We start from the raw sequence: 57,128 nt of genomic DNA, 5'->3' as shown, positions 1-57,128 counted from the left end.
AGCACTTCGGCCGCCAACCACCAAAACAAGCCACGCAGCGACGGCCGATAGCGAAAGATGCGCTTGAGCTCGGCCGGCCCGGTCGACAGATGAAACACCTGCGCGTGGTTGAACCACACTGGCTCGCCGGTTTCGGGGTGCGGCCGCATGGCGTCGTGGGTGCTGACCAATGCCAGCCGGTCACTGGCCTTCCACACCGCCTCGAAGCCTTCTCGCGCGGCAATGTGCTCGACCTCGGCACGGTCGGTGGTCTGAAACATTTCGTCCCAGCGCTTGAGCTGCCACAGGTCCTGCTTCTGCGTTCCGGGGCCGGCGTAATTGCGGATCATGCGCAGGCCACGGGTGGCGAATCGCGCGCGCACCGGCTCCGGCAGGTCGCGCCAAACCTTGCGGAAGTCCACCAGTGGCGTCTCGCCGCTGCCGACGGCCGGTTCAATGTCACACCAGAAGAAGATGCGTCGCGGCGGGGTGCGCGTGAAGGTCATCTCGCAGTGCTGCGGAATGGGGTAGAACCCCGGCAGTTCACTGGCTGAGAACACGTAGTCGGTCACCGCATCACGCGGGCTGGTGCCGAGGTATTCGTTCTTCAGGTCGTCGTCGATGGCGCGGGCCACGCGCTCGAAGTCGGCGGGCGTGTTGACCGGGAACCCGCGCATCAGCAGCGCGCCGTGGCGACGCAACCGTTCCTGTACATCGTCAGCGCCCGCGCGCAGTGCGATCAGCAGCGCGTCCAACCCCGGCAGGCCCGCCGGCGCTGGCTCGATCAGTTGCGGCAGGCCGTCTCGTGCGGCGGGCAGCGGGCTTGCGGTGAGCGACATCAGAGCCTCCGTTCAGCGGGCGGGAACCGCGACCATAGCAATGCCAACCCGGCCCCGGAAACCAGGTGCCACAACCCCCAGATGGCAGCAACCAGCGCCATTTCAAACACGCCGCCCAAATGCGTGAGGATGATCACCAGCCCCAAGCCAGCGTTCTGCAGTCCGGTTTCAAAGGCCAGGGTGCGCCGCTCGGCCTCCTGCAACCGTGCGAGCGCGCCCACCGTGTACCCGGCCGCCAGCGCAAGGGCATTGTGCAGCGCCACCAGCGCCCACAAGCCCATGGTGTCGACCTGTCGTACCGGCGCCTGCATCAGCCCCGCAATGACGATACCGAGCAGAATCAAGGCCGCGAAACGGCGCAGCGGCGTGCGGACTCGGTCCGCCAGCGCCGGTGTTTGGCGCCGCAGCAACAACGCCAAGCCCAAGGGCAGCACGATGATCAGCAGCAGCTCCATCAGCAGCGGCAAAACCGCCACTTTGGGCGCAGTCGCGGTTGCTGAAAGCCCGACGATCGCCGTCCCGGCAGCAAACAGCAGTGGCAGCGTCAGCGGCGTGAGCAACGTCGAAACGGTGGTCAGGGTGATCGACAGCGCCGGGTTGGCGCGCGCCACCAGACAAAAGTAATTCGACGCATTGCCGCCTGGGCAGGCGGCGACCAGCAGCAGCCCCAGTGCGATGCCTGGCGGCGGTGACCAGAGCAGAATCAGCGCCACGGTCAGACCCGGCAACACCAGCCACTGGCTGAGCAGCCCGGCCAGCAGCGCGCGCGGCGCCCGGCGCAGCACAGCCACATGTGCGCGGTCCAGGTTCAACGCCACCGCCGCGACAATCATGCCCAACGCAACCTTGAGCGCCAGCAGCGCCACCGGGTTCAGGGTGATGGTGGTCGGCGCGTCCACCCGGCTTACACCTCGCCGTAGCGCTCGAAGTCGCCCACCCAGCGGCGGATCAGGCCGCGCGCCATCGCCGGCTGGGTGTCGAGCAAACGGTCCGCCAGGGCCTGCAAGGGCGGAATGCGTTCGGCATCACGCACCGGATCGGCAATCTTCATGCCCACCACGCCCGTCTGGCGACGCCCCAGCAGCTCGCCGGGGCCGCGCAGGTCAAGGTCGGTCTGGGCAATGACGAAGCCGTCGTTGCTGTTGCGCAGCGCCGTCAGCCGCGCCTGGGCGGACTCTGACAAGGGCGCCTGATACAGCAGCACGCATTGGCTTTCGACCGCGCCGCGCCCCACCCGACCGCGCAACTGATGGAGCTGCGAAAGACCCAGCCGCTCGGGGTTTTCAATGATCATGATCGAAGCGTTGGGCACGTCGACACCCACTTCGATGACCGTCGTGGCGACCAGCAACTGGGTGCGTCCGTCCTTGAAGGCGCGCATCTGCGCGTCCTTGTCGTCGGCTTTCATGCGGCCATGCACCAGCCCCACACGCAGGTGTGGCAGCTCTTCGCGCAGCAGCGCTGCCGTTTCTTCGGCGGCCTGGGCGCTGAGCTGTTCCGACACCTCGACCAGGGTGCACACCCAGTAGGCCTGGCGACCTGCCGCACAGACTTCGCCGATGCGCGCCAGCACGTCTTCTCGGCGGGTATTGACGATGGCCACGGTTTTCACCGGGGTGCGCCCGGGCGGCAGCTCGTCGATGGTGCTGATGTCAAGATCGGCATACAGACTCTGCGCCAGAGTGCGTGGAATGGGCGTGGCGCTCATGATCAGCTGGTGCGTGGCCTGCCCTTCCGGTCCCTTGTCACGCAGGCTCAGACGTTGCTGCACGCCAAAGCGATGCTGCTCGTCGACGACGATCAACCCCAGCCGCAGGAAGCGCACGCTGTCCTGAAACAAGGCATGCGTGCCGATGGTGACGCCGACGCTACCGTCCAGCAGGGCCGCCTGCGTGGCGTCACGCTCGGGCTTGCGCAGCCGGCCCGAGAGCAGCCGCACCTCGATACCCAGCGGCGTCAGCCACTGCCGAAAGTTGATCAGGTGCTGCTCGGCCAACAGCTCGGTGGGCGCCATCAGCGCGGCCTGAAAACCGGCCCGCACCATCGCCACCATGGCGGCGGCGGCGACCAGTGTCTTGCCGGAGCCGACATCCCCCTGCACCAGCCGCAACATGGGGCGCGGCTGGGCAAGGTCGGCGGCAATATCCCCCAGCACCCGCTGCTGGGCGCCGGTCAGTGAAAACGGCAGTCGCGCCAACAGTGCCTGCTGCGCGCCGGCAAAGTCCGCGACCACCAGCGCCGGGCGGCGCTGCAACTGCTGGCGCACCCAGCGCAGGCTGATCTGGTGGGCCAGCAATTCTTCGTCGATGAGCCGCCGCTGCGCAGGGTGTGCGCGCTGCGCCAGGACTTCGGCAGCCTGCGCCTCGGCCGGACGGTGCAAAGCCTGCAACGCGGTCAGCGTGTCCGGCGCAGACAAGCCAGGCACCGCGCGCAGGAAGCCCGGCGTTTTGGCGGCCAAAGCCAGCGCGGCGTCGATGAGGCTGCGCAGTCGAGCTTGCGTCAGCCCCTGGGTCGCCGGGTAGATCGGCGTCAGGGTGTCGGGGACGACCAGCGCATCGGGCGTGTCGGCGACCTCCCATTCGGGATGGGCGAAACTCAGGCCGTCGCGGGTGACACGCCCCACGCCGAAGCCCTGCACCCAGCGCCCGCGTTGCAGCGCCTGTTGCTGCTGCTGATGAAACTGGAACATCCGCAGCACCGCGGCGCCGCTGGCGTCTTCGACCACCAGCTTCAGGCTGCGGCGCGGCGCCAGGCGCATTTCGGCAGCGGTGATGCGCCCCCGAAACAGCGCCTCCGTGCCGTCCAGCCAGTCGCCCAATCGCACCACCTGTCGCCGGTCTTCGTACCGGGTCGGCAGATGGAACAACAGGTCACCGACCTGCGTCAGGCCCAGCACCGCAAGGCGCTGCGCCAGGAACGGGCCACAGCCCTTGAGAAACGTCACCGGCGTGTCCAGCCCCGGCGGGGGCAGCGGCGCCTTTTTGGGCTTGTCAGCCACCCAACACCAGCACCGCGTCGGCCTCGACGCGGGCACCGCGCGGCAGGCTGGCGACACCAATTGCCGCGCGTGCCGGGTAAGGCTGCGGCACATACTGGGCCATGATTTCGTTGACCTTGGCGAAGTGGGCAAGGTCGGTCAGAAACACATTGAGCTTGACCAGGTCAGCCAAGGTGCCACCCGCCGCCTCGGCCACGGCCGTCAGGTTCTTGAACACCTGATGGATTTCGTCATCAACGCTGGCGTTGACCATTTCCATGGTCACCGGGTCGAGGGGAATCTGGCCGCTCAGATAGACGGTGTCGCCCACCCGCACCGCCTGCGAGTAGGTGCCGATGGCGGCGGGTGCGCGGTCGGTCTGGATGATCTGCTTGGCCATGCGGGACTCTGCGAGCAAGTGGACGCCGCAGTTTATAGACGCGTCACCCGCACCACCGAATCGATGCGACGCAGGCGGCGAATCACCCGCGCCAAGTGGTTGCGGTCGCGTACCGAGAGGACGAAGCGGGTTTCGGTCAGCCCCTGCAAGTCGCCTTTGCGCAAATCGGGCATCTGCACATGCTCGATGCTGGCATCCGACAGCGCGATCTCGCTGGTGACGCTGGCCAACAGGCCGCGCTTGTTGAGCACCCGCACGCGAATCTCGGCGAAGTAGTCACCCTGGTACTGCTCGGCCCAGATCAGCGGCACCCAGTCTTGCGGCCGGCCCTTGGCGTGACGGCACTCGGCACGGTGCACGACGATGCCGCGACCGACACTGATATGGCCGCGAATGTCATCGCCGGGCAGCGGATAACAGCAGCGCGCATAGTCAATCACCAACCCTTCGGTGCCCTCGATGGCCAACGGCGCCGCGCTGCTGACTTCGGGCAAGTCACCCGGCTCGGCCACAAAGTGACGCGCCACCAGCGGCGCCAGCCGCGCGCCCGTGCCGAGGCTGGCGTACAGGTCTTCAAGATCTTCAAGGGCAAAGGCGCGGAGTACGGTTTCGATGCGCTGCGTGTCCTTGAGCACGGACAGCGACACCTTCAGGTCACGCAGGGCGATTTCCAGCAGGCGCCGGCCCAGGCGAATGGCTTCGTCTTCACGCTGGTTCTTGAGAAAACCGCGAATTGCCGTACGCGCCTTGGCGGTTTTGACGAAGTTCAGCCACGCCGCATTGGGCCGCGCGTGACGGGCGGTGATGATCTGTACCGTCTGGCCGTGGCGCAGGGTCACCGACAGCGGTTCGAGCTGGCCATCAACCCGTGCCGCCACGCAGCGCCCGCCGAGCTCGGAGTGCACCGCATAGGCAAAGTCCACCGGCGTGGCGCCCTTGGGCAGACGGCGAATCTCGCCCTTGGGCGTGAACACGTAGACCTCATCGGGGAACAGGTCGATGCGCACATTCTCGACAAACTCCACCGCACCGGAGCTGTCGTACGAATCGAACAATCCACTCAGCCATTCGCGGGCGCGAAGCTGAGGTGCGGTGGGGCCGCTGCCCTGCGCGCCCAGCTTGTACTGCCAATGCGCGGCGATGCCGGCCTCGGCGAGGTGGTGCATGTCACGGGTGCGAATCTGAATTTCAATCTTGTGCCCGGCCGGGCCGATGCACGCGGTGTGCAAGCTCTGATACCCGTTGGCTTTGGCATTGGCGATGTGGTCGTCAAAGCCGCCGGGCACCGGTTTGAACACGTGGTGCACGACGCCTAGCGCCCGGTAGCAGTCATCCAGCTTGGGCACGATCACGCGGAAACCGAGCAGGTCCATGACCTTGAGCAGCTTGAGCTTCTTCTTCCGCATCTTCTGGTAGATGCTGTAAACGTTTTTTTCGCGGCCGACGACGCTGGCACCCACGCCCTCTTCGCGCAGATAGTTGGACAGCCGTGTCTCGACTTCCTTGATGACTTTCTTGGTGTCGCCAATCTGGGCCTTGACCGCCCGCGCCAGCACCGCGTAACGCGCCGGATGCAGGTTGGCGAAGGCCAGATCTTCAAGCTCGGTACGCAGAGACTGGATGCCCAGGCGCTGGGCAATGGGGGCGTAAATATCGAGCGTCTCGCGGGCGATGCGGCGACGCTTTTCGGTCGCCATGCCCTCCAGCGTGCGCATGTTGTGCAGCCGGTCAGCCAGCTTGACCAGAATCACCCGCAGGTCTTGCGTCATGGCCAGCAGCAGCTTGCGGAAGCTCTCGGCCTGGCGCTCGGTGCGACTCATGCCTTCGATCTTGTCGATCTTCGATACACCGTCGACCAGTTCGGCCACGTCCAGCCCGAACTGCTCCTGCAGAATGCGCTTGGAAACCGTCGTGTCTTCGATCACGTCGTGCAGGATCGCCGCCATCAGGGTGGTCGGGTCCATCCGCATCTCGGCGAGAATGCGTGCCGCCGCCAAGGGGTGATAAACGTAAGGCTCACCACTACTGCGGCTTTGCCCGGCATGCACCTTGGTGGCGAACTCAGCGGCGCGGCGCACCTCGGCGACGTGCTCGTCCGGCAAATACGTTTCGAGCATGCGCACCAGTGCCTCGATGCCGAACTCACGCTCGACTCGCTGCACCCTGAGGGCCTGACTGAAACGTTGGATGACGGGCAACTCCATGCCCGCAGTATAGAAGCGACCGGCCACAAAAAAGCCCGCATCGAGCGGGCTTTCTGGAACGCGGCGGGCTCAGGCGTCGAAAGACGGGTCCAGCGCTTCCAGCTCCATCTTCGGCTGCTGCACGGCGGGAAGCTCGGCCTCTTCCAGCACACCGCGATCGGTCAGGCCTTCAGCAATCTCACGCAGCGACAACACGGTCGACTTGTGATTGCCCCAGGGAAGACGCGAGTCGGCGCCGCGAGCGAGCTGGCGCGCGCGCTTGGCGGCGATCAGGGTCAGGTCGAACTGGTTGGGAACCTTGTCGAGACAATCTTCTACGGTTACGCGAGCCATCGGAATCCTTGGTGCGTCAAAAAACAAGTGCGCGAGTCTAACAGCCGCGCGTCCGTCAGGGAAGCGGCGGTGATTTAGCCCAGCAGCCGCCTGATCAGCTCGGCATGCTGCCCCGCCTGCTGGCGCTGTCGGTGGCGGCGGGCAAGAAAAATGGCCCCGAGGGCTTCCAGCGCGACGTTGAAGTCGTCGTTGATGATCACGTGCTCGTACTCGTCAAAGTGGCGCATCTCGGCGCGCGCGGCGGCCATGCGATCGGCGATGACGTGCTCGCTGTCCTGCCCGCGCCCGCGCAGGCGCTCGGCCAGCACCTCGACCGACGGCGGCAGAATGAATACCGACGCCACGTCGTCACGGTGCAGGCGCACCTGTCGCAGCCCCTGCCAGTCAATGTCGAGAATCACGTCAACGCCGGCCGCACAGCGCGCCTCGGTGACGTCGCGGGCGGTGCCGTAGCGGCGGCCAAAGACCTCGGCGTGCTCCAGAAACCCGCCGCTGTCGACCCGCTCGGCAAAATCGTCGGGCGTGACGAAGTGGTAGTGCTCGCCGGGAATCTCGCCGGCCCGCGGCGCTCGGGTGGTGTACGACACCGAGATTTCGGCGCTGATCCCGCGTCTCGCCAACCATGGCAGCAGCGCGCGCGTCAGGCTGGTCTTGCCACCGCCGCTGGGCGCCGACACCACCACCAGTGAACCCTGCATGCCCTGCGATGTGGCCTGTTCCACGCCCTTCGACCCCCAAACCTGACGAGGGCGACAGCATAGCGGCGCATCAGTGGCCCATGCGCGCCATGGTCCACGGTGGCATGACAATTTCCACCGCGATGGTGCCACTGTCCGCCGTGGCGATGCGGCCCATCGGCAGCTCGTCGCCAACTCTGCAGACCGGCGGGCAGCGCAGCTTGGCACTGGCCTCGCGTGGCAGGTAGCCGAGCTTGAAGGCGCCCCAGTAGGCGGCCACCGCATCCGGCTCAAACGGATGACCGGGATCGGCCTCGAGCCGCACCGTGTCACCGGCGCGCATGGCGTGGACCAGATTGTGGCCGGGGTGCGCAGCAACCTCGGTGAGCATCACCGGCGGCGCGCCGGGGTTCGCCTCGGGTGCGGCGCAGGCCACCAGGCTGGTGCCGGCCAGCAGCAATCCGGCCAGTGTTGCGCGGCTAAGACGTGGCGCCGCAGTGTGATTGGCAGGGGTGTGAGCGGACATGTCGGACTCCGGGGTGGACGTGTCATCACCCTAAAACCCGGCAGTCTCATTTCGTGAGACGGTGCGCTGAAGACGTCGTCAGGCGCTGTAGAGTCGCGCAGCCGCCTGGTGCGCCTTCGCCACCGCAGCGCGCAAGGCGGGCGGCCCGACGACTTCGACGGCGGCGCCATGACGCAGCAGGTCGGCAATCAGCTCTTCGCCGCTCGAATAGGGCACGCGCAGCCGGTAGCGTCCGCCCGAGAGCCACTCGAACTGCTGCTGCGGATGCCATTGCTCGGCCGACACCCAGCGCGCCGCGTCGGCCGAGAAAACCAGTTCGGCGACGTCGCGGGCCGGGCCGGCGAAGATGCCGTAGCCGGCAGCAAGCGCAGCGTCCAGCTCGGCGGGTGCGCAGTCCAGAGCGGGCACGTCGATCAGTTCGGCGCCGTCAATGCGGTCCAACGAGAACGACCGCAGGCCTTCGCGCCAATGACACCAAGCGTCGAGATACCAGTTGTCGCGATAGCGGGTCAGCCGCTGCGGCGACAGCTCACGCTCGCTGCGCGCGTCCTGACGACTGCGGGCGCGATAGCGCACCTTGAGCCGCCGGCGCCGGGCCAGCGCCGACGCCACGGTGGCAAACGAGGGCCCCGCCGGTCGCGCCGCTTGGCTGAGCAGGCGCAGCCGGTCGCTCCAGTCGGGCAGGCCGACGGTTTCATCGGCCAGCAGGTTGCGCACCTTTTCGCGCAGCGGGCTGAGCTGCTCACCCAGCCAGCCGGGTCCGGTCTCGGCCAGCACCCGCTCGATGGTCAGCAGGGCGACCAGCTCATGCGGCGTGAACCACAGTCCGGGCAATTCAAAGTTGGCGTCGCTGCGGTAGCGATACCCCGGCGGCTCGCGCTCGTAGAGGATCGGGGCGCCCAGTTCGTCGCGCAGCTTGGCGATGAGGCGGTGCAGGGTGGCGCGTGAACACTCCAACTCATCCTGCAATTGCTGGCCACTGATGGGCGTTCGGCGATCCCGCAGCAGGGCATGCAGTTGCTGAACCCGATCAAAGAAATTCATCGCCTCACACCGCTCGCAGGAAGCCCCAGAACAAGATGGAAAAGCCGCCGATCTCACCGAGGGCCAGCAACCACATGAAGCCGTGAATCAGCCCGCCATGCACCTGCCCTTGGCCGAGCACATACGGCTTGTGCAGCTGGTTGTCGGTGTCGCGCAAGATGCCGTGCAGCACATAGGTGCCGATCGCCGCCGCGAAAAACAGCAGCGGCACCGCCACCACCCAGACGGTCGCGGCGGGCGACACCGGCGAGTAAGGGACGAAACCGTGAATCAGAAACGCCGAGAACGCATACATCAGTGAACTGCGGTGCGCGATATCGACATAGACGGGTGCCGTCGCGGTCTGGCTGCGGGCAATGTGCATGTACTTCCATACGCCGGTGAGCAAGCCGGTGAGGAAGAAGACGCCGGCCGCCAGCAAACACAGGGTTTCGGCATTCATGGTCATTACTCGACGTTCTGAACCTGCTCGCGCATCTGTTCGATCAGCACCTTCATGTCAACGCCATGCCGGGTCATTTCGGCGTCCTGACTTTTTGACGACAGGGTGTTGGCCTCGCGGTTGAGTTCCTGCATCAAAAAGTCGAGGCGCCGCCCCACCGCTTCTTTGCGCTTGAGCACTTTGCGCAGCTCTGCAAGATGGGCTTCGAGGCGCGACAACTCTTCTTCGACATCCAGCCGGGTCGCGGCCAGCGCCAACTCTTGTGCAAGGCGCGCAGGCTCAACGTCAACGCCAAGTTCCTGACAACGGACGCGCAAGCGCTCCAACCAACTGTCGCGTACCTGCGGGTAGCGCTCACGCACGGCGCTGGCGGCAACCTGCAAGGCTTCGGCACGCTCGGTGAGAAAGACGCCGAGGCGTTCGCCCTCGCGTTCACGCGTGGCGTTGAAATCTTTCAGCAGCGCATCAAGGCCGTCGCGCGCCAGGTCAATCAGCACGGTGAAATCGGGCTGCTCGGCGCGCACCACGCCGGGAAACTGCAGGATGCGCAGCGGGTCGGGCACGGCGCTGGCGCCAAGTTGTGCGCCCACAGCGTCGAGCGCCTGCTGCACTTCATCGAGGCGGGCATGGTCGATATTCAGCGTCGTCGCGGTCGCCGCCTCGCGGCTGTAACGCAAACTGATTTCGACTTTACCGCGCGAAATCGCCGGGGCGACGGCGGCGCGGATGTCGGCTTCCAGCACCCGGAAATCTTCGGGTAGCTTGAAACCCAAATCCAGATAGCGGTGATTGACGGCGCGCATCTCCCAAACGATGCGACCTTCGTCACTCTGCGCTTCGAGTCGGGCATAGCCGGTCATGCTGCGGATCATGGGCGCCACTCACAAAAAAGGGCGGCCAGTGTAGCCGCCCTTCAAATCGGTTCCCGCAACAACCGCCGACTTACTTCTTTTTTGACAGCGCCTTGCTGACCGTCTTCTTGGCCTGGTCGACAACCTTCATGGCGTTATCAACTGCCTCTTTCACCTTGTCGCTGGCCTTGCGTGATTTGGCCTTCGGACCGGCAGATGCCGACTGCGATTTGACCTTCGCGGTTTCAACCGCCTCCGTGGCCGTTGCTTTGAAGTCAGCCACCACCTTCTTGGCGGTGCTGGTGACATCCGCCGCCGTTTTCTTCGCGCTGCTGACGACCTTTTTCTGCTCTGCCTTGGCCTTGGACACCGTTGTCTTCGCCGCCGCGACCGCCTTGTTGGCCCGCGCCTCAACCTGGGCGGTGGCTGCCTTCTTCACCGCTACGGCTTTCTTGACCACCGTTTTGGCCTTGGCATCAGCTTTCTTCGCGCCCGACCTGGCCGCAGCCGGCACGGCCTTTGGCTTGGGCGCTGCCGGGCGTTTGGCGTCGGCTTTTTTCGCTGCCGCTTTGACCTTGGCGGCAGACTTGGCAACCGCAGCTTTCGCCTTGGCTGCGGGCTTCTTCACGGCTGCAGGTTTGGCGGCCGGTTTTTTCTTCGCGCTAGAAGTTGCCATTTACTAACCTTTTAGAAAGTATTGTCATAATATGAGACAATACGGCCATGAAATGCAAGCGCTCATCGGATGGTCGTTCTATCGATCATCATTCATTGCAGGTAATGCGACAGCAGGCGATCAAGGCCATGCGTGAAGGCCAGCCTGCGGCAAGTGTTGCTGCGGCTTTTGGTGTGAACGTTCGCAGTGTTCACAGGTGGTTGGCTGACTTTGTCAATGGCGGGCAGAACGCGCTGCTGGCCAAGCCCATCCCCGGCAGACCACCAAAGGTCAGTGCTGACGAGATGCGCTGGCTCGCACAGACGGTACGGGATCACTCGCCGTTGCAGTACCGCTTTCAGTTTGGCCTTTGGACGCTGTCGCTGATTGCCGAACTGATTCGCCGTGAGTTTGGCAAGAAGCTGTCGCTGGCCTCTGTCAGCCGAATCATGAAGCTGCTGGGCTTCAGTGCACAGAAGCCGTTGTATCAGGCTTGGCAGCAGGATGCGGCGTTGGTGCATCAATGGGAACAGGAAACCTACCCCGCCATCCGGGCCGAGGCGCGTGCAGCGGGCGCGACGATCTACTTTGCCGACGAGTCCGGCATTCGGTCGGACTACCACACCGGCAGCACCTGGGCGCCGCGTGGGCAGACCCCGGTGGTGCAAGTCACCGGACGACGCTTCTCGTTGAACATGATCTCGGCGGTGAGTCCACGCGGAGATTTCCGATTTATGGTCCATGAGGGCTCAGTGACTTCGCAGGTGTTTCGGGAATTTCTGAAGCGGTTGATGATCGGGGCCGAGCAGCCGGTTTTCGTGGTGGTCGACGGTCACCCCATCCACAAGGCAAAGCTGATCAAAAACTACGTCGACAGCCTGAATGGACAGCTCAAGCTCTTCTTCTTGCCGCCCTACTCGCCGCAATTGAACCCCGACGAACAGGTCTGGGCCCATGTGAAACGGCAGGTCTCGCGCCAGTTGGTGCAGAGCAAAGATGAAATGAAGCGCCTTGCCATCGGTGCGCTCCGACGAATCCAGCGGCTACCCGAACTCGTGAAATCATTCTTCCGACAGCCCGAGTGCAAATATGCGGCAGGGTGACATTTCTTTTGAGAAGGTTAGTAAGTCCCCGGCGTCACATCGACTTTCTTCGGCGCGGCAGCCTTTTTGGGCGCAGCGGGTTTCTTCTTGGGTGCAGCCACTTTCTTGGCTGCAGCGGCCTTCGGCTTGGCGGCCGCTTTCTTCGGTGCAGCCTTTTTGGCAGCCGCCGCTTTCTTCGGTGCGGCGGCCTTCTTGGGCGCAGCCTTCTTCGGTGCCGCCGCCTTCTTTGTCGCAGCCGCTTTCTTGGGCGCGGTCGTCTTCTTCGATGCCGCAGCCTTTTTCGGTGCCGCCGCTTTCTTCGGCGCAGCGGCCTTCTTCACGGCGGCCTTCACCTTGGCCACAGGCTTGGCAGCCACCGCCTTGGCTTTGGCCACGGCTGCCTTAACTGGCGCTGCCTTTTTCGCCGCAGCCGTTTTGGGGGCAGCCGGAGCTGCCGATTTTTTCTTGCCTTTTGTAGTCGCCATTTGATTCCCCGTAGTGATGAACGCTGATCGAAAACCGGCACTGCAATCGAGGCAATCTGAGGCCATTTTTGATTGGGCCTCTATCCATCAATCACCTCTCGCGAAATCGCCAGCCCGACACTCCATGCATCGTTGATGCTGCACATCGTTCACGGCGATGTCCGTGTTCTACTGAGCGGCGAGATAAATTGCAACCCGGACGAATTGATGACGCGTATTGGCCAATGGATTTTCGGACTCACGGCATTGTTTTTCTCCGCGAATGTCTGTGCCGAGTCGCAGAAATCAACGCCGGTTTGGGCGCATGAAATCGTCGCCGAGTACCCACACGACCCGACGCATTTCACCCAAGGTTTGCTCTGGCACGACGACGCATTGATCGAAAGCACCGGGCTCTACGGGCGCTCCGGTCTTTATCGGAAATCATTGACGTCTGGCGAGACTCTGAAGCGCTACGCGCTCGATCCGCGTCTGTTCGGCGAGGGCATCACCGTGCACGGTCGACGCATCTGGCAACTGACTTGGCGCGAGGGTGTGATCCTGATTTATTCGCTTGACCTGGAGCCGCTTGCGCACTTTCGCCTGACCACCCAGGGCTGGGGCTTGACCGGTAACGGCCGGCGCATCTGGATGACCGACGGCAGCGCAACGCTGTATGAACTGTCGCCCGACGATGGCCAGATCATCGGCCGCGTCACTGTGAAGGAACGCGGCCGACCGGTTCATCTACTCAACGAACTGGAATGGATTGACGGGCTGATATTTGCCAACCGCTTTGGCAAGGACGACATCGTCATCTTCGACCCTGATGACGGGCGCGTGGTGGGGCGACTGGACCTGCGCGACCTGCGGCAACGCCTGACGCGACCCGCAGGCTGGTCACCCAGCGATCACGTTTTGAATGGCATCGCCTGGCGTGCCGACACACGGCAACTTCTGGTGACCGGAAAGTCATGGCCGACCCTGTTCGCCTTGACGCTCGACTGGCCAGAACGGTCACGGAACGAAAAACAATGATTATTACCGACTTGTTTAAATGATCGTCGTTTGACGCGGCCATTGTGACGCGCTTATAAGCTGTTTCATCGTTTTCAGACACAATGAGATTCGGTAATGTTAGTTACTCATGAACACCAAACGCTCTACGGCACGGTCAAGAAATTCGTCGAGGACGAACTCAACCCGCACATTGCCGAGTGGGAACGCGACGGCATCTGGCCGGCCCATGAGGTGCTGAAAAAAATGGCCGGACTCGGCCTGCTGGGCATCAACAAACCGGAAGCCTTTGGTGGCCTGGGGCTCGATTTCTCCTACGAGATGATCTTTGCCCAGGCGTTGGGCAACTGCAAAAACGGTTCGCTGCCGATGGGCATCGGCGTGGTCACCGACATGGCCACGCCGGCCCTGTCGCGCTTCGGGTCCGATGCGCTGCGCGAAGAATTTCTCGCACCAGTAATTGCTGGCGAGCAGTGCTGCTCGATTGCCGTCTCCGAAGCCGGCGCAGGCTCAGACGTTGCCAGCGTCAAGACCACCGCGCGCAAGGACGGTGACGACTACCTCATCAACGGCTCGAAGATGTGGATCACCAACGGCACCCAGTCCGACTGGGCGTGCACCCTGGTGAACACCAGCGACGGCAAGCCGCACCAGAACAAGAGTCTGGTGATCGTGCCGCTAGATGCGCCTGGTGTGACGCGCAATACGCGGCTCGACAAACTCGGCATGCGCGCCTCGGACACGGCCATGATCTATTTCGATGATGTACGCGTGCCGCAGCGCTATCGCGTCGGGCAGGAGGGCATGGGGTTCATGTACCAAATGCTGCAGTTTCAGGAGGAGCGCATCTTCGCCGCCGCCAGTGGCATCGACGGCCTGTTCAATCTCATCGACGCGACCATCGCTTACGCCGGTCAGCGCAAGGCCTTCGGTCACGCGGTGCTCGACAACCAATACGTGCACTTTCGCCTTGCCGAGCTGCGCACCGAAGTCGAGTGCGTGAAGGCAATCACCTATCAGGCGACCGAAGACTATGTCGCCGGCCGCGATGCGACGATGTTGGCGTCAATGGCCAAACTCAAGATCGGCCGGGTCGCGCGCGAAGTGACCGACGCCTGCCTGCAGTTCTGGGGCGGACAAGGCTATATGTGGGACACCGAGGTGGCGCGCGCTTTTCGTGACTGTCGCCTGGTGTCGATTGGCGGTGGCGCCGATGAAATCATGCTCGGTATCATCTGCAAGCTGATGAACATTCTGCCGGGCAAAAAGAGCCACTGAGCCTTGACCACAAGGCGCAGTTGACCCGCTGCCAGGACGCTGCCGAAGAGCAGTGCAATCGGGGCTCCCAAAGCATCATGCAAGGTGCGGGAGGCGTCTTTCTGGGGGGCGCATTACACGGGCCGAAAGGCCCGTTTCCTTTTTTGAAGACCGCGCGCGACCCCGGCGGGCGCTGAGGCGGCCAACTTGATCGAGCGCGCCTTTTCCATCAGGCACGCGCACCCAAGACGTTCACGCAACGACCGCTTTGGCCGCGCGATGCGGCGACCCGATGTCAGATCTGCGCGTGTCCGATTGCATCCGTCAAAGACGCGCAGTCCTTTGGCATTCGCAGGGGCGCTCAGCCCCGGGGAATACGCAAGCGCTGCCCGGCGCGCAGGGCGTTGGCGTTCGCCAGTTGGTTGGTGTCGGCAATTTGCCGGATGGTGACGCCATGCAAGCGCGCGATGCCCGACAGGGTTTGACCGCTGCGCACCACGTGCACCTGCTGCGGCTGGGCCTTAGCCGCCGTTTGCAGCGTGTCGCCGGCGGCGGGCGGAATCCGCAACACCTGCCCGATCCGCAGGCGATTGGCGTTGGGCAGATTGTTGGCGTGCTGAATCGAGCGGCTGCTCACGCCATATTGCCGAGCGATCTGGCCCAGAACATTGCCTCGGGCAACCTTGTGCTCGCGCCAGTAAACCCGCTGCGCATTGTTGCGGACACCGGCAGGCAGGCTGGCATAGCCGGCCTGAAAGCGGTCTGCGTTGCGATCGGGAATGCGGATCGTGGCGCCACGCGGCACCCAAAGCCGGCCGGCCCTGACTTCGGGGCTGTAACCGGGGTTGAGCTTCTGGAACAGGTTGGCGTCGTCACCGCCCAGCCTGACAAGGTCGGCATAAGGGACGTAATGGGCGAGCGTCACCTCGACGAAGTCGATGGGCGCGGCGCGGCGCACTTCGGGGAAAAATTTGTCGGCCTCACGCTCGATGTCTTTGGCGGCCAGAAACTCGGCATAGAAATTTCTCGACGCAAAGCCAAAACGTGGATTGTCATACCGCTCGATCAGGTCGAGCAGGTTTTTGCCGCCGGTCTGCTGCAGGCCGCGCCTGATGCCGTTGCGACCGTGGTTGTAGGCCGTGATTGCCAGCGGCCAGTCCTTCAGTAGCGCGTAATCGTCCGCCAGGTGCCGCGCGGCGCCGTCGGTGGCCACCCACGGGTCACGCCGATCGTCGACCTCATCGTTCAGGCGCATGTAGTGCCGCGCGGTGGCGGGCATGAACTGCCATAACCCTGCCGCGCCAACTTTCGAGTACGCCTCGATATTGAAGCTCGACTCAATGAACGGCAGGCGCGTCAGTGAAACGGGAAGCGCGTGCCGGGCAAACGTTGCCTCCATCATCGGCAAGAAATGCCCGGAGACTTCCATCGCGTTGGCCGTGCGCTCTCGCACGCCGCGCTGGGTGCGCAGATCGTGGGCGGCCGCTTTCAGCGTTTTCGGGTTCGCAGTGGTTCCGAAACGCGCCAACAACGCCTTGCTCTCGGGGCTCAAGGGCACTTTGGCCACCACGTCGTCGTGCAGGCGCTCGAGCCGACGCTGCATCTGCGTCACGGCGGCCCGCTCTTGCTCGCGCCGCTTGATGGCTGACACGTCGGCATCGAAATCCAACCGTTGCAGCACGATCTGCGGCATTTTTGCGACGTGGATGACGGTGGTGTTCTCCGACTGTTTGCCGAACACCCCCGTCCAGAAGGCCACGGCCGGCGCCAATGACGGATATCGCGGGAACGGGTCGGCGCTGCTGGCAGGGGTCTGCGTTGCAAATCCGACCAGCGCCACTGCGAGTAGACCCACGACAACCCGAACACTGCCTGCCATGCAATCACTCAATTGATGTGCCAAGCCGGCATAGTAGAAACTCCCCCCGCCCCTCGCAATGCGCTGGCGCATTTTCTTGTTGCCCTCGGTTGATCAAATGCTATTCGCCCCGCTGCCGCCCTACGCCACCCACGCCCTGAAGGTGGATGCGACCCATACGCTTTACGTTGAAGAGTCCGGTAACCCGCAGGGTCATCCGGTGATCTTTGTCCATGGCGGGCCCGGCGGCGGCACCGAAGCCTGGCACCGACAGTTCTTCGACCCGCAGCGCTACCGCATCGTCCTGTTTGACCAGCGCGGTTGTGGCCGCTCCACGCCCTACGCAAGCCTCGAAAACAACACCACCTGGGACCTGGTCGCAGACATGGAGCGAATCCGCGAGCATCTGCACATCGACGCCTGGGGGGTGTTCGGAGGCTCATGGGGTTCAACCCTGGCGTTGACCTACGCGCAGACCCATCCTGCGCGCGTGCGCGGGCTCGTCCTGCGCGGCATTTTCCTGCTGCGAAAAGCCGAGATCGACTGGTTCTATCAGGCCGGCACCTCGTGGCTCTTTCCCGACGCCTGGGAAGCCTACGAGGCCGTGATTCCGGTCGAGGAGCGCGGCGATTTCGTCGCCGCCTACTATCGTCGCCTGACATCCGATGACGCGCAGGTCCGCCTTGCCGCCGCGCGCGCCTGGAGTCGCTGGGAAGGCGCGACCAGCAAGTTGATACCCGCCGCCGGTGCCGCCGCCCGCTTTGAACGCGCCGGGTTTGCCGAAGCATTTGCACGCATCGAGTGCCACTACTTCATCAACCGCGGCTTCTTCGAGCGTGACGACCAGCTTCTCGCCAATATCGACCGTATTCGCCACATTCCCGCCACCATCGTTCAGGGCCGTTACGACGTGGTCTGCCCGATGCGCAGCGCCTGGGACCTCCATCGCGCCTGGCCCGAGGCCGAGTTCGTCGAAGTGCCCGACGCCGGCCATGCCGCCAGCGAGCCGGGCATTCTCGCGGCGCTGATCAAGGCCACCCAGCAGCTCGCCGACCGGCTTTGATCAGGTATCGCGTTGCGCCCGTAGCGCCTTCAGGTCGGCGGCGTGCTGCAGCCGCATGGCGCGACGCATTTCAGCTTCCTGGTGGCGGCGCTTCTCGTCGGCGCTTTCGGGCGCCAACGAGGGTATCGGCACGGGTCTGCGGTCTTTGCCGGTGCCCACGAAGGTGAGGTAGGCCGAAAGAATGTGCCGCCGGGGGCCGTGCTGTGCATCCTGGGCCTCGACCTTGCAACCCACTTCCATCGACGTACGCCAGGCGCGGTTCACCGTGGCATTGAAGATCAGCACATCACCGCGACGCGCGGGCGCAACGAAATGCACGGCATCAACGCCAACCGTGACGCAAATCGTGCCGGCGTGGCGATCGGCCACCACCGCGCAATAGCGGTCCATCAGCGCCATGATCTGCCCGCCGAATACCGTGTCATTGGCATTCAGGTCATTGGGAAAGACCAGATACACCTGCTCGACCACCGCGCTTTCGGCGGGCGACCTGCTGTCGGCTTTGCTCACAAAAGCTCCGATTGTGGTGAGCGCGCGCGGCGCCCGATGTGATGGATCAGCGCACGTTGGCCAAGCGGTTCTCGTCGAAATCGCGCTCGCTCAGGCCCACGTCAAACTGGTAGTTGTCGAAGGTCAGCGTGGTTGAGCGCCCGGATTGATGGTTGCGCATCTCCAGCTTCAGCGGCCGCCAGCGGGTGTCGTCCGGCTGCGTGAAACCCTCCGCGGTGAGGGTCTTCTGCAACCGCTCGCGGCGGTCATAAAACTCGACCTTGTGCAATCGCAACTCGGCCTGGTCCATCCAAGCAACCTGGCGTGCGTAGCCCGAGCCGGGGTCTTTGGGAATGCGCTCGAGCACGTGCATGGCAACGCCGCCCAATGATTCGTCACGCAGCCATTTGAACCGGTATTTGCTGATGTCCTGCGGGCCAAGGTCTTCGTAGGAGAACTCGCTGCCCATGAATGCGCCGGACTGCCCCGACCCGGCGATGCGCTTCACCCGGTTGAGTGACGGCAGGTAGAGCCAGCGTCCATCGTCACCTTCGGGGTTGGCATGGGTCAGCAGCGCGGTGCCGGCCACGTCACGTGGTTCGTCAAAGATGATCAGCGACCGATCACGCCCGTCGTCCCCCTCCATGGCGCGCGAGCGCAGCACCCGCACCGCCTCGTCGCCGGCCTTGGTTCGCAGCACCATGGTCATGCTCGACCGCGCGTCGCCATAGCCTTCGCCCTTCGCGTCCGCGCGCTCGGCGATGTCGGTACCGCGGGCAATGGCGGCTTCGTCCGAAATCGTTTCGGCCCGGGCGGCGCCCAGGGCGCCCAGCAGCATGGCGGCAGCGACTGCGTGTCGTGCCCAGGGGCGGCTGGCAGCACGCGTTGTGGTGGCAATGTCCATAATCGCCCGATCTTAGCGCGCTGCGCGTCAAGCGCCCCTCTATTGCCATGCTCCCGCCCATCAGCCTGCTGGAAGTCGCCATTGTTGTCGTCGGCTTTCTGACCGCGACGTTGTCGGGCGTTGCCGGCATGGGCGGCGGCTCCATCCTCATCGGCGTGCTGCTGGTGCTGGGCATGCCGCCCATCGAAGCGGTGCCCTTGTTCGCAGCGGTGCAACTGGTGTCCAACGTCTCGCGCACCACGGCGTACTGGACGCATGTCGACGGCCGCGCCGCCGGCTGGTTTCTGCTCGCCGCGGTGCCGGCCACGCTGCTCACGGTACGTTGGGCCGCGCAGGTCGATCCGGCGTGGGCGGAACTGACGCTTGCCGCCCTGATTCTGTTCTCGCTGGCGCCCGCGCCGTCGGCGCGGCTGCAGCAGATGCCGCGCCGGTCCATGCTGGTGCTGGCGGGCACGCTGAACGGCGCACTGGGCAATGTCGTTGGCGCCACCGGGCTGTTCGTCGGGCGATTGTTCCTGCGCCCGGACTGGTCACGCCAGACCACGGTCGGCACCCTGGCGCTCACGCAAACACTGGGGCACGGCCTGCGCGTCATTGCCTTCGGCTTTGCCGGACTCAGCGTGTTGGCGCGACCGGCCCTGCTGCTGGGGCTGATGCTGGCCGTCATCCTCGGCACCGCGCTGGGGCGGCGGCTCAATGACCGTCTCGACGAAGCCCGTTTTGCGCAGTTGGCGCGCGGCATCCTCTTCGCCCTTTCGGGCGCCCTGATCATTTCTGCCCTGTGGACTTTATGGACCTCAAACTAGACGCCGCCGCGGTCACCCGACTCATTGAAGACAGCGCACCCGACACGCCCGACTGGAAGGTGGACGTGCAGTGGGTCAAACCCGGCGGCGCGATGATTCGCCAGCCCTTCCGCGAGGGCCTGCAGCGCGCGGGCGAGGTGATGTCGGGGCCGTCGCTGATGTCGGCCGCCGACACCGCCATGTACGTCTGCGTGCTGGCGCATATCGGCCCGCAGGTGATGGCCGTCACCGTCGACATGAACCTGCAGTTTCTCCGCCCTGCCGCGAAGGGCGACCTGTTCGCCGAAGCCTGGGTGCTCAAGCTAGGGCGCCGCCGCGCGGCGTTGCGGGTGATGGTGCGCGACCACCTCGGCAACGAGGCCTGCCACGTCACCGGCACCTACGCGTGGCCGACGCCGCTGTGACGCTCAGCGCACCGCCGCAGCCAGGCCGGTTGCGAGCCAGGGAAACGCCGCCACCAACCCCAACAACAGTAATTGCAGGGCGATGAACGGCATGGCACCGCGATAGATCGCAGCCGTCGTCACCTCTGGCGGGCTGACGCCGCGCAGGTAGAACAGTGCGAAGCCGAAGGGCGGCGTCAGAAAGCTGGTCTGCAGGTTGAGCGCAATCATCACGCCCAGCCACACCGGGTCCAGCCCAAGCATTAGTAGCGGCGGCGCGACGATGGGCACGATGACGAAGGTGATCTCGATGAAATCGAGAATGAAGCCGAGCACGAACATCAGCAGCATCACCACCAGCATGGCGCCGAAGGCACCGCCCGGCAGCGCGGTCAGCAGGTCGTGCACCAGGGCGTCGCCGCCATAGGCGTTGAACACCATCGAGAACATCGATGCGCCGATTAGAATCATGAACACCATGGCGCTAATACCAGCAGTGCGCTCGCCGCAGTCGCGCAGCCCGGCCCACGTGAGCCCGCCGCGCGCGGCCGCCATCAAGATGGCGCCCATGCCGCCCACCGCCGCCGCCTCGGTGGGCGTGGCCACGCCGCCGATGATGGACCCCAGCACCGCCAAAATGAGCAGCAAAGGCGCCGACAGACCAATCAGCAGGCGGCGCCACGACAGCGGCGGCAAATCGGTGACCGGCGGGGCCGCTTCAGGCCTGCGCCAGGCCACCGCAATCACGTAGCCGACATAGAGCATCACCAGCAGCAGGCCGGGCACCACGGCGCCGATAAACAGGTCGCCCACCGACACCGATTGGGTGGAGAACAGCCCTTGCGCAAGCTGCGCCTGCTGATAGGCCGACGACAGCACGTCGCCCAGCAACACCAGAATGATTGACGGGGGAATGATCTGACCCAAGGTGCCGCTGGCAGCGATGGTGCCGGTGGCCAGGCTGGGGTCAAAGCCGCGCTTGAGCAGGGTGGGCAAACTGAGCAGACCCAGCGTGACCACGGTGGCGCCGACGATGCCGGTGCTGGCGGCCATCAGCCCGCCCACCAACACCACCGCCACCAGCATGCCGCCGTGCAAACGCCCGAGCGCGCTGGCCATCGACTCCAGCAAATCTTCGGCAATGCGGGCGCGCTCCAGCACCACACCCATCAGCACGAACAGCGGCACGGCCATGAGCGTTTCGTTGTTCATCACGCCAAACAATCGGCTGGGCAGGTCGAGCAGTTCGGGCACGCCGAATGCGCCGACGCCCAGGCCCAGCAGACCGAACAGCAGTGCCACGCCCGCCAAGGTGAAGGCCACCGGATAACCGAGCATCAACAGGCCGCAGACCACGAAGAACATGACGATGGCGACAGCGCTCATGTCGGTTTGCCCGCGTGGGTCAGGCGCAGGATTTCGGCGATACCCTGGAGGATGAGCTGCCCGGCCATCACCAGAATCATGGTTTTCAGCAGGAACAGAATTGGCAGCCCGCCCGGCTCGGACGAGCGCTCCTTGATCGCCCAGGCGCGCCCGACGTAATCCCACGAGATGGCCAGCAGAAACATCGCGAACGGCAGCAGAAACACCAGCGTGCCGAACAGTTCGATATGGCGCTTGGCGCGCTCGCCGAGCCGGGCGCTGAACACGTCGACCCTCACGTGTTCGCCGCGCGGCAGGGCGTGCGCGACCGCCAGCATGAAGATCAGCGCATGCAGATACAGCGCCGCTTCCTGCAGCGCGGTACTGCCGGTGTTGGCGGCGTAGCGCAGGACCACAATGGTGAAGACCAACACCGTCAGCGCCAGGGTCAGCAGCCCGGCCAGCCGGTAGAGCCGGCCGTTGACTGCGTCGATGAAGGCGACGATGCGTGATGCCATGTCGATGCCGCTACAGGGCCGGGGGCGCGAGCTTTCGGTGGCGCTCGAGAATGCGCCGATACGCCGCCGGGTCCTTGACGTGAACCACGTCGCCTTCGCGCGGAAACAGCCAGTCATAGAGGCGCGACAGGTAGAAGCGGAACGCGGCAGCACGCAGCACCAGCGGCCAGGCGGCCACCTCCTCGGACGTCAACTCGCGACGACTGCGGTAGGCGGCGGTCATGGTGGCCCAGCGCGCGCCGTTGAGGCTGCCGTCGGTCTCAAAGCACCAGTCGTTGACCGTCACTGCCAGGTCGTACAACAACGCGTCATTGCAGGCGTAATAAAAGTCGATGACACCGGTCAGGCGCTCGTCGACAAACAGTGCGTTGTCGCGGAACAGATCGGCATGAATCACCCCTTGCGGAAGCGCCGCGAGATCGAGTGCCGCCTGCGCGTTCAGCTCGTCACGGATCAACTCGGCCGCGTCTTCGTCCGCCTTGGGCAGCACCGCCATTGCGGTTTCGTGGCGCCAGTCGGGGCCGCGAGAATTGTCGCAATGCCCGGCGTAGGACTGCCCCAGCACATGCAGTTCGCCCAATGCCCGGCCGATTTCTTCACATTGATGCAGGGTCGGAAACAAGACCCCCTGGCCCGCAAGCCGGCGCACCAGCGCGGCCGGCCGGTCGTTGAGCGAGGTCAGCGTATCGCCGGCCTGATTGCGCATCGGCATCGCCCCGGGAAAACCGCGCGAGGCCAGGTGCTCCATCAATCCCAGAAAGTACGGTAGGTCGTCGTAATTGAGGCGCTCGAACAAGGTCAGCACCCAGCGACCATCGGCGGTGTCGACGAAATAGTTGGTGTTCTCGACGCCCTCGCCGATGCCCTGGAAATTGATCAACGGCCCGACCGGATACTGCGTCAGGAACCGTTTGAGCTGGGCGTGCGAAACCTTGGTAAAGACCGACATGCGGGGCGGGGAATCGGGTGATCGGGCCGCGAAGCGTAGCGCAAGTCCTCAGCGGCGCCAGAAGTACGGCGTCATCAGCACCAACAGCGGAAAGATTTCGAGCCGGCCCAGCAGCATCGCGAAGCTGCCCACCCAAAGGCCAAAGGCATCGACGCCCGCAAAAGTCGTCGCGACGTCGCCCAGCCCGGGGCCCAGGTTGTTGATCGTCGCGGCCACCGCGCCAAAGGCGGTGACCGGGTCCATGCCCGAAAGCAGCATCAACACCACAAAGATCATGTAGAAGCCGATGTAGACCGAGAAGAACCCCCACACCCCCTGGATGACCTCGTCCGGCACGGTGCGCGTGCCGATCTTGACCGGCGCCACCGCCGACGGATGGATGTTCTGGAACACCGAGCGAATGCCCTGCTTGAACAGCAACATCACGCGCACCACCTTGATGCCGCCGCCAGTGGAATACGCGCAACCGCCGATGAAGCTCACCAGCAGCATCAAGGTGGTGATGGTCGACGGCCAAAGGCTCAAATCAGCCGACGCAAAGCCGGCCGTGGTGCCGATCGACACCACCTGGAACAGCGCCTTCAGCGGTGCCTCGAAGCCCCAGTAAACGCCGCTGATCATCAGCAGTGCCGTGACGCCAAGCGTTGCGGCCATGAGGATGCCGACGAACACCCGGAACTCCGGATCCACCAGATACCCGAGCACCGAGCGCGACCGAAACGCCAGAAAATGCAGCGCAAAATTGACCGCCGCGATGATCATGAAGGCGGTGCAGATCAACTCGATCTTGGCGCTCTGGAAGTAGCCAATGGAGTCGTCGTGGGTCGAGAACCCGCCGTTGGCCACCGTCGAAAAGGAATGCCCGATTGCATCAAACCAATTCATCCCGGCCAGCCGGTACGCCAGCGCGCAGCTCACGGTGATGCCCAGGTAGATCAGCCACAGCGCCCGTGCGGTTTCGACCAGACGCGGCGTGAGTTTGGTGTCTTTCACCGGACCCAGCGACTCGGCGCGGTAGAGCTGCATGCCGCCGACCCCCAGCATCGGCAGGATGGCAATCGCCAGAATGACCAACCCCATGCCGCCGAACCACTGCAGCTGCTGGCGGTAATAGAGCAGCGCCTTGGGCAGCTCGTCGAGCCCGACAATCACCGTCGCGCCCGTCGTGGTCAGGCCAGAAATCGCCTCGAAGACCGCCTGCGGCAGGGTCAGGTCCGGCACCTCGGCGAGGTACAGCGGAATGGCGCCCGACAGCCCCAGTACCGCCCAGAACAGGACGGTCACCAGAAAGCCGTCACGAATCTTCAGTTCTGCCCGGCTGCGGCGCACCGGCCACCAGACCATCGTGCCAAAGAAGAAGGTGATCACCAGACCGAGAACGAACGCCTGGGTCATGCCGTCGCCGTAGAGCCAGCTCACCGCAATTGGCGGCAGCATGGTCATCGAGAAAATCATCAGCAAAATGCCCATGACCCGTTGCACGGCGCCGAAGCGGTGAATCCGCGTCAGTTTGGCGTCGGTCAGTGCCATGAATCAGAAGAACCCGATACCGACCTGGAACAGCTTGCCAACGTCTTTCACGTGCTTGCGATTGACGAGGAACAAGATCACGTGGTCCTCGGCTTCAATCACCGTGTCGTGGTGGGCAATGATCACCTCGTCACCGCGCACGATGGCGCCAATGGTCGTGCCGGGCGGCAACTTGATTTCCTCAAGCCGGCGGCCGACCACGGCCGAGTTGTAACGATCCCCATGGGCAATGGCCTCGATGGCCTCGGCCGCGCCGCGCCGCAGGCTGTGCACTTTCACCACGTCGCCGCGCCGCACATGGGCGAGCAGCGCGCTCACCGTCGACTGCTGCGGGCTGATGGCGATGTCGATCTGACTGCCCTCCACCAGCTCGACATACGACGGGCGGTTGATCAGGCACAGCGCCTTGCGGGCGCCGAGGCGCTTGGCGAGCATCGCCGACAGAATGTTGGCTTCGTCGTCGTTGGTGATGGCGCAGAACACGTCACAGTCTTCGACGTTCTCCTCGCGCAGCAGGCTTTCATCCGCGGCGTCGCCGTGCAGCACCACGGTGTTGCCCAATTCTTCTGACAAGTAGCGCGCGCGGTCGCGGATCGACTCGATGATCTTCACCTCAATGCTGTCTTCCAGCACCCGCGCCAGACGCAGACCGATGCGGCCGCCGCCCGCGAGGATCACCCGGCGCACCGGCTGGTCGAGCTTGCGCAGCTCGGCAATGATTTTCGGGATGTGCGCCTTGGCCGCGACGAAGAACACCTCGTCTTCAGCCTCGATGATGGTGTCGCCCTCGGGAATGATCGGCCGACCACGGCGGTAGATGGCCGCCACTCGTGCGTCGATGTCAGGTAAATGCTCCGGCAGCTCGCGCAATTGACGCGACACCAACGGGCCGCCGTAGTAGGCGCGCACGCCGACCAGCCGCACGCGACCATCGGCGAAGTCGACCACCTGCAGCGCACCGGGGTACTCGATCAGGCGCCGGATGTAGTCGGTGACCAGTTGCTCGGGCGAGATGTGCATGTCGATCGCCAAGCCCTGCGGCTCAAACAGCTTTTCTTCGCGCAGGTATTCGGCCGCGCGCACGCGGGCGATCTTGGTCGGCGTGTTGAACAGCGCGTAGGCGATCTTGCAGGCGACCATGTTGGTCTCGTCGCTTTCGGTGACGGCGATCAGCATGTCGGCATCGTCGGCACCGGCGCGGCGCAGCACGTTAGGGTGGCTGGCGTGACCTTGCACGGTGCGAATGTCCATCCGCTCCTGCAGGTTTTCCAACATCGCCGAATCGGTGTCGATCACCGTGACGTCATGCTGCTCGCTGGCGAGATTTTCGGCCAGCGTCGCCCCGACCTGACCGGCCCCTAGAATGATGATTTTCATGCGCCGCGCACGTTACGCCCGCCCATCGTGCGGTGCAACATTGGGGGCCGGCGTTATCGCCGCGCCGACGGGCTTCATGCGAGACTCACGGGCACATCAAAGCATCAGGAGCGGGTCATGTCGTCCATCGACTTTTACTGGGAACCGGGCAGCCCCTACACCTACCTCGCCGCCACCCAGATTGGCCGCCTTGCCGCTGAAACCGGCACGACGGTCAACTGGAAAGCGTTCCTGCTGGGCAAGGTGTTCCAGGCCCGCAAGATGTCGCTGCCGGCGGCCATTCCGGCCAAGGCCAGCTACATGTTCAAAGATCTGGCGCGCTGGTCGGCACTGTATGACGTGCCGTTTCGCATGCCCAAGGTCTTCCCGGTCAACAGCATGCTGGCCAGCCGGGCGGCCAGCGCCGCCGCGCAGCAGGGTTCGGGCGAAGCAGCTGCCCTGGCGCTGCTCGGCGCCTACTGGGGGCGCGGCGAAGACATCTCGCAGCCCGAGGTCGTGCAGGCCGCACTGGATGCAGCCGGCCTTGACGGCGCGGCGTTGCTGGTCGCCACACAGGACGACGCGGTCAAGGACATCGTCCGCGCAAACACCGAGGCGGCACTGGAACTGGGTATTTTCGGCGCGCCGACCATGGTCTACGAAGGCGCCCTGTTCTGGGGCAACGACCGCCTCGACGTGCTCAAGGCGGTGATCGAGGGGCGTATCAAGGTATGAGTTCAGCGTTTACCCGGGTCAGTGTGCTGGCCATGGTCGGCGTCGCGGCAGCGCTTGCCGGCTGTGAGGGACAACTTGACGTGACGCTGTCGCGCGGCGATGCGCTCACCATCAGCAGTCTGCAACCGGAGGTTCGCGGCGTCCTGCTGCAGACCGAAGGTGGCAGCCCGACGCGTTTGTCATCGGATGCGCTGGCCGGCGAAGACCTGCTGGACTGGACCACCGGCGAGCGCCGCCTTTTGATCGATATCAGCGACGCCGGCTCGGCGCGCTACACCGGCGCCGGGCTGGTGGTGGCGGCCAACGGCGGCGACGTTCGCTTCATGGATGACACCCGCGCGCGCGATCTGGAGCCGGTGGCCACTGACGGGCCGATCAGCGCCGTTGATTTTCGGGTGGAAGAAGACGAAGAGCAGACGCTGTGGTTGCGGCTGGAGCCGCACTTTTCGGTCACCGACCCGCGCCTTGACGGCGTCGAGACGGCCCGCTTCAGGCCGGTGGTTCGCGCTGTGCTGCCTGACAACGCGCGGCAGCTCAGCGGCACGGTGAGCCGCACCGTGCTGGAGTCGGCCGAGTGTCGGCCGGGTGCGGCCAATGCCGAAGACGACGACATCGGCGCGGCCATCTATCTGTTCCCCGAAGGGCTCGCGCAGTTCACCGATTACGTCGAAGGCGGCAACTTCAATCCGCTGGCCGCCGGTGCGTTACGCCGCGAAGGCGATGACGACTATGGCTACATGATTCGCGACGTGCCGGCTGGAGGCTATGTCGCCGCGCTGTTCTGCTTCGCCGACCTGGACGCCCCGGACCGGCTCGACAACCTCGCCGCACTGCGTGCCGAAGCCATCAACGTTGACGCCGATGATTCAGTGTTCGACATCGACTGACGGCGTGCGCCCTGGGCGGGTCAACCCTACTGCGACGCGCGCTGCTTGCGGCGATCCTCAAGGGCCCTGACCCGGCCGTCGTCACGATCCACGGCATACAGCAGGCCCGCGCCGAGGCCGTCGCCGCCAACCGTCACCGCCACCCAGACGCCTTTGCGCATGAACGACCGGAACGGCGCCAATGTGCGCACCGCGTCGCTGCCGTATTCAGCGTTCCACGCCTCGCGCGCATGGCCGATGGCGCTGCGGCCGTCGGTCACCGTCCCGACTGCCGGGCGGTCGGGGCCGTCAGCAGGCAAGGCGTTGATGTAGCGCTCGACCCATGGCAGCCACTCTGACGGGGGCAGCGCGTCCGGCGCCTCGGCGCCGCGCCCCTGCTTGCCGTCGCGCAGGTGCAAGTCGTAGGGCGCGGGGTAGGTTTCGGGCAGGGCCACAGCGCGGTCGCCCAACAAGGCATTAAGGGCTATACGCGCATCTTTGGCCACGTCGATCGGCGAAGGCGGTGCCGCCGGACGCGTGTAAACAATGCGACCGTCACCGGCCACCACCACGAACCAGGGCGAGCGACTGATGCCATACGGCTGCATCAACGCGTCACCGTTCAACAGCAACGGGAAATGCAGGTCGCGCTCCCGCATGGCCGCCACCGGGTCGCCGCGTTCGCGAATGTTGATGGTCCAAACCTTGACGCCGGCGCCGGCATAGTCGCGCCAGATGTCCTGCACATAAGGCTGTAAGGCGCGCGAAAAGGGGCACCACGAGGGCCAGAACAGCAGCACGCTGGGCGCGCCGCCGGCATCGTCGGGATAGGTGACGGTCTGGCCGTCAGGGGTTTTGAGCGTCCAGCCGGGGGCGTGGGTGGGCTCGGTGGCGTGCGCGGCGGCGCCGAACACTGCCAACAGCAACAGGGCAAACAGGCGGCTTTTCATCGGCCGATTATGCGCCGGCGCCTCGCCTGGACACGCTGTTGGGGTTGAGCCTGACCATTCCCGGCGGGATCGCGGCGCTTGCGCCAGAATGCGGGCGCGCCACCGCCTCAGGCTTGCTTTCAATTCGGGCATTGGCAGAACTTCGACTGAATTGCACCGAGATCGCCACATGTTCAAGCCATTTTTCTGTGTTTCGCTCATGGGCGCATTGCTCCTTGTCGCTTGTGCAGACCGCGAGCCGAAACGCCCTGAGCCCGAGGCGCTGCCGGCCCCGGTGACGCGGCAGGTGTCCTACGTTGACGACGTGCGCCCCATCCTTGAAGCCAAGTGCCTCGCCTGTCACGCCTGCTTTGACGGCCCCTGCCAGTTGAAGATGGAAACCGGCGCCGGTCTGGTCCGCGGTGGCCACCCGCTGGATGCCTACGACGGCACGCGCACCGAAGCGCAAACCCCGACCCGCCTGGGCATTGATGCGCAAAGCGAGGCCGGCTGGCGCGAACTCGGCTTTCACTCAGTGCTGACACCCGACGCCGAAGGCGAGTCGCTGCTCTACAAGATGCTCGCCCTCGGCAAGGCACGGCCCTTTGCAGCCAACAGCAAATTGCCGGATGAGCTGGACCTGGGTGTGACCCGCAGCAACCAGTGCGTCTCGCGAGACGGGTTTGCCGACTACGCCCACGACCGGCCGCTGGAGGGCATGCCGCTGGCCGTGACCGGCTTGACCGATGACGAATTCGCGCTGCTCAGCGGCTGGCTCACGCAAGGCGCCAAGGTGCCCGACGACGTGCTGCGTGTCAGCAAACCCGAGCAGGCGGTGATCGACACCTGGGAAGCGTGGTTGAACCAGCCCGATCCGCGGCGGCAACTGGTGGCGCGCTGGCTTTATGAGCATCTGTTTCTCGCGCACCTGCACTTTGCCGACCTGGGTGATGCGCCGCGCTTCTTCGAAATGCTGCGCTCGCACACGCCGCCCGGCGAACCCATCCGCCCGGTCACCACGGCGCTGCCCAACGGTGATGCCGAGGGGCCGGTGCATTACCGCCTTCGGTTGCTGCCGGGCAGCGTGGTCCACAAGCGGCACATCGTGTTTCCGCTGGATGCCGATCAGTTGAAGCGCATTGAAAGCCTGTTCTTTGGCGAAGATTGGACGCTTGAACAACTGCCGGGCTACTCGGCCGAGGCGCGCGCCAACCCGTTTGTCACCTTTGCGGCCATTCCCGCCGAGGCCCGCTACCGCTTCATGCTCGACCACGCCGAGTACTTCACCCGCACCTTCATTCGCGGCCCGGTCTGTCGCGGACAAATTGCCACCGATGTGATTCGCGATCACTTCTGGGTGGTTTACCAGCAACCCGAGCGCGACCTGTTCGTGACTGATCGGGGTTACCACGACCGCGCGGCGGCGCTGCTGGGCATGCCCGGCCAGGATGACGACCTGCTGGAGGCCGGCCCCAGTTGGGACCGCTACCGAGACCAGCGCAACGACTACCGGCGCCTGCGCGATGCGGCCTACGCCGAAAAAGCGCCCGAAGGCGCATCGCTGGCCGACATGTGGGACGGCGACGGCCACAACACCAACGCTCTGCTCACGGTGATGCGCCATCACGACAGCGCCTCGGTGGAGCGCGGTCACATCGGCCGGGTGCCGCAGACCGTCTGGTGGATGGACTACCCGCTGCTCGAACGCACCTATTACGAACTGGTCGTCAACTTCGACGTGTTCGGCACTGTTGCCCACCAGTTGCAGACGCGGCTTTACTTCGACCTGATTCGCAACGGCTCGGAACACAACTATTTGCGCCTGCTGCCGCCAGCGGAACGCGAGGCGGTGCTCAAGGACTGGTATCGCGGCAGTGGCGAACTGAAACGTCATGTCAGCTACGCGCCGCTTGATGACAAGACGCCCACCGCCGAGCGCTACGCCACCGACGCGCCGCTGCAGGAGCTGGGCTTGCGGGTTCTCGAACGCTTTGGTGACATCAACCGCATGCAGTCCGACCCGATCAATCGGTGTCTGGACACGCCCTGCGCACGCCCGGATCAACCCCAGTGGGTACAACAGGCCGACGCCCAGTTGGCGCGGCTAGCCGGAATCGATGCCCGCGACCTGCCCGGCGTGCTGAACCTGCCGGATGTCACCTTCCTGCGCGTGACCCACACCGACGGCACCCGCACTGTCTACTCACTGATCCGCAACCGAGCGCACAGCAACGTCGCGTTTCTGCTCGGCGAGTCGCTGCGTTACGAGCAGGATCGCGATCAACTGCTGGTGTTTCCCGGCATCCTTGGCAGCTACCCCAACTTCATATTTGACGTGCCGGCGCAGCAGGTCGCAGCGTTCGTTGAGCGCCTGGGCGAAGCCGACAAAACCGAAACCTTCGATGACCTTGTCGGCCAGTGGGGCGTGCGGCGAACCCATCCGCAGTTCTGGGAAACGCTGCACGATTTCACCGCTTGGCAAACCGAACACCAGCCTCTGCAGGCCGGGGTTTTCGACATCAATCGCTACAAGAATCTTTGACTTTCCAGGGGCGTGATTGAAACGCTGGTTTTGACTGCGCGAACGCCAATCAAGCTCTGCTTGCGACCCTTGGCCACTGCCGGGCGCCGGACAATTGGCCCAGCGAACCGTTGATCCCGCCCGGCGATAGGCGCGTGGCCGGCCTCGCGAACGTTTTTGGCGAATCCTGACGGCGCGCAGGGCCGCTATCTTCCCCATCGCTCAGCGCGTACAATTTGCGACCTTTTTCTTTGCTGCATCGCAGCATTAAGCACCCCATGAGCCTCAAGAACCTCCGCAACATCGCCATCATCGCCCACGTTGACCACGGCAAGACGACCCTGGTGGACAAGCTGCTGCGACAGTCGCAGACGCTGGACGCGCGCGAGAATCTCGGCGAGCGGATCATGGACTCCAACGACTTGGAGCGCGAACGCGGCATTACCATCCTCGCCAAGAACACCGCCATTCGCTGGCTGGACAAGCGCGACGGCACCGAATACCGCATCAACATTGTCGACACGCCCGGGCACGCCGACTTTGGCGGCGAAGTGGAGCGCGTGTTGTCCATGGTGGACTCGGTCTGCCTGCTGGTCGACGCCGCTGACGGCCCGATGCCGCAAACCCGCTTCGTCACCCAGAAGGCGTTCGCCCTAGGGTTGAAGCCGATTGTGGTGGTGAACAAGATCGACCGCCCCGGCGCCCGTGCACACTGGGTAATGGATCAGGTGTTTGACCTGTTCGACCGCCTCGGCGCCACCGACGAGCAGCTGGACTTCACCACCGTGTTCGCCAGTGCGCTGAATGGTTATGCCGGGGACAACCCCGACATCCGCGAAGGTGACATGGACTTCCTGTTCCAGACCATCGTCGATCAGGTGACGCCGCCGGCCGTTGACGCCGACGGTCCGTTCCAGATGCAGGTGATCAGCCTCGCTTACAGCAGTTACGTCGGTGTGATCGGCACCGGCCGCATTTCACGCGGCCGCATCAAGCCCAACAGCCCGGTGTCGGTGGTGGGTCGCGACGGCAAGGTGCGCCAGGGCAAGGTGTTGCAGGTGCTGGCGTTCATGGGGCTCGACAAGGTCGAAGCCGCCGAGGCCGAAGCCGGCGACATCATTGCCATCACTGGCATTGAAGAGCTGGGCATTTCCGAGACTGTTTGTGATGCCAAGGTGCCGGAAGGTCTGCCGTCGCTGCAGGTCGATGAGCCGACGATGACCATGGTGTTTGAGGTCAACAAGTCGCCGTTTGCCGGCAAGGAAGGCAAGTTTGTTACCAGCCGCCAGATTTTCGAGCGGCTGCAGAAAGAACTGAAAACCAACGTGGCGCTGCGGGTTGAGCCCGGCGATTCGCCGGATCAGTTCCGCGTCTCGGGTCGTGGCCTGCTGCACCTGTCAGTCCTGCTCGAGAACATGCGCCGCGAAGGCTTCGAGATTGCCGTGGCGCGCCCACAGGTCATCACCAAGGAAATCGACGGCGAGATTCACGAGCCCTACGAAATTCTGGTGGCCGACGTGGAAGAAACGCATCAGGGCGGCGTGATTCAAGGCCTCGCCGAACGCGGCGGCAAGATGGTCAATATGGTGCCGGACGGCAAGGGCCGGGTGCGCCTTGAGTACACCATCAGCTCGCGCGGACTCATCGGCTTCCGCTCGGAGTTCATCAACAACACCGGCGGCTCAGGCCTGCTGTTCCACAACTTTGATCACTTTGGTCCGGCCAACGACAACAAGGAAGTGGGGCAGCGCTACAACGGCGTGCTGATCTCCAACGAGCAGGGCAAGGCGGTGGCCTACGCGCTGTTCAATCTGCAGGAGCGCGGCGCGATGATCGCCAGCCACGGCGATGAGGTCTATGAGGGCCAGATCGTCGGCGTGCACTCACGCGAGAACGACCTGGTCGTCAACGTGTGGAAAGGCAAGAAGCTCACCAACATGCGGGCTTCCGGCTCGGACGAAAACGTGGTGCTCACCCCGCCGCGTCGCTTTTCGCTGGAGCAGGCGCTGGAGTTCATCAACGACGACGAACTGGTGGAACTGACCCCCGAGTCCATCCGCCTGCGCAAGCGCTATCTGGTTGAGCACGAGCGCAAACGTGCGGGTCGCTCGGACTGAGTGACGCGCCCAGAAAAAGCCGCCTCCGGGCGGCTTTTTCATTTCGGTGGTCAGCGTGTCCAGGCCAGCTCCTCCCGCCCAATCAGGCAGGGGGCAATGGGCCCTGCTCGCGTTAAGCTCTTGTCCATTCGACGGCAAGCGATGCCGCACTCACCACGCGATTGACCAGGAGACGAACCGATGGAAACCCCTCAAACCCCGCTTGAGTTTTTTCGCCGTGCACGCAAGGTGCACCCGGAGCGCGAGGCCGTGGTCGATGGCGACCGACGTTTCAGCTATCGCGAATTTGCCGCGCGCTGCGACAAAGCCTCGGCGGCATGGGCGAAGCTGGGCGTGAAGTCGGGCGACCGGGTTGGCACCATTGCGCCCAACACGCACCGCCATCTCGAACAGTTTTATGCGGTGCCGCAGTTGGGCGCGGTGATCGTGCCCATGAATTACCGCCTGACGGCCGACGACTTTGTTTACTTGGCGAATCACAGTGGCTGCAAATTGCTGTGTGTGCACGCGGACTACCTTGATTTGGTCGACAGCGTGCGCGAGCAGATGACCTCGGTGAAGCATTTCGTCGCGCTGGAAGGCGAAAAGGCGGGTTGGCTCAATTACGAAGCCTTGCTGACAGATGCGCCCGACACCTTTCCTGCAGTCTCGCTGGCCGAATCCGACCTGCTGGCCATCAATTACACCAGCGGCACGACCTCGAAGCCCAAAGGCGTGATGATCACGCACCGAAACGCCTGGACGAACTCGGTGGGGGTCCTGATTCACTGGCACATGACGCCTTCAGATCGCTATTTGTGGACGCTGCCAATGTTCCACGCCAACGGCTGGACCTTTACCTGGACAGTGACTGCGGTCGGGGCGGCGCATGTGTGTCTCCGCAAGGTCGAGGCCATAGCGATTTACGACACCATCAACCGTGAGCGGGTCACGCACCTGAGTGCGGCGCCCACCGTGCTGATCGCCATCGCCAATGGGCCCGAGGCCGAGCGAAAGTCGCTGCGTCAAGGCGTCAAGGTTTTCACTGCGGGCGCGCCACCCGCACCGGCGACCATCGAGCGCATGGAGGGCGAATTGCACTGGCACATCACACAAGTTTACGGGCTGACCGAAACCGCGCCGTTGATCACCATTTGCGAGCCCTTGCCAGCGCATGATGAATTGAGCCTGCGAGAGCGTGCGTCAATCAAGGCGCGTCAGGGCATTGAAATCATCACGGCCGGAGAAACCCGGGTGGTCGATGAGCAGATGAACAACGTCCCCGCTGATGGCCAAACGATGGGGGAAATTGTTGCGCGTGGCAATGTGGTGATGAAGGGTTATTTCAACGACACGGAGGCGACCGAAAAAGCCTTCGCAGGGGGTTGGTTTCATACCGGGGATGCCGCCATTGTTCACCCCGATGGTTATATCGAGATTCGTGATCGCTTCAAGGACGTGATCATTTCGGGCGGCGAAAACATTTCATCAATCGAAGTGGAAGGCGCGTTGTTGCGCCACCCAGCCATATTGGAAGTCGGCGTAGTCGGCCTGCCACACGAGAAATGGGGAGAGTCGCCCAACGCCTTCGTGGTGCTGCAGCCCGGCAAGACGGTCACGACGGACGAGTTACGGCAGTTCGCGAGGGACAATTTGGCCCACTTCAAGGTGCCCAGCGCGTTTCATGTGGTCGACGAACTGCCCAAAACCGCCACAGGCAAAATCCAGAAATTTGTATTGCGCGCCGGCAAAGCGGGTATTGCCGCCCAATAGCCGCGAACAAGCACTACATGGATGCAATGTCGGCCGCATCTGATAGCCATTCGGTTGATTGATATACGCGTCACATAATTCGTGGCGCTTAGCCTCTTTCAAGTCACCGCAGGTTCAGTCACACTACACATCCCACTGCAAGTCAATAGTGAGTCTGCACCCTATGTCCCGATCAGCATTGTTGCCGCTGCTTGCCAGCGTTTTCTTATTGTCGGCTTGTAGCGACACCGTTCGCAGCCCCGACCTTCCGCCAGCGCAATTGGTCGGCATTGGTGCGCTGAATTGCGAACCCTCCAGTTTGGGGGTGGGCCAACAAGGTCAATGTACGTTGGAAGCGGCGTGCCAATACTTGGAGACGCGCTCCGACGGTGACGAACAATTCGTGACGGGCGACTGCCCTGAAGGCGTCGAGTTGACCAGCAACATGCCCGACATCGTGTCGGTCGATAACAGTGGTGAGTTCACTGGCGAAGACCAGGGCACGGCCGAGATAGTGGCCACGATCGACGGCATCAGCTCCGAGCCCGAGACCATCATCGTCGGGCCTGCTTGCGTGGAGGCACTTGAAATTAGGCCCGCAGATGCCAACCTGATCGCCGGTTTTGACCAGCCGTACACCGCACTGCTACGCCGCACCAACGGGTCCACCGAGAATGTCACCAGCACCTCGGTGTTCACCAGCGACGATCCCGCGGTCGCAGACTTCAACGGCAACGTACTTGAGTCTGACGAAAATCTCGCAGTAGAGATGACCTTTGACGTCTCGGTCACCAACCAGACGGCCGCCGGCCTCTGCGCGGGTGTGACCGCGCCCCTGGAAGCGACCACCTCGGTAACCCTCTCGCCGGGCCAGTTGATTGCTGACGGGCTGTGCATCGAGTCCACGCCGCCCGCCATGCCGTTTGATGGCCCCCAGTGCCGCGAAGACAGCGGCGCCTGCGCGACGACGCAGCTCCAGTTGAGCTTGCTCCCCGATCCGGAGGTGCTGAATCTTCAGATTCGTGCGCGCTTCAACAACGGACTCGAGTGCGATGTTTCTGATCAAGCCACGCTGGATATCGACCCCGTCGACGTGGCCACACTCGATACCGACGTCCCCAGCGTGACCGCCGCAATGTCGGGTGTCGCGACCCTTACCGCCAACTTCAACTCGCAGACCGAAGAACGTGACGTACAGGTCGGTGACGGACAGAACGTCCGCCTTGGCGACAATAGCCTCGCAGTTTCAGCGCGGGAACTGATCCAGGGTTCGCCCTACTCATTCGCCAATGCGCAGCGCTTCGCTTGCGTCGGTGCCAACGACCTTGAAGTGGGTTTGGCCGGCGGTGAAATCTCCGGGCAGTTGAACGCCTTCGCCAAGTCACGCAGTTGCGACGCGGCGGACTTGATGATGGTTGACGGCCGAATGGTCTGCACCGCGCCCTCTGACGAGCCCGCCAATTTCGGTAACAACACCGAAGCGGCGTTCAACGACCTGCAGCGCGTCGACGACTTCACCAATCCGATGCCGGAAGGCGGCAATCCGTTTGAAGACGCCACCACCTGGGATGCGGTTGAGGGCTTCTGGAACGGCGAGTCTTGCGAAACGGGGGACGGGAACTCGCCATCGCGTGTCGGCGACACCTTTTTCCCGTCGCGGGCTCTTGACCCCGATCGCGGACTGGATGCGGTTAACCAGCCCAACGGCGTCGTCTACGCCGATGGCACGGTACGTCTTGGCTTTGCCTGTGTCACGGCGACGGTCGAAGACCCGGCCGAACCCGGTGCAACCTTCACAGATGGGATGACCGTCCTGGTGTTGCCAGTCACCAACGACTCGCTGACCGACCCATCCGTAGAAGCCGAATCCGACCGACTGTGCAACACGCTGCTCCCGATCTTTGACAGTCCGTTGCTTGGTGTTCTTCAAGGCACACCGCTTGATCCGCTTGGACGGATCGAGCTGATCGAAACGCTGTCGATTGTCACCGAGCTGGTCAACCCGCTACTCGAGCAGACCGACGCCGTTCCCCTTGCGCTGATTCTCGGCACACTCATTGACGGCGGGGACTTCTTCCCGGTCGGACTTGCGGATCTCACTAGCTTGCTGGTTGCGCCGCTAGATAATGGGCTGATTGACCCGGCGGTTGCACCGCTGCTCTGCACGGTGACCAGTGGCGTCAACACGATCCTCGGCCTGATCACCGGCTCTGGCGGCAATCAGGAGTGTGCCACTGGAATTCCGGGTGACGTTCCGCTCGACCCCTCCGCGTTGGAAGATCTACTTGACCTGCTCGGGCTCGGGGGCTTGCTTCCATGAGCAACAAAATTAACGCTGGCCCTTCCATCGGGGGAAGATCAATGCAGTTTTCATCAATGTGGCAAAGGGGATTGGCAATTGCCACGGTGGCATTGCTGTCAGTGGGTGTCGCCGTGCCCGGATTCGCGCAATCGACCGGCGCGGTCGACCCGAACACGGTGCTTGATGACCGCTGGTCAGTCACGCCAATGGTCGGCTTTGCATTCTCAGACCGGTCGGATCTCGACAGTGGGCTGAGTGGCGGTGTGCTGGCAACCAAGCCCTTGACGCACTGGTTCTCATACGAATTGGGGGCTGATTACAGCCTGATTGAAACCAGCAACGCCGGTGACTACGAGCGCGTTACCGGGCGGCTAGGGGGATTGCTTTATCCTTTTCGCCCCTATTTCGACGATTCGAGTTCGTTCCAGCCGTTCATTGGCGGCGGTCTTCATCTGTCGTCAGTCGACTTCCTGAAGCAGACCACCAGCGCCTTCGGCTTCTACGGGAGTATCGGCGCCCAGCAAAAGCTTAACGACACGCTGTCATTGAGCCTCCTGGGCCGCTACCAAGTTGACGACGTCGGCGACAGCGGACCACTGGTCGACCAGACCTTTTACACGTGGCAGGTACTCGCCGGTCTGCGCATTGCACTGGGCTCCAAACCCTCTGACCAGTTCCGCGATGCCGACGGCGACGGCGTGCCGGACGGCGTTGATAAATGCCCTGACACGCCGCCGGGTGTCCAGGTGGATGCGCGTGGTTGTCCGCTGGACACCGACGGTGACGGCGTTCCTGACCACCTTGATCAGTGCCCCGATACACCACGAGGGGTAAAGGTTGACGACCGGGGTTGTCCGATCGACTCGGACGGCGACGGCATCCCCGACCACCTCGACAAGTGCCCCGGCACGCCGCCAGGTGTCGAAGTCGATGCGCAAGGTTGTGCGCTGGTTGACACCGACGGAGATGGCATCCCCGACGCCTACGACAAGTGCCCGGACACACCGGACGGTATCGCCATTGACGACGAGGGCTGCCCTCTGGATTCAGACGGTGATGGCATTCCTGACCATCTCGACGAGTGCCCGAATACACCTGCTGGATTGGCCGTGCTGCCTGATGGTTGCGCCTTGGTTGGCGACTGCCGCAAGCCACGGCCGGGTGAGGCCGTCGATGCCAACGGGTGCGCAATGGATCGCGGCTTCATCCTGCGCGGCGTCAAGTTCGAGTTTGATTCGGCCATCCTCACGGTCGAGGCAAAGCAGATTCTCGACAAGGTTGCGGTGACGCTGTCGTCCTACCCGGATGTGGACGTCGAGTTGGGCGGCCACACGGACAGCATCGGGACAGCTGGCTATAACCTAGGCTTGTCCGAACGTCGCTCCATCGCAGTCAAGGAATACTTGGCGCGCAAGGGAATCAGTGGCGAACGGATGACACCTGTCGGCTACGGGCTGACGGTGCCGATCGCGGACAACGGCACTGCAGAGGGCCGTGAGGAGAATCGGCGTGTGGAATTGACGCCACAGAACTGATGCTACAGAGCAGTATCAACCCGCCTCCGATAGCTGGAGGCGGGTTTTTTTTTGGCTGCGGATTGCGGGCACCTCAGCCCGATTGATGCCGGCAGCCAAACGGTGACCTGACGTTCAAGCCGTCGTAGGGTGGAGCCAAGACCGGTTGGTTCGCCCGCTACGGCAGCGCCGGCACGGAGGTCAACACTCAAGCCGACCGCGACTTTTGTATGTCGGCTCGCATGCTGAAGCAGTACTTTGACGGGCAACTCATCCTCATCCGCTGGCGCCGCCAAGCCACGCGTCGAATGACTGTGCTTGTGGGTTGGGCCCCATCCCGGCCATTGAGCTTATCGGGGTCGAGTCAACAACCAGCTGGATGGATGACCCGCGCAGCCTCAGCCAGCAGGCACCACGTTCAACGGGATGACGTGAGGTCTCTGCGCCTCGTTCGATTACGAACGGCGCACCGGAGCATTTGAAGAAACGCGTCAGGACGTCCTTGTGAAGGGCTTCAACCGAACCAGCAGCAAGGGCAGTAAGGTGAGGTTACTGAACAGTGCAATCAGCATCGCGGCGCCAGTGAACAGCCCGAAGTAAATGGTCGGTACGAAGTTTGACAGTGCCAGTATCGAAAAGCCGAGGGCGACCACCAGGGTGGTGTAGGCCATCGCCCGGCCGACGCTGGCGTGGCAGGATTGCACTGCACCCTCGTCACCGTGCTGCTGCACCTCATCACGGTAACGGTGTGTGTAGTGAATGGTGTCGTGCACGCCAATGCCAATGGTGATCGCGGCAATGGTAATCGTCATGATGTCCAGCGGAATGTTCAACCAGCCCATCAGCCCCAACACCAACACTGCTGCGACCAGGGTGGGCACGACGCCAATCAAGGCCATTTTGAACGAGCCAAACAGTATCCAGAACATGGCGCTAATGGCGAGAAACACCACCACCAATGTGGCCAGCTGTGACTCAAAGAGGCTCTGCATCACATTGTTATAGAGCACCATCATGCCCGTGAGATTGACCTGCTCCGGCTCGAGTCCAACCTCCTCAACCAACTCGCGTTCAATCTGCCTGAGCAAATCGTCGCGCCGCAGCGATGGGTCGGAATCGACCACCCGCACGGCGAAGCGCAGCTGGTTACCGTCGGGCGACATGTAGGGATCGAATAGCGATGCCTTTACGTCGGCGGGCAGTAGGCGGTGAGCCAATGCCATCTCGAAATTGCCCAGTGGCTGGTCGTTGTTGACCATCTGCGCCATTCGCAAACTGCTCGAAAGGGAGAGCACCTTGCCGGTTTGCGGCAGAGCGTCGAGGTAGTCATGAATGGCGTGGACCTCATCTTGTCGGAACTCGTTGTACCAGTAGCTTGAACTGCTCAGGCCCCCGTCAAGTTCTTCCGCCAGATAGTCATCTTCTGCAGCCAACTCCGCCAAGTAGGCCTGCTCCTCATAGAAGCTTTTCGGCGCATCAATGATGACATCGACCGGCGTGGTCCCCCCCAGCTCGCGGTCAATTTCGAGCATGCCCTGGTAGATTTCAGTCGAGTCGTGAAAGTAGTCGATGAAGCGGTTTTCGACCGTGAGTCGGTTGATGCCGATCGCGCCGCCAATCAGCAGCAACACAAACCCGAACCATGTCAGCCCAGGCGCACGGTCCACCAGCGCTGCGAGGCCCAGGTTGAAACGTGCGGTGATGTCACGCCCTTCGCTGGGCGCACGACCAAGGCTCCAGCCCACCAGCGCTGCGGGAAACAGCAGAAAGGTCAACAGGAACGCAAACAGCACGCCCCAAGTCATCATCAGACCAAAATCAATCACCGGGCGAATGTCACTGACGATCAGTGAGGCGAACGACACCATGGTGGTCAGTGCGGTGAACAACGAGGGCATGAACTTGCTGTTGATCGTGTCGCGCAATAATTCACGTTGCGAACGGTTTGGGCTTTCGGCGTGTAGCTCGCGGTGCCGCACAATCAAATGAATCGATAGCGAAAGCGTGATGATCAGCAGCAGTGAAATGAAGTTGGAAGAAACAATGGTCACCCGCCAGTCCATGAAGCCAAGGAATCCGACCATAACAACGGTCACCACCGCACAGATAGCCGACGGAACGATGACCCAGTGGGCGCGACGAAATGACACCGCCAGCAGCGCCACGATGAACAGCCCAACGCCGATACCAAAGCTGCGAATGTCTCCGCGAACGTAATCGATCATGTCAGCGGCAATCATCGGCACGCCGCCGAGAAAGATGGTCGACTCGTCGCGATAGCGGTTGAGAATGACCCGGACTTCGTCGATCAGTGTTTGCGTGGCCACCTGCAGTTCGGCCGTACGTGCGGCGTAAGCAGCGGTGACTTCATCGAGCTCGACCGCTTCGTTAGTGCTCAGACCTTTTTGATCGCGCTGGGCGCGCAAAGCCTCACGGCGTTCAAGCAAGCGTGCGGCCTCTTCATCGCTTCGAAGATTCACCAACATCGCCGTTGTGTCGGCGCCGGGATTCAGCACCAGGTCCTTGTAGATCGGGCTGGTCAGAAACTCCTGCTTGGCCAGGGCCGGGTCCGTGTCCTCATCCAGCAAAGTGCGCTGCGATTCCTGTATCTCGCTCAGGGTCACGCGCGGACTGTCGACCAGGGGCACGTCGAGAATGCTCATCACCGAAGCCACCTGCTCCAACGCCGCAAGCTCATCCTTAAGCCGCTTCAGGCGAGCCAATGAGGCTTCCGAGAACAGGTCGTCGTCGGGCGAATAGGTGACCACCAAGAACTCTTCAGTGCCATAAACACCACTAACATCGCGGTAGTAGGCGAGGTCTTCGTCACCCTCAAGAATAAGAGAGTCTGCCGAGGCGTCGAGCTTAAACCGCTGACCCTGGTATCCGGCGACGGCCAACAATGCGGCTGTGAACAGCGCTACCACCCACGGCATGTCCAGTACCAAGCGGTGGAAGGCAGATGAGAAAGCGTTGGGCATCGGTCAGTCCGTTGAAGGCAAGGTGACAGCCTGCCAGAGCGCCGCAAGTGCTGCTGAGCTGATCAAGGATTTCGGGTGGGCCGCTGGGCGCCCAAAAACCAAGAGCGGCCACTTCATAAGGTTGACTACACCGGGAACATTTTCCCAATAAAAAACCCCCGATCTATGGAGATCGGGGGTTTAGGTATAGAGCCTGGCGGTGTCCTACTCTCACATGATCGAGTCACACTACCATCGGCGCTGAGCTGTTTCACTTCTGTGTTCGGGATGGGAACAGGTGGTTCCAGCTCGCTATGGCCGCCAGGCAAAGCGGTTGACGATCGGCGTGTGTAGATGAGCTGTAAAGCCCTTCCGCACAAATGTGCCGATCATCGAATTGGGTTTGAAGTTCGAACAGCTGTTTGCGATCAATGCCTGTCAGTGCAGACGGCTTAGTGGCGTGTTAAGCCACTGATGTTGCTGCGTTTTATTCTCTTCAGGCTTGCGCCTTTCAAGAATGCTTGAGCGTTATATGATCAAGCCGCACGAGCAATTAGTACTGGTTAGCTCCATGCATTGCTGCACTTCCACACCCAGCCTATCAACCTTGTGGTCTACAAGGGCTCTTCAGGAGTCTCTAGGACTCGCGAGATCTCATCTCGAGGTGGGCTTCCCGCTTAGATGCTTTCAGCGGTTATCCCGTCCATACATAGCTACCCAGCGATGCCACTGGCGTGACAACTGGAACACCAGAGGTATGTTCAACCCGGTCCTCTCGTACTAAGGTCAACTCCTCTCAAATCTCGAACGCCCACGGCAGATAGGGACCGAACTGTCTCACGACGTTCTGAACCCAGCTCGCGTACCTCTTTAACCGGCGAACAGCCGGACCCTTGGGACCTGCTACAGCCCCAGGATGAGATGAGCCGACATCGAGGTGCCAAACACTGCCGTCGATATGGACTCTTGGGCAGTATCAGCCTGTTATCCCCGGAGTACCTTTTATCCGTTGAGCGATGGCCCTTCCATACAGAACCACCGGATCACTTAGACCTACTTTCGTACCTGCTCGACGTGTCTGTCTCGCAGTCAAGCAACCTTATGCCTATGCACTCAAAAGCGCGATTTCCGACCGCGCTGAGGTTACCTTCGCACTCCTCCGTTACTCTTTGGGAGGAGACCGCCCCAGTCAAACTACCCGCCATGCAATGTCCCTGACCCGGATAACGGGCCTAGGTTAGAAATTCAAGTTTATCAGGGTGGTATTTCAAGGTTGCCTCCACTCAAGCTAGCGCCTGGGCTTCAAAGGCTCCCACCTATCCTACACAAACAAACTCAAATTCCAGTGCAAAGTTGTAGTAAAGGTTCACGGGGTCTTTCCGTCTTGCCGCGGGAACACCGCATCGTCACGGCGATTTCAATTTCACTGAGCCTCGGATGGAGACAGTGGAGCGATCATTACACCATTCGTGCAGGTCGGAACTTACCCGACAAGGAATTTCGCTACCTTAGGACCGTTATAGTTACGGCCGCCGTTTACTGGGGCTTCGATCAAGAGCTTCACCTTGCGGTTGACCCCATCAATTAACCTTCCAGCACCGGGCAGGTGTCAGACCCTATACGTCCACTTTCGTGTTTGCAGAGTCCTGTGTTTTTGATAAACAGTTGCCACTCCCTCTTCACTGCGGCCCACTTGCGTGGGCGTGCCTTCTCCCGAAGTTACGGCACCAATTTGCCGAGTTCCTTCATCCGAGTTGTCTCAAACGCCTTAGGATACTCTCCTCGCCCACCTGTGTCGGTTTGGGGTACGGATCACGATTACCTGAAGCTTAGAGGCTTTTCTTGGAAGCTGAGTATCAGGTGCTCCGGCTCAATTGAGCCTCGACGTCACGCCTCAGCATTAACGATCTCCCGGATTTGCCTAAGAGACCTGCCTAAACGCTTGAACTTCCATCCAACAGGAAGCCACCCTAACTTTCTCCGTCACCCCATCGCAGCAATCGTAAGTACGGGAATATTAACCCGTTTTCCATCGACTACGCCTCTCGGCCTCGCCTTAGGATCCGACTCACCCAGCGCCGAATATCGTTGCGCTGGAACCCTTGGGCTTACGGCGGAACGGTTTTTCACCGTTCTTGTCGTTACTCATGTCAGCATTCGCACTTCTGATACCTCCAGCAACCCTTACGAGTCACCTTCACAGGCTTACAGAACGCTCCTCTACCACACACACTTGCGTGTGCATCCGCAGCTTCGGTACTCAGCTTGAGCCCCGTTACATCTTCCGCGCGGGCCGACTCGACCAGTGAGCTATTACGCTTTCTTTAAATGATGGCTGCTTCTAAGCCAACATCCTGGCTGTCTATGACTTCCCACATCGTTTCCCACTTAGCTGAGATTTTGGGACCTTAGCTGGCGGTCAGGGCTGTTTCCCTTTTCACGATGGAATTTAGCTCCCACCGTGTGTCTCCCGTGCTCAATACTTCCGGGTATTCGGAGTTTGCAACAGTTGGGTAGGTACTTGTGCACCCCCCAGACCGTAACAGTGCTCTACCCCCCGGAGTCATACACGAGGCGCTACCTAAATAGCTTTCGAGGAGAACCAGCTATCACCCGCCTTGATTAGCCTTTCACTCCTATCCACAACTCATCTCCGACTTTTTCAACAGGCGTGAGTTCGGGCCTCCATTGTGTGTTACCACAACTTCACCCTGGTCATGGATAGATCGACGGGTTTCGGGTCTACTGCCTGCAACTAAGCGCCCTATTCAGACTCGGTTTCCCTGCGCCTCCCCTATTCGGTTAGGCTTGCTACAGACAAGTAAGTCGCTGACCCATTATACAAAAGGTACGCCATCACGGAACAAGTCCGCTCTGACTGCTTGTACGCATCCGGTTTCAGGTTCTATTTCACTCCCCTAGCCGGGGTTCTTTTCGCCTTTCCCTCACGGTACTGGTTCACTATCGGTCGACAACGAGTATTTAGCCTTGGAGGATGGTCCCCCCATGTTCGGACAAGGTTTCACGTGCCTCGCCTTACTCGATTTCATATGTTTGGCCTTTCGCATACGGGGCTATCACCCACTATGGCCAGCCTTTCCAGACTGTTCTGCTAGGTTTCACATACTTAAGGGCTACTCCGCGTTCGCTCGCCACTACTTGCGGAATCTCGGTTGATTTCTTTTCCTTCGGGTACTTAGATGTTTCAGTTCCCCGAGTTCGCTCCATACACCTATGTATTCAGTGCACAGTACCCAGCAAGCTGGGTGGGTTTCCCCATTCGGAAATTCACGGATCAAAGCTTGTTTGCCAGCTCCCCGTGACTTATCGCAGGCTACTACGTCCTTCATCGCCTGTTGTCGCCAAGGCATCCACCAGATGCGCTTGTTCGCTTGATCATATAACCTCAAACATTCTCGTCAGCCTGGCCTTGTGGGTCAGGTCGAGTCGCGTGCTTGCGATCATTTGAAAAAGATCACACTCAAAACTACAACGACATTTTTCGCCGTCAAGCACCTTTGGCATTGAATCACAGTGTCGGTCATACAGACCTTCTCTGTGTTGTTGCTTACAGTGTTCGACTTCAAACCTTATTGTTAAAGAGCTATAACCCGTTGCAGCCTGGGCTAAGCAAAACGATGTGCAGCAAGGTCTTTGAGACTTTTGCTGGACATGGCGCTTTGCTTAGCCTTGCCACCTGAACTTTTGTCTTGCCGTCTTGCATGCAGCTGGTGGAGCCAGTCGGGATCGAACCGACGACCCCCTGCTTGCAAAGCAGGTGCTCTCCCAGCTGAGCTATGGCCCCAGTTGCTTGAACCAGTGCGCGACGTGACAAAAGGTCTGTAAATGGTGGGTCTGGACGGATTTGAACCATCGACCCCACGCTTATCAAGCGTGTGCTCTAACCAGCTGAGCTACAGACCCAGTTCGGGTTTCATCAGTGCCATCACGGCCGCGAGGGCCTGTGATGCTGATGAAGTACAAGTGATTTGTGTGGGTGCTCTCATGCAGCATGGCTGCAGTGGCATTCTTGAAAGGAGGTGATCCAGCCGCAGGTTCCCCTACGGCTACCTTGTTACGACTTCACCCCAGTCATTAACCACACCGTGGACGGCGACCCCCTTGCGGTTAGTCTACCGGCTTCTGGTGCAGCCAACTCCCATGGTGTGACGGGCGGTGTGTACAAGGCCCGGGAACGTATTCACCGCCGCAAATGCTGATCGGCGATTACTAGCGATTCCGACTTCACGGAGTCGAGTTGCAGACTCCGATCCGGACTACGATGTACTTTCTGGGATTAGCTCCACCTCGCGGCTTGGCGACCCTCTGTATACACCATTGTAGTACGTGTGTAGCCCTGGCCATAAGGGCCATGATGACTTGACGTCATCCCCACCTTCCTCCGGTTTGTCACCGGCGGTCTCCCTAGAGTGCCCAACTGAATGATGGCAACTAAGGACAAGGGTTGCGCTCGTTGCGGGACTTAACCCAACATCTCACGACACGAGCTGACGACAGCCATGCAGCACCTGTGTTCCGATTCCCGAAGGCACTCCCGCATCTCTGCAGGATTCCGGACATGTCAAGGCCAGGTAAGGTTCTTCGCGTTGCATCGAATTAAACCACATACTCCACCGCTTGTGCGGGCCCCCGTCAATTCCTTTGAGTTTCAACCTTGCGGCCGTACTCCCCAGGCGGACAACTTATCGCGTTAGCTACGACACTGATTCGCTAAGCAAACCAACGTCAAGTTGTCATCGTTTACAGCGTGGACTACCAGGGTATCTAATCCTGTTTGATCCCCACGCTTTCGTGTCTCAGTGTCAGTACAGGCCCAGGTGGTTGCCTTCGCCATTGATGTTCCTTCCGATATCTACGCATTTCACCGCTACACCGGAAATTCCACCACCCTCTACCGTACTCTAGTGACGCAGTATCGGAAGCAGTTCCCAGGTTAAGCCCGGGGATTTCACAACCGACTTACACCACCACCTACACACGCTTTACGCCCAGTAAATCCGATTAACGCTTGCACCCTCTGTATTACCGCGGCTGCTGGCACAGAGTTAGCCGGTGCTTATTCTGATGGTACCGTCAAGACTCCAGCTATTAACTGAAGTTTTTTCTTTCCATCCTAAAGTGCTTTACAACCCGAAGGCCTTCTTCACACACGCGGCATTGCTGGATCAGGCTTTCGCCCATTGTCCAATATTCCCCACTGCTGCCTCCCGTAGGAGTCCGGACCGTGTCTCAGTTCCGGTGTGACTGGTCGTCCTCTCAGACCAGTTACTGATCGTCGCCTTGGTGAGCCGTTACCTCACCAACAAGCTAATCAGACATAGGCTCCTCCAAAAGCGCCAGGCCCGAAGGTCCCCAGCTTTGCTCCGTAGAGATCATGCGGTATTAATCCAAGTTTCCCTGGGTTATCCCCCACTCTCGGGCAGATTCCTATGTATTACTCACCCGTCCGCCACTAGCTGTACCGAAGTACAACCCGTTCGACTTGCATGTGTTAGGCATGCCGCCAGCGTTCAATCTGAGCCAGGATCAAACTCTCCAATTAAACCTAACTGGTCGGTAAGCGCCAGAACCTTTCAGCCCCAACACCCACCAGAGTCCTCACCAAAGCTCTTGGCTTTTGTGATACTCACTACGTTCTACATGGCCACTAAACGCAACCACACGAACACAAGAGCACCCACACAAATCACTTGTTCTTGTTCTTAAAGAGCGGCAACTGTAACCCCGAAAACTCCAAGGCCACCGCTGCAAGGGCGCGCATCATACTGTGAATCTGTGACGGGTCAACGCCCTATGAGGCACATATTTTATTAGTTATTGATTTTGTTGGTTTTATTTTTATCCCTCTGCGCCGATTCTAGCCGCGAAGGCCAGCTTGAGCCTTGCATGACGGCGTGAGCCGACCTGCAACAGGTAGGTTTCACCAGGTCGCAGGATATGCGCGCGGTCTTCCACCTTCTCGCCGTTCACGCGCACAGCCCGCTGCTCGATGAGTCGGGCGCCCTCGCTGTTGCTGGCCACCAGGCCCGCCTCCTTGAGGGCCTTGGCGAGCGGTATGCCCCCTGCGCCGCAATTGGCGTTCACCAAGGAAATGTCTTCGGGCAGTTGCCCCTGGCTAAAGCGCGCGGTGAACGCTGCCGTTGCACGATCACCGGCACCTGGGCCGTGAAAACGATCCACGATTTCAGCCGCAAGAAGCACCTTGATGTCACGAGGGTTTTGGCCCTTTTCGGCACCCTTCCGAAGGGCTACGATTTCTGTGAGTGGCCGAAACGACAACAACTCGTAATAGCGCCACATTAATGTGTCCGAAATGGACATGACTTTGCCGAACATCTCATCTGCAGGGTCGTTCAAGCCAATGGTGTTGCCCAGAGACTTACTCATCTTCTGCACGCCATCCAGTCCTTCGAGGATGGGCACGGTCATGATCACCTGCGGCACCTGCCCGGCCGCCTGCTGTAAGTGACGCCCCACCAGCAGGTTGAAGGTCTGGTCGGTCCCCCCCAGCTCGACGTCCGACTGGAGCACCACTGAGTCGTGGCCCTGCAGCAGCGGATAGAGAAATTCGTGAACCGCGATGGGTTGCCGCGCGGCATAGCGCTTCGCGAAATCGTCGCGCTCGAGCATGCGCGCCACGGTGTGCTGAGCAGCCAAACGCAACATCCCTTCGGTGCCAAGGGTGTCCAACCAGCTCGAATTGAAGGTCACGGTCGTCTGATTAGGATCAAGGATTTTGAAGACCTGCTCCTTGTATGTCTCGGCGTTTTCCAGCACCTCGGCGCGGGTCAGCGGCTTGCGGGTCTCATTTTTACCTGTCGGGTCGCCGATCATCCCGGTGAAATCGCCGATCAAAAAAATCGCCTCATGGCCGGCAGCCTGAAACGCACGCATCTTGTTCAGCAGAAGGGTGTGCCCAAGGTGGAGGTCCTTGGCCGTCGGGTCAAAGCCAGCCTTGACGCGTAACCGTCGCTTGTCCCGGGCCGCCGCCTCGAGTCGTTTGGGCAGTTCGTCTGCGGGCAGCACGGCTTCGGTGCCACGGGTAATTTCAGCAAGATCTAGCATCTGAGGCTCTGGGACGGTGGTGGCACTCGGCAAGCTTCATAGGGATCGCTCCAAAATGTAGGGCCAAGTGCTTGCATGAATTCAGGTTTTGTGTTGTCTTAAGCACGCTCCGAGAGCGTACTAACTCAACCATATATTGAGGCGCGTGATGCAAACGCATCGCCGCTGGGGACTTTTAGGTGTCAGAACAGCGTAATTATAAGCAGCCACCCCCACGCGGCAGCGCTCGCACCATTTTGTTGAGTCTGGCGTTCGGCATGATCGGGGCCTCGATGCTGCTTGCGCAGGTCGATGGTGAGCGCGAGCCAGAGGGGCTGATCTCGTCGGCAGCGGCCAGCACTAACCTTCCCCCGCTGATCAAACCGCCGGTTGAATTGACACGCCTGGTACTACCCGGCTGGTTGGAGCGAGACACCGCGACCCCCCGCTCGCCGATGCGGCCCGCCGATGACGTTCGGCCTGCCAAAGACTGGGTCGAGGTCACCGTCAAAAGCGGCCAGACATTCTCAACGGTGGTCGAGGGTCTCGGCATGCCACCCTCGGACTGGGCTGCAGTGCTAGCACTCAAGGGAGACGCCAGCCGACTGTCGCGCATACGCGTGGGCGACACCCTTCGCTTCAAGATCAAGAATGACCGGCTGGCCGGCATGGAATACGCGCTCGATGAGCTGACCACGCTACAGATCAACCGGGCTGATGATGGTCTTGCGGCGGCAACTCAAACTGCCAGCGTTGAGCATCGCCAGACCTACGCCGCTGGCCAAATCGATTCATCGCTGTTCGCCGCCGGGTTGGACGCCGGACTGACCAACCGGCTGATCATGGAGATGGCCGAGATCTTCGGCTATCAGATCGACTTTGCGCTCGAATTGCGCCGTGGCGACCGGTTCACGGTCCTCTTCGAAGAACTCTACAAAGACGGCAAGCGTCTGCGCGAGGGCCGCATTCTCGCTGCCGAATTCGTCAACCAGAATCGTCGCCTACAGGCATTCCGACACGAAGACGACGAAGGACGCGGCGCTTACTTCTCCGCCAAAGGCGAAGCGCTGAAGACCGGCTTCAGGCGCACGCCGCTGGATTTTGCCCGCATCAGCAGCCATTTCAATCCCAATCGTCGGCACCCCATCCTCAACACCATCCGCGCTCACAAGGGTGTCGACTACGGCGCCTCAACCGGCACGCCCATCCGCGCCACCGGCGACGGCCGCATCAAACATCGCGGGGTCATGGGCGGCTACGGCCAGACCGTCGTCGTGCGTCATAACGGCGGGATCGAGACCTTGTACGCGCACATGTCTCGCTATCGCAGTGGTCTGCGGGTCGGCTCGCGAGTCACCCAAGGTCAGGTCATTGGCTACGTCGGTGCGACCGGGCTCGCGACGGCGCCCCACCTGCATTACGAATTCCGCATCAATGGCGTGCACAAGAACCCCGTCACCGTCGCCCTGCCGCGGGCCACACCGCTACAGCCGTCGCAAGTCGCGAAATGGTCGCCCCAAGTCGAAGTCTGGCTCGCCGAACTTGAAAAAATCGACCAGCGCCAACTGGCGATGAAAAACGGCGCCGAACTGCCTAACTGACGCCGCCCATGACGACTGCGCCGGAACGCTGGATCGGCGTGATGTCGGGGACCAGTCTCGACGGGATCGATGCAGTCCGCTGTCAATTCCAAGATGGCACCTGGGGCGGGATCGAGGCTGTGGAGCAACACCCCTGGCCTGACAGCCTGCGACAGGCGCTAATGGCGCTACAGGCCGGTGACAGCCGCGTCAGCGCTGCAGAATGGGCTGCGCTCGATCAGGCCGTCTCAGCCTGCTATGTGGCCGCGATCAGCCCCCTGATTGGTGACGTGCCGGTCGCCGGCATCGGCCTGCACGGGCAGACCGTGTTCCACGACGGCGAGCGCTTAATGACCAGCCTCCAGCTGGGCAACCCTCATTGGATCGCGGCACGAACCGGATGCCTCGTGGTACACGATTTTCGGCGCGCCGACATGGCCTTAGGGGGGCAAGGTGCCCCCCTGGTTCCGGCCTTCCATCAAGCCTTGTTCGCACACCCGAATGAACGCAGGGGCGTCGTCAACATCGGCGGCATCAGCAACCTCACCCTCCTCTCGGGGCCGGCCGCGCCGTTGACGGGCTACGACACTGGCCCCGGCAACGGTCTGATGGATGAGTGGATCCAGACCTGCCGCGGTGAAGCCTTTGATGCTCAGGGCCAGTGGGCCGCGAGCGGCCATGTCATTGACGCACTGGTGGCGACTGCATTGGCGCATGCGTGGTTTTCACGTCCACCACCCAAGAGCACCGGCCGCGATTATTTCTCACTGCGTTGGCTTGATGCTGTTTCCCCTGACTGGCGTCGGCATGACGCAGCGGACATTCAGCGCAGCCTGTTAGAGATCACCGCAGCCAGCGTGGCCCGCGAGGCCGCCTCCTGCGAGCGTCTGCTGGTCTGCGGCGGCGGCGCTCATAACCAAAACCTGATGCAGCGGCTTGCCACGCTGATGCCGGAGACCCAGGTAGAAACAACAGGTGTCCACGGGCTGAACGTTCAGCACGTCGAGGCAGCGGCCTTTGCTTGGCTCGCCGAGCGCCGTCACGCCGAGCGCACCGGACCTTGGCATCAGGCCACTGGCGCGACCCAAGCGGCCCGACTGGGGAGCGTCAGCCTACCGCCGTAGAGTTGACTGGTGCAGCGCGCTACATTGAAAACGAGTTACCACACCCGCAAGTCGTACTGGCATTCGGGTTACGAATGACGAACTGGGCGCCCTCGACGTTTTCGCGGTAGTCGATCTCGGCCCCCTGCAGGTACTGCAGGCTCATTGAGTCAACCAGCAAAGTCACGCCGTTCTTGATCACCACGGTGTCATCTTCGGCGGTGTCATGGTCGAATTTGAATCCGTACTGGAACCCCGAACAGCCGCCCCCTGTGACGAAGACCCGCAGCTTTTGCGAGGTGTCTTCTTCGTCGTTCAACAGTGTGCGCACCTTGTTGGCTGCCGCGTCGCTGAAAATTACGCTTTCATCAAGTTCACTTTCCATTACAACCTCTCCAAACTCATTACTGACCCGCCCAGTTCACTTCGACAGCACCGATCGCGGTAGTTCGGTGCCGATTGCTGCGGGCTCATCGTTGTCCGGCGTCTTGCTCCGGGCATTGGGACCTAGCGAGGCAAGTGCGTCGCCCGATTCGTGAATCATCTGACCGTTGACGGTGGCGCCGGCCTCCATCTCAATCACCTTGTACGAGACGTTGCCGGTGACCCGCGCCTTTGACGACATTCGCAAACGTTCGCTGGCATACACGTCACCCACCACACCGCCATTCAGCATGATATTGGGGACACGGACGTCGCCTTCAATAAGGCCACTGTCACTCACCGACAATTCGGCACTCTTGTCTGCGGCGGCCAACACCTTGCCACGGACCTTGCCATCGACATGCAAGCCGCCAGAAAAGCGGACGTCACCCGAAATCTCAGTCTGTCGACCAATCAGGGTGTCAACTGTCGAGCCGCCCTTGGAGGGTGAAGCCGGGCTGCTCGTGTTACCGCCAAATAACTTGCTCATTTTTTTCGCTCCATCTGCAGGGGTTTAGGGCGACCGAGATGGAACTTCGGCCGCTAGCACGCTCCGCCGCCACTCCAAGACTTCCTCAACGGCTGGCGCGCTTCCGTCGGGAATCAACTGTACGCGGATTCGCTGGGGCTTAAGACCAGCCGGCAGCTTGATCATGCCGTCGAACTCCTGAAAGTACTGAAAATCGTAGCGTTGCATTTCGTCACTCTCTTCGCGCAATTCGTGCCAGGCAACCGTGACCGGACGCCCGTCGCGAACCCCTTCGACAACCAGCTTGAACTGTCCCTCCGCACTGCCCTGTCGCCGCACCGCTTGCACCAGCACCAGTTCATATCGATACCGCGGCGTGCCGCCTACCGGTGAGAGTTTGAGGCCGTGCACCCTGACGCCCGCCTTGATCACGTCGGGAGAGACGATGCCGCGGTAAAACGCGAGCTGTTCGCGTAACTCCAGCAATTCACCCTGCAGGTCGCCCAGCTCTGTTCGCAACAACTGAGTGGCCTCGGACTCGACCTGCTGAGACTGCCGCAGAAAGGCCAGCTCATCACGGAGAACCTCGTTCTCGTCACGCTTTTCGCGCAGCGACTGGGTCAGCGTCTTGCGCACCGCCAAAAGCTCGTCCAGTTCCCGACGATACTTGGCGGCGTCATCTTCGAACGCATGACGCGCCAGGATAAATAATCCCCAAAGCGCAATAACCCCTAGCGCCGTGAGCCCGGCGATCCAAAGTAGCCTTGGCCCGCGCCGTTTCGGTTGGCGAATGACGATTTCAGGCAGATTCACGGCGCCAGCGGCACCCCGTCGAGCCCGCTGCGTTCATCAATTCCGAACATGATGTTCATGTTCTGCACCGCCTGGCCAGACGCCCCCTTGACCAGATTGTCGATCACCGACAGGACAATCACCGTGCGCTGGTCAGCGGCCAGATGGACGGCCAACCGGCAGGTATTGGCCGCGCGCACGTGACGGGTCTCAGGGTGAGAGCCGGCCGGCATGACGTCAACAAAGGGCTCATCGGCGTAGCTGGACTCAAACAGGGCCTGCAGGTCGCCGGCAGGTTTCAAGAGCCGCGCGTATATCGTTGCATGAATGCCGCGAATCAGCGGCAGCAAATGCGGCACGAAGGTCAGTCCCACGTCTCCTGCGGCCATCTCACGGAGCCCCTGGGTGATCTCGGGGCCGTGACGATGCCCGCCACCGGCCACGCCGTAGGCCTTGAAATTGTCACCCGCCTCGCACAGCAGCGAGCCCACCTTGGCCTCGCGCCCCGCGCCACTGACACCTGACTTGCAGTCTGCAATCAACCCTTGCGACTCGATCCACCCGGCGTCCAGCAGCGGCTTGAGCGCCAATTGCACAGCAGTCGGGTAGCAGCCCGGGTTGGCCACCAGGCGCGCCTCACTGATGTCGGCGCGATTCATCTCCGGCAGCCCGTAAACCGCTTCCTCAAGCAATGTCGTGGCAGTGTGCTCAAGGCCGTACCAATGCTTGAATACCAGCGGATCACGCAGGCGGAAGTCGGCCGACAAGTCAATCACCCGCACACCCTGCTCGATCAGCACATCGGCGCTGTTCATTGCCACGCCGTGCGGCGTCGCGAAGAACACCACGTCGCAGTCCGCAAGCGCCGCCGGGTCTGGCGCACTGAAAACCACGTCGACATGGCCGCGCAAGTTGGGGAAGAGCGCATCGGCGCGCAGCCCCGCTTCCTTGCGTGAGGTCAGCACCTCGACCCGCGCGGCAGGGTGCTGGGCCAACAGACGCAGCAACTCTGAACCGGTGTATCCCGTACCGCCGACAATGCCTACCGAAATCATGATCACCGCACCCGCGAGGCTGGGCGAGGATAATAACGGCTCAACTTTGAGGGGGTAACGACATGTTGTGGATCAAGGCGCTGCACGTGATTTTCATGGTCAGCTGGTTTGCCGCTCTGCTGTACCTGCCGCGTTTGTTTGTTTATCACGTGGCAGCGGGGTCTTCGGACGAGAAGGCGCGCTTCTGCCTGATGGAAAAGCGGCTGTTCGCCATCGGCAGTATTGCCATGCTCGGTACCTGGGTGTTTGGCGTGTGGCTGCTGATGATGGTGCCGGGCTACATGCAGGCGGGCTGGATGCACGCCAAACTACTGCTGGTGGTGGTGCTCACTGGTTATCACCACTGGCTGATCGTGTTCATGCGCCGCTTCCGCAGTGAGACCAACCGCACCAGCGCCCGATTTTTCAGACTGATCAACGAGGTGCCCGCCCTGTTTCTGGTCGCCATCGTGATTCTGGTCATTGTCAAACCCTTCTGAGCTGGGAGGCTGGGCACACCCAAAAAAGGCCATCTTGCGATGGCCTTTTTTGGGTGTGCCCACTCAATCGGCGGAGGGCGGCTCGGACTGGCTCTGACAGTAGTTCTGCACACCCACCAGCTCGATGATCTTGAGTTGCTCTTCGATGAAGTCGATGTGCTCCTCCTCTGACTCGAGAATGGCGACAAACAGCTCACGCGAGGCAAAGTCGCACACCTCTTCACAGTGAACAATCGCGTCCTTGAGCAGGACCAAGGCTTCCATCTCGAGGCGCAAGTCACAGGCCAGAACCTCTTCAACGTCTTCGCCGATGTAAATCTTGCCAAGGTCCTGCAGGTTGGGCAGGCCTTCTAGGAACAGGATGCGGGTGATCAGCTTGTCCGCATGCTTCATCTCGTCGATGGACTCGTGATACTCGTACTTGCCGAGCTTGCGCAGACCCCAGTTGTCCAGCATGCGGGCATGCAGGAAATACTGGTTGATCGCGGTCAACTCGTTTTTCAGAGCCTGATTGAGAAAATCGATAACTTTCGAGTCGGCGCGCATGGCGGTCTCCGGTAGATTCAAGACCGCACTATAACCGCCAATATGCAACTAAGCAATTGTTTTTATTGGTTTTTAATATTAACGAGTGTCATTCTCAGGCGCATTCCGGAAAGCTGGTGACCGCAGCGCCCGTGGCCAACGACGGCATCACCGACGCCGCAGCGGAATGCCCCTGCAGGCGTTGCCGCATAACGGCCCTGGCCTCGCAGGCGCAGCGACCGCAGGTCGACGCGATGCCCAGCTCCGAACGCAGCTCCGCCCACGTGCGCGCGCCGTTGTCAACGGCGGCATTGACGTCGCGGCAGGACAAGCGTTTGCAGACGCATATGATCATGGCCATATAAGAAAACAAATGCGAATCGTTGTCAACCACAATTGAGCCTTCCATCGTGCGGCGGCGCCCGCCGGTCATCATGCGCGATAGGTCAACCCGTCAAATGCCGGAATCGCCGGGCACCTTCCGCGACCCCTTAACTGGCGGACCGAAGACAGGGATGTCGGCGGACGCGCATTGCAACCGGCTTCTTCGCGTCAAACGGGCAAAAAAAACCGCAGCCGAAGCTGCGGTTTTTAGTCACAGACGTCGCTTTAGAGCGGACGGATCTGCGTGGCCTGCATGCCCTTGGGGCCGCGGACCGCTTTGTACTCGACCTTCTGACCTTCGGCGAGGGTCTTGAAACCCGTGCCCTGGATCTCTTTGAAGTGCGCGAAGAGGTCTTCGCCGCCTTCTGACGGGGTGATGAAGCCAAAGCCTTTCGCGTCGTTAAACCACTTCACGGTGCCAATTGTTGCGGTGCTCATGAAAACATTCCTATAACGTTGAAACAATCAAAAAATGGGGCAAAACCGCCCTCGGGGTTGCTAGCGATCAAGGAACGCATCACGGGCACCGGAGGGGCTGAAAACAACCCAAGACACCCGATGGATAACACTGCTTGAAGCCACTGCCCGACGCACGCTACGCGAACACTGATAGTTTGTCTAGCAACGATTATCCTCGGATCGACCGCGTATTGACGGGACGTAAAGGAGAGATGCTTTGGCCGACCTGATCAACCTCAACAAAGCTCGCAAGCTGCGCGACCGTAAACGGCACACGCTCGACGCCGCCGAACAGCGAATCAGGCATGGCCGCAGCAAGCAGCAGAAGCAGCTTGAGGCCAGCGTCGCGGCAGCGCTTCAGCGCAAGCTTGACGGCATCCGCCGCGCGCCTGACGAGGCCTTCGACGAATGAGCCCGGCGCCACGCGCCTGGCCCGAGTCCCCCGAGGTCTATGGGTATCTGAGCCTGGACGAACGCGGTCAATGGTTGATTCGCGGCGAACCGATCAGCCGCACCAGCCTGGTCGAGCACTTGCAACGACATTATCAATGCGACGACGGCGGCCGCTGGTTTGTAAAAAATGGCTGGCAGCAGGCCTTCGTGACACTCGCCTACCTGCCGTGGGTTCTGCGTGTCACGGGAGCCGGTGAACTGATCAACCACTGCCAACGCCCGGTCGCCAGCATCAAAGGTGCCGCAATTGATGAGTACGGAGCACTTGCCCTGCTCACCGACGCGGGCCCCGGGTTGGTCGACAGCCGAGACCTGGACTGGGCACTGGCGCGGCTCGCCGCAGGGGACCGTCCAGTCGCCGACGATGACCTGGACGACGCCCTGAAAGTGACCAGCGGTGCGCTCACTGCGCTCAGTTTCCGCACGCCGTGCGGCACCCTGTTACCGGTCCACCGGGTTGATCGCGACGATATGGCGGCGCACTTCGGCTTTGTACCCGACCCACGGCCGACGCCTAAAGCGCGTGAGACCCTTCAGTAGTGCGGCGGCGGCTCATGCTGCTGGCTCGCAGGCAGCGTGCCGCCCGCTTCGTCCCGCCGCAGTCGCTCCAGCAGCGCCTGGGTCAAGCGCTCAAGTTGGTCGATGCGCGTCTGCTGGTCAATCAACGCCTCGTTGAGAGCCTGCAGCGACGCTTCCAG

Annotated in this window: 50 protein-coding genes, 2 tRNA genes and 3 rRNA genes (2 of these 55 cut by a window edge); 18 read left to right on the top strand and 37 right to left on the bottom strand. The window is 62.0% G+C overall.

Going from position 1 to position 57,128, the window contains the following annotated elements:
• From U741_RS0105485 to U741_RS18855, 12 genes are all read right to left on the bottom strand, one after another.
• A protein-coding gene (locus tag U741_RS0105485; RefSeq protein ID WP_052378524.1) for a TauD/TfdA family dioxygenase crosses the window boundary here: on the bottom strand, positions 1 to 818 show its 5' portion. Its footprint begins 232 nt before the window's first position; the window shows 818 of its 1,050 coding nt (coding positions 1–818); the start codon lies at positions 816 to 818; its stop codon lies off the left edge, out of view.
• On the bottom strand, positions 818 to 1,717 hold the full coding sequence (locus U741_RS0105480) for a bile acid:sodium symporter family protein (RefSeq protein WP_084154676.1): 900 nt from the start codon (positions 1,715 to 1,717) through the stop codon (positions 818 to 820). The genes U741_RS0105485 and U741_RS0105480 overlap by 1 nt, the downstream gene beginning before the upstream one ends.
• Positions 1,718 to 1,722: 5 nt before the next feature.
• Entirely contained in the window at positions 1,723 to 3,816 is a 2,094-nt protein-coding gene (gene recG, locus U741_RS0105475) for an ATP-dependent DNA helicase RecG (RefSeq protein ID WP_235200073.1), read from the bottom strand.
• Positions 3,809 to 4,195 carry a RidA family protein gene (locus tag U741_RS0105470; RefSeq protein ID WP_029889476.1) on the bottom strand — a complete coding sequence of 129 codons (387 nt, stop codon included), beginning with the start codon at positions 4,193 to 4,195 and terminating at the stop codon, positions 3,809 to 3,811. Before U741_RS0105470 ends, recG begins: the two co-directional genes overlap by 8 nt.
• Positions 4,196 to 4,227: 32 nt before the next feature.
• Positions 4,228 to 6,312, bottom strand: a complete 2,085-nt coding sequence (locus tag U741_RS0105465) for a RelA/SpoT family protein (protein WP_029889475.1) — start codon at positions 6,310 to 6,312, stop codon at positions 4,228 to 4,230.
• Between the two features lie 156 nt (positions 6,313 to 6,468).
• Positions 6,469 to 6,732: a DNA-directed RNA polymerase subunit omega gene (gene rpoZ, locus U741_RS0105460; protein ID WP_029889474.1), complete on the bottom strand. Its 264-nt coding sequence runs from the start codon at positions 6,730 to 6,732 to the stop codon at positions 6,469 to 6,471.
• A 74-nt stretch (positions 6,733 to 6,806) separates the two neighbouring features.
• Positions 6,807 to 7,430, bottom strand: coding sequence for a guanylate kinase (gene gmk / locus U741_RS0105455; protein ID WP_029889473.1), 624 nt, complete (start codon positions 7,428 to 7,430; stop codon positions 6,807 to 6,809).
• A 70-nt stretch (positions 7,431 to 7,500) separates the two neighbouring features.
• Entirely contained in the window at positions 7,501 to 7,935 is a 435-nt protein-coding gene (locus tag U741_RS18270) for a hypothetical protein (RefSeq protein WP_152551504.1), read from the bottom strand.
• 78 nt (positions 7,936 to 8,013) lie between these two features.
• Complete coding sequence (locus U741_RS0105445) at positions 8,014 to 8,979, bottom strand: helix-turn-helix transcriptional regulator (RefSeq protein WP_029889471.1); 966 nt, start codon at positions 8,977 to 8,979, stop codon at positions 8,014 to 8,016.
• A 4-nt stretch (positions 8,980 to 8,983) separates the two neighbouring features.
• Positions 8,984 to 9,421, bottom strand: coding sequence for a hypothetical protein (locus U741_RS0105440; RefSeq protein WP_029889470.1), 438 nt, complete (start codon positions 9,419 to 9,421; stop codon positions 8,984 to 8,986).
• A 5-nt stretch (positions 9,422 to 9,426) separates the two neighbouring features.
• Positions 9,427 to 10,293 carry a YicC/YloC family endoribonuclease gene (locus U741_RS0105435; RefSeq protein ID WP_029889469.1) on the bottom strand — a complete coding sequence of 289 codons (867 nt, stop codon included), beginning with the start codon at positions 10,291 to 10,293 and terminating at the stop codon, positions 9,427 to 9,429.
• A 70-nt stretch (positions 10,294 to 10,363) separates the two neighbouring features.
• Entirely contained in the window at positions 10,364 to 10,948 is a 585-nt protein-coding gene (locus U741_RS18855) for a hypothetical protein (RefSeq protein WP_152551503.1), read from the bottom strand.
• A gap of 47 nt (positions 10,949 to 10,995) precedes the next feature.
• Between U741_RS18855 and U741_RS0105425 the strand changes: the two genes are divergently transcribed.
• Positions 10,996 to 12,030, top strand: a complete 1,035-nt coding sequence (locus tag U741_RS0105425) for an IS630 family transposase (protein WP_029888535.1) — start codon at positions 10,996 to 10,998, stop codon at positions 12,028 to 12,030.
• Between the two features lie 17 nt (positions 12,031 to 12,047).
• On the opposite strand, the gene U741_RS18850 is transcribed toward U741_RS0105425, so the two are convergent.
• Positions 12,048 to 12,560: a hypothetical protein gene (locus U741_RS18850; RefSeq protein WP_200872680.1), complete on the bottom strand. Its 513-nt coding sequence runs from the start codon at positions 12,558 to 12,560 to the stop codon at positions 12,048 to 12,050.
• A 141-nt stretch (positions 12,561 to 12,701) separates the two neighbouring features.
• Here U741_RS18850 and U741_RS0105415 point away from each other — a divergent pair, with 141 nt between their 5' ends.
• Positions 12,702 to 13,511: a glutaminyl-peptide cyclotransferase gene (locus U741_RS0105415; RefSeq protein WP_161776132.1), complete on the top strand. Its 810-nt coding sequence runs from the start codon at positions 12,702 to 12,704 to the stop codon at positions 13,509 to 13,511.
• Positions 13,512 to 13,607: 96 nt separating this feature from the next.
• Entirely contained in the window at positions 13,608 to 14,768 is a 1,161-nt protein-coding gene (locus U741_RS0105410) for an acyl-CoA dehydrogenase family protein (protein WP_029889465.1), read from the top strand.
• A 340-nt stretch (positions 14,769 to 15,108) separates the two neighbouring features.
• Here U741_RS0105410 and U741_RS0105405 read toward each other — a convergent pair whose 3' ends face one another.
• Positions 15,109 to 16,626, bottom strand: a complete 1,518-nt coding sequence (locus U741_RS0105405; RefSeq protein ID WP_161776130.1) for a lytic transglycosylase domain-containing protein — start codon at positions 16,624 to 16,626, stop codon at positions 15,109 to 15,111.
• A 97-nt stretch (positions 16,627 to 16,723) separates the two neighbouring features.
• On the opposite strand from U741_RS0105405, the gene pip reads away from it, so the two are divergent.
• Positions 16,724 to 17,668 (top strand): prolyl aminopeptidase, encoded by a 945-nt coding sequence (gene pip, locus U741_RS0105400; RefSeq protein ID WP_029889463.1) that lies wholly within the window; start codon positions 16,724 to 16,726, stop codon positions 17,666 to 17,668.
• Here pip and U741_RS0105395 read toward each other — a convergent pair whose 3' ends face one another.
• Complete coding sequence (locus U741_RS0105395; RefSeq protein ID WP_029889462.1) at positions 17,669 to 18,178, bottom strand: acyl-CoA thioesterase; 510 nt, start codon at positions 18,176 to 18,178, stop codon at positions 17,669 to 17,671.
• Positions 18,179 to 18,224: 46 nt separating this feature from the next.
• Positions 18,225 to 19,061 (bottom strand): outer membrane lipoprotein-sorting protein, encoded by an 837-nt coding sequence (locus U741_RS0105390; protein ID WP_029889461.1) that lies wholly within the window; start codon positions 19,059 to 19,061, stop codon positions 18,225 to 18,227.
• A gap of 47 nt (positions 19,062 to 19,108) precedes the next feature.
• Between U741_RS0105390 and U741_RS0105385 the strand changes: the two genes are divergently transcribed.
• The gene (locus tag U741_RS0105385; RefSeq protein WP_029889460.1) at positions 19,109 to 19,867 is read left to right on the top strand and encodes a sulfite exporter TauE/SafE family protein; all 759 of its coding nucleotides are present in this window, start codon (positions 19,109 to 19,111) and stop codon (positions 19,865 to 19,867) included.
• Positions 19,852 to 20,271 carry a PaaI family thioesterase gene (locus U741_RS0105380; RefSeq protein ID WP_043110201.1) on the top strand — a complete coding sequence of 140 codons (420 nt, stop codon included), beginning with the start codon at positions 19,852 to 19,854 and terminating at the stop codon, positions 20,269 to 20,271. The genes U741_RS0105385 and U741_RS0105380 overlap by 16 nt, the downstream gene beginning before the upstream one ends.
• Before the next feature lie 3 nt (positions 20,272 to 20,274).
• Here U741_RS0105380 and U741_RS0105375 read toward each other — a convergent pair whose 3' ends face one another.
• Genes U741_RS0105375 through trkA form a run of 5 tightly spaced genes read right to left on the bottom strand, consistent with a single transcriptional unit; the run spans position 20,275 to position 25,989 of the window.
• Positions 20,275 to 21,636, bottom strand: a complete 1,362-nt coding sequence (locus U741_RS0105375; protein WP_029889458.1) for a TRAP transporter large permease — start codon at positions 21,634 to 21,636, stop codon at positions 20,275 to 20,277.
• Positions 21,633 to 22,133 (bottom strand): TRAP transporter small permease subunit, encoded by a 501-nt coding sequence (locus tag U741_RS0105370; protein ID WP_043110200.1) that lies wholly within the window; start codon positions 22,131 to 22,133, stop codon positions 21,633 to 21,635. Before U741_RS0105370 ends, U741_RS0105375 begins: the two co-directional genes overlap by 4 nt.
• A gap of 10 nt (positions 22,134 to 22,143) precedes the next feature.
• Positions 22,144 to 23,082 (bottom strand): homoserine kinase, encoded by a 939-nt coding sequence (locus U741_RS0105365; protein ID WP_029889456.1) that lies wholly within the window; start codon positions 23,080 to 23,082, stop codon positions 22,144 to 22,146.
• A 48-nt stretch (positions 23,083 to 23,130) separates the two neighbouring features.
• On the bottom strand, positions 23,131 to 24,612 hold the full coding sequence (locus U741_RS0105360; RefSeq protein ID WP_052378516.1) for a TrkH family potassium uptake protein: 1,482 nt from the start codon (positions 24,610 to 24,612) through the stop codon (positions 23,131 to 23,133).
• Between the two features lie 3 nt (positions 24,613 to 24,615).
• The gene (trkA, locus tag U741_RS0105355) at positions 24,616 to 25,989 is read right to left on the bottom strand and encodes a Trk system potassium transporter TrkA (protein WP_029889454.1); all 1,374 of its coding nucleotides are present in this window, start codon (positions 25,987 to 25,989) and stop codon (positions 24,616 to 24,618) included.
• A 117-nt stretch (positions 25,990 to 26,106) separates the two neighbouring features.
• Here trkA and U741_RS0105350 point away from each other — a divergent pair, with 117 nt between their 5' ends.
• Positions 26,107 to 26,703 (top strand): 2-hydroxychromene-2-carboxylate isomerase, encoded by a 597-nt coding sequence (locus U741_RS0105350; protein ID WP_029889453.1) that lies wholly within the window; start codon positions 26,107 to 26,109, stop codon positions 26,701 to 26,703.
• Positions 26,700 to 27,590, top strand: coding sequence for a hypothetical protein (locus U741_RS0105345; RefSeq protein WP_029889452.1), 891 nt, complete (start codon positions 26,700 to 26,702; stop codon positions 27,588 to 27,590). The genes U741_RS0105350 and U741_RS0105345 overlap by 4 nt, the downstream gene beginning before the upstream one ends.
• Positions 27,591 to 27,616: 26 nt before the next feature.
• On the opposite strand, the gene U741_RS0105340 is transcribed toward U741_RS0105345, so the two are convergent.
• Positions 27,617 to 28,519, bottom strand: coding sequence for a peroxiredoxin family protein (locus tag U741_RS0105340; protein WP_029889451.1), 903 nt, complete (start codon positions 28,517 to 28,519; stop codon positions 27,617 to 27,619).
• A 169-nt stretch (positions 28,520 to 28,688) separates the two neighbouring features.
• On the opposite strand from U741_RS0105340, the gene U741_RS0105335 reads away from it, so the two are divergent.
• From U741_RS0105335 to U741_RS19875, 5 genes are all read left to right on the top strand, one after another.
• Positions 28,689 to 31,040, top strand: a complete 2,352-nt coding sequence (locus tag U741_RS0105335) for a fatty acid cis/trans isomerase (protein ID WP_029889450.1) — start codon at positions 28,689 to 28,691, stop codon at positions 31,038 to 31,040.
• Positions 31,041 to 31,297: 257 nt separating this feature from the next.
• Positions 31,298 to 33,136, top strand: a complete 1,839-nt coding sequence (gene typA / locus U741_RS0105330) for a translational GTPase TypA (protein WP_029889449.1) — start codon at positions 31,298 to 31,300, stop codon at positions 33,134 to 33,136.
• Between the two features lie 180 nt (positions 33,137 to 33,316).
• Positions 33,317 to 34,888: a long-chain-fatty-acid--CoA ligase gene (locus tag U741_RS0105325; protein ID WP_029889448.1), complete on the top strand. Its 1,572-nt coding sequence runs from the start codon at positions 33,317 to 33,319 to the stop codon at positions 34,886 to 34,888.
• A 163-nt stretch (positions 34,889 to 35,051) separates the two neighbouring features.
• The gene (locus tag U741_RS0105320) at positions 35,052 to 37,187 is read left to right on the top strand and encodes a hypothetical protein (RefSeq protein WP_152551502.1); all 2,136 of its coding nucleotides are present in this window, start codon (positions 35,052 to 35,054) and stop codon (positions 37,185 to 37,187) included.
• Entirely contained in the window at positions 37,184 to 38,704 is a 1,521-nt protein-coding gene (locus U741_RS19875) for an OmpA family protein (RefSeq protein WP_301331316.1), read from the top strand. The genes U741_RS0105320 and U741_RS19875 overlap by 4 nt, the downstream gene beginning before the upstream one ends.
• Before the next feature lie 470 nt (positions 38,705 to 39,174).
• Here U741_RS19875 and U741_RS0105310 read toward each other — a convergent pair whose 3' ends face one another.
• The 7 genes from U741_RS0105310 to tyrS all read right to left on the bottom strand — a co-directional run bounded on the left by U741_RS0105310 (position 39,175) and on the right by tyrS (position 48,729).
• Positions 39,175 to 41,664, bottom strand: coding sequence for an efflux RND transporter permease subunit (locus U741_RS0105310; protein ID WP_029889445.1), 2,490 nt, complete (start codon positions 41,662 to 41,664; stop codon positions 39,175 to 39,177).
• A 191-nt stretch (positions 41,665 to 41,855) separates the two neighbouring features.
• Positions 41,856 to 41,969, bottom strand: a 5S ribosomal RNA gene (gene rrf / locus U741_RS0105305).
• Positions 41,970 to 42,175: 206 nt separating this feature from the next.
• Positions 42,176 to 45,041 (bottom strand): 23S ribosomal RNA (locus U741_RS0105300).
• 331 nt (positions 45,042 to 45,372) lie between these two features.
• A tRNA-Ala gene (locus U741_RS0105295) sits at positions 45,373 to 45,448 on the bottom strand.
• Between the two features lie 42 nt (positions 45,449 to 45,490).
• Positions 45,491 to 45,567, bottom strand: a tRNA-Ile gene (locus tag U741_RS0105290).
• A gap of 109 nt (positions 45,568 to 45,676) precedes the next feature.
• Positions 45,677 to 47,206 (bottom strand): 16S ribosomal RNA (locus tag U741_RS0105285).
• Together the 16S, 23S and 5S rRNA genes with 2 tRNA genes alongside form the textbook arrangement of a ribosomal RNA operon.
• 296 nt (positions 47,207 to 47,502) lie before the next feature.
• Positions 47,503 to 48,729, bottom strand: coding sequence for a tyrosine--tRNA ligase (gene tyrS, locus U741_RS0105280; RefSeq protein ID WP_029889444.1), 1,227 nt, complete (start codon positions 48,727 to 48,729; stop codon positions 47,503 to 47,505).
• A 257-nt stretch (positions 48,730 to 48,986) separates the two neighbouring features.
• On the opposite strand from tyrS, the gene U741_RS0105275 reads away from it, so the two are divergent.
• Together U741_RS0105275 and U741_RS0105270 are read left to right on the top strand one after the other, a co-directional pair.
• On the top strand, positions 48,987 to 50,309 hold the full coding sequence (locus U741_RS0105275) for an OapA family protein (RefSeq protein ID WP_052378514.1): 1,323 nt from the start codon (positions 48,987 to 48,989) through the stop codon (positions 50,307 to 50,309).
• A gap of 8 nt (positions 50,310 to 50,317) precedes the next feature.
• A complete protein-coding gene (locus U741_RS0105270) occupies positions 50,318 to 51,412 on the top strand; it encodes an anhydro-N-acetylmuramic acid kinase (RefSeq protein ID WP_029889442.1) in 1,095 nt (364 codons plus the stop codon).
• A gap of 19 nt (positions 51,413 to 51,431) precedes the next feature.
• On the opposite strand, the gene erpA is transcribed toward U741_RS0105270, so the two are convergent.
• Genes erpA through argC form a run of 4 tightly spaced genes read right to left on the bottom strand, consistent with a single transcriptional unit; the run spans position 51,432 to position 54,130 of the window.
• Complete coding sequence (gene erpA, locus U741_RS0105265; protein WP_029889441.1) at positions 51,432 to 51,776, bottom strand: iron-sulfur cluster insertion protein ErpA; 345 nt, start codon at positions 51,774 to 51,776, stop codon at positions 51,432 to 51,434.
• A 36-nt stretch (positions 51,777 to 51,812) separates the two neighbouring features.
• A complete protein-coding gene (locus tag U741_RS0105260) occupies positions 51,813 to 52,304 on the bottom strand; it encodes a bactofilin family protein (protein WP_084154671.1) in 492 nt (163 codons plus the stop codon).
• Between the two features lie 24 nt (positions 52,305 to 52,328).
• On the bottom strand, positions 52,329 to 53,096 hold the full coding sequence (locus U741_RS0105255; RefSeq protein ID WP_029889439.1) for a DUF6776 family protein: 768 nt from the start codon (positions 53,094 to 53,096) through the stop codon (positions 52,329 to 52,331).
• Positions 53,093 to 54,130 carry an N-acetyl-gamma-glutamyl-phosphate reductase gene (gene argC, locus U741_RS0105250; RefSeq protein WP_029889438.1) on the bottom strand — a complete coding sequence of 346 codons (1,038 nt, stop codon included), beginning with the start codon at positions 54,128 to 54,130 and terminating at the stop codon, positions 53,093 to 53,095. The genes U741_RS0105255 and argC overlap by 4 nt, the downstream gene beginning before the upstream one ends.
• Before the next feature lie 62 nt (positions 54,131 to 54,192).
• Between argC and U741_RS0105245 the strand changes: the two genes are divergently transcribed.
• A complete protein-coding gene (locus U741_RS0105245; protein ID WP_029889437.1) occupies positions 54,193 to 54,609 on the top strand; it encodes a CopD family protein in 417 nt (138 codons plus the stop codon).
• 63 nt (positions 54,610 to 54,672) lie between these two features.
• Here U741_RS0105245 and bfr read toward each other — a convergent pair whose 3' ends face one another.
• The 3 genes from bfr to U741_RS0105230 form a co-directional block, all read right to left on the bottom strand.
• Entirely contained in the window at positions 54,673 to 55,155 is a 483-nt protein-coding gene (gene bfr, locus U741_RS0105240; RefSeq protein WP_029889436.1) for a bacterioferritin, read from the bottom strand.
• Positions 55,156 to 55,249: 94 nt separating this feature from the next.
• On the bottom strand, positions 55,250 to 55,570 hold the full coding sequence (locus U741_RS17685; protein ID WP_052378513.1) for a (2Fe-2S)-binding protein: 321 nt from the start codon (positions 55,568 to 55,570) through the stop codon (positions 55,250 to 55,252).
• A gap of 173 nt (positions 55,571 to 55,743) precedes the next feature.
• Positions 55,744 to 55,956 carry a cold-shock protein gene (locus tag U741_RS0105230; protein ID WP_029889435.1) on the bottom strand — a complete coding sequence of 71 codons (213 nt, stop codon included), beginning with the start codon at positions 55,954 to 55,956 and terminating at the stop codon, positions 55,744 to 55,746.
• A 238-nt stretch (positions 55,957 to 56,194) separates the two neighbouring features.
• Here U741_RS0105230 and U741_RS0105225 point away from each other — a divergent pair, with 238 nt between their 5' ends.
• Positions 56,195 to 56,389, top strand: coding sequence for a DUF4169 family protein (locus tag U741_RS0105225; RefSeq protein ID WP_029889434.1), 195 nt, complete (start codon positions 56,195 to 56,197; stop codon positions 56,387 to 56,389).
• On the top strand, positions 56,386 to 56,970 hold the full coding sequence (locus U741_RS0105220; protein WP_029889433.1) for a DUF2946 family protein: 585 nt from the start codon (positions 56,386 to 56,388) through the stop codon (positions 56,968 to 56,970). Before U741_RS0105225 ends, U741_RS0105220 begins: the two co-directional genes overlap by 4 nt.
• Here the strand turns inward: U741_RS0105220 and U741_RS0105215 are convergent.
• Positions 56,964 to 57,128, bottom strand: the 3' portion of a protein-coding gene (locus tag U741_RS0105215; protein WP_029889432.1) for a SlyX family protein. It continues 48 nt past the right edge of the window; the window shows 165 of its 213 coding nt (coding positions 49–213); the start codon falls outside the window, past its right edge; it ends in the stop codon at positions 56,964 to 56,966. The two genes, U741_RS0105220 and U741_RS0105215, sit on opposite strands and share 7 nt — an antisense overlap.

Source organism: Polycyclovorans algicola TG408 (assembly GCF_000711245.1).
Taxonomy (GTDB): Bacteria; Pseudomonadota; Gammaproteobacteria; order Nevskiales; family Nevskiaceae; genus Polycyclovorans; species Polycyclovorans algicola.
Note: the sequence above shows the minus strand (reverse complement) of the source record. Positions and strands in the feature narration are given on the sequence as shown.

Bases quoted from the DNA above. Each gene is read 5' to 3' on its own strand.
- U741_RS0105470 (WP_029889476.1), bottom strand. From the start codon at position 4,195: ATGGCCAAGCAGATCATCCAGACCGACCGCGCACCCGCCGCCATCGGC.
- U741_RS0105465 (WP_029889475.1), bottom strand. From the start codon at position 6,312: ATGCTCGAAACGTATTTGCCGGACGAGCACGTCGCCGAGGTGCGCCGC.
- rpoZ (WP_029889474.1), bottom strand. From the start codon at position 6,732: ATGGCTCGCGTAACCGTAGAAGATTGTCTCGACAAGGTTCCCAACCAG.
- gmk (WP_029889473.1), bottom strand. From the start codon at position 7,430: ATGCAGGGTTCACTGGTGGTGGTGTCGGCGCCCAGCGGCGGTGGCAAG.
- U741_RS18270 (WP_152551504.1), bottom strand. From the start codon at position 7,935: ATGTCCGCTCACACCCCTGCCAATCACACTGCGGCGCCACGTCTTAGC.
- U741_RS0105445 (WP_029889471.1), bottom strand. From the start codon at position 8,979: ATGAATTTCTTTGATCGGGTTCAGCAACTGCATGCCCTGCTGCGGGAT.
- U741_RS0105440 (WP_029889470.1), bottom strand. From the start codon at position 9,421: ATGAATGCCGAAACCCTGTGTTTGCTGGCGGCCGGCGTCTTCTTCCTC.
- U741_RS0105435 (WP_029889469.1), bottom strand. From the start codon at position 10,293: ATGATCCGCAGCATGACCGGCTATGCCCGACTCGAAGCGCAGAGTGAC.
- U741_RS18855 (WP_152551503.1), bottom strand. From the start codon at position 10,948: ATGGCAACTTCTAGCGCGAAGAAAAAACCGGCCGCCAAACCTGCAGCC.
- U741_RS0105425 (WP_029888535.1), top strand. From the start codon at position 10,996: ATGAAATGCAAGCGCTCATCGGATGGTCGTTCTATCGATCATCATTCA.
- U741_RS18850 (WP_200872680.1), bottom strand. From the start codon at position 12,560: ATGGCCTCAGATTGCCTCGATTGCAGTGCCGGTTTTCGATCAGCGTTC.
- U741_RS0105415 (WP_161776132.1), top strand. From the start codon at position 12,702: ATGACGCGTATTGGCCAATGGATTTTCGGACTCACGGCATTGTTTTTC.
- U741_RS0105410 (WP_029889465.1), top strand. From the start codon at position 13,608: ATGTTAGTTACTCATGAACACCAAACGCTCTACGGCACGGTCAAGAAA.
- U741_RS0105405 (WP_161776130.1), bottom strand. From the start codon at position 16,626: ATGGCAGGCAGTGTTCGGGTTGTCGTGGGTCTACTCGCAGTGGCGCTG.
- pip (WP_029889463.1), top strand. From the start codon at position 16,724: ATGCTATTCGCCCCGCTGCCGCCCTACGCCACCCACGCCCTGAAGGTG.
- U741_RS0105390 (WP_029889461.1), bottom strand. From the start codon at position 19,061: ATGGACATTGCCACCACAACGCGTGCTGCCAGCCGCCCCTGGGCACGA.
- U741_RS0105385 (WP_029889460.1), top strand. From the start codon at position 19,109: ATGCTCCCGCCCATCAGCCTGCTGGAAGTCGCCATTGTTGTCGTCGGC.
- U741_RS0105380 (WP_043110201.1), top strand. From the start codon at position 19,852: ATGGACCTCAAACTAGACGCCGCCGCGGTCACCCGACTCATTGAAGAC.
- U741_RS0105375 (WP_029889458.1), bottom strand. From the start codon at position 21,636: ATGAGCGCTGTCGCCATCGTCATGTTCTTCGTGGTCTGCGGCCTGTTG.
- U741_RS0105370 (WP_043110200.1), bottom strand. From the start codon at position 22,133: ATGGCATCACGCATCGTCGCCTTCATCGACGCAGTCAACGGCCGGCTC.
- U741_RS0105365 (WP_029889456.1), bottom strand. From the start codon at position 23,082: ATGTCGGTCTTTACCAAGGTTTCGCACGCCCAGCTCAAACGGTTCCTG.
- U741_RS0105360 (WP_052378516.1), bottom strand. From the start codon at position 24,612: ATGGCACTGACCGACGCCAAACTGACGCGGATTCACCGCTTCGGCGCC.
- trkA (WP_029889454.1), bottom strand. From the start codon at position 25,989: ATGAAAATCATCATTCTAGGGGCCGGTCAGGTCGGGGCGACGCTGGCC.
- U741_RS0105350 (WP_029889453.1), top strand. From the start codon at position 26,107: ATGTCGTCCATCGACTTTTACTGGGAACCGGGCAGCCCCTACACCTAC.
- U741_RS0105345 (WP_029889452.1), top strand. From the start codon at position 26,700: ATGAGTTCAGCGTTTACCCGGGTCAGTGTGCTGGCCATGGTCGGCGTC.
- U741_RS0105340 (WP_029889451.1), bottom strand. From the start codon at position 28,519: ATGAAAAGCCGCCTGTTTGCCCTGTTGCTGTTGGCAGTGTTCGGCGCC.
- U741_RS0105335 (WP_029889450.1), top strand. From the start codon at position 28,689: ATGTTCAAGCCATTTTTCTGTGTTTCGCTCATGGGCGCATTGCTCCTT.
- typA (WP_029889449.1), top strand. From the start codon at position 31,298: ATGAGCCTCAAGAACCTCCGCAACATCGCCATCATCGCCCACGTTGAC.
- U741_RS0105325 (WP_029889448.1), top strand. From the start codon at position 33,317: ATGGAAACCCCTCAAACCCCGCTTGAGTTTTTTCGCCGTGCACGCAAG.
- U741_RS0105320 (WP_152551502.1), top strand. From the start codon at position 35,052: ATGTCCCGATCAGCATTGTTGCCGCTGCTTGCCAGCGTTTTCTTATTG.
- U741_RS19875 (WP_301331316.1), top strand. From the start codon at position 37,184: ATGAGCAACAAAATTAACGCTGGCCCTTCCATCGGGGGAAGATCAATG.
- U741_RS0105310 (WP_029889445.1), bottom strand. From the start codon at position 41,664: ATGCCCAACGCTTTCTCATCTGCCTTCCACCGCTTGGTACTGGACATG.
- tyrS (WP_029889444.1), bottom strand. From the start codon at position 48,729: ATGCTAGATCTTGCTGAAATTACCCGTGGCACCGAAGCCGTGCTGCCC.
- U741_RS0105275 (WP_052378514.1), top strand. From the start codon at position 48,987: ATGATCGGGGCCTCGATGCTGCTTGCGCAGGTCGATGGTGAGCGCGAG.
- U741_RS0105270 (WP_029889442.1), top strand. From the start codon at position 50,318: ATGACGACTGCGCCGGAACGCTGGATCGGCGTGATGTCGGGGACCAGT.
- erpA (WP_029889441.1), bottom strand. From the start codon at position 51,776: ATGGAAAGTGAACTTGATGAAAGCGTAATTTTCAGCGACGCGGCAGCC.
- U741_RS0105260 (WP_084154671.1), bottom strand. From the start codon at position 52,304: ATGAGCAAGTTATTTGGCGGTAACACGAGCAGCCCGGCTTCACCCTCC.
- argC (WP_029889438.1), bottom strand. From the start codon at position 54,130: ATGATTTCGGTAGGCATTGTCGGCGGTACGGGATACACCGGTTCAGAG.
- U741_RS0105245 (WP_029889437.1), top strand. From the start codon at position 54,193: ATGTTGTGGATCAAGGCGCTGCACGTGATTTTCATGGTCAGCTGGTTT.
- bfr (WP_029889436.1), bottom strand. From the start codon at position 55,155: ATGCGCGCCGACTCGAAAGTTATCGATTTTCTCAATCAGGCTCTGAAA.
- U741_RS17685 (WP_052378513.1), bottom strand. From the start codon at position 55,570: ATGATGACCGGCGGGCGCCGCCGCACGATGGAAGGCTCAATTGTGGTT.
- U741_RS0105230 (WP_029889435.1), bottom strand. From the start codon at position 55,956: ATGAGCACCGCAACAATTGGCACCGTGAAGTGGTTTAACGACGCGAAA.
- U741_RS0105220 (WP_029889433.1), top strand. From the start codon at position 56,386: ATGAGCCCGGCGCCACGCGCCTGGCCCGAGTCCCCCGAGGTCTATGGG.